The following is a 40,888-nucleotide window of genomic DNA, read 5'->3' as shown; positions in this document are numbered from 1 at the left end:
ACATATCACCAACCAATTCATAACAAGGGCGTTCACTGAAGTTATAAGCCACAATTTCCCGATTGTATAAATCTAATATAGGTGATAAATACAGTTTTTTACTTCCCACTTTAAACTCAGTTGCATCCGTTACCCATTTCTGACCAGGTTTAGTCGCCTTAAAATCACGGTTTAATAGATTGGGCACAGCACTAAGACGACATTTATAAGAACGATATTTCTTTCCTCTTATCAAGGATTTTAAGCTCATTTCTTTCATTAAACGTAGCACCTTTTTATGATTCACAATGACATTCTTATTTTGTAATTCAGCCGTAATTCGTCGATAACCATAGCGACTAAAGTTATCTTCATAAATCTTGATAATAAGCGCTTTTAATTCACTATTTTTATCAATTTTAGATTTAGCCGAATCGTGATAGTAAAAAGTACTTCGCGACAAACCTGATGCGCTAAGCAATTTATTTAAGGGGTATTTTTTCCTTAATTCATCAACTATTTGATACTTTTCTTTTTTTCTAATCTCTTTTGTCGAAGTAAGGCATCCAACTTTTTTAGATAAGCCACCTCCACTTCAAGGTCACTGACCATTTCGAGCAATTCTTCTTTTGTTTTTTCACTATTTTTTTTAACTTTTTGAGCCATTTTTTTATCTGCTTTTCCCTGTGGTGGATTCGGTGTCATTGAAAAACCTGCTTTGCCATATTTTTGGTATATTTTAAACCAGTGGCCTACATATCCAAAGTGTATATCAAACGCCAAAGCAGCTTGATTTTGTGAAAGATGATTGTCTATAAAATACCTGACCACTTTGTATTTAAAATCTGGAGAAAAATACCTTGGTTTTGTGACGGGTTTTAGTCCTTCAATGCCTTTTCTTCTATATAAATTTACCCACCATTCAACTGTATTAGCAGGCATTTGGAAGCGTCGAGCGGTTAAACCATAACCATCATTACTCTTAAAATAATGTTCAATAACTTGTTTTTTAAAATCGAATGTATATTTTTTTGCCATAATTTTGTTCCCAAAAGTAGATTTAAACAATCCAACTTTTGGGGGGCAGTTCAGCGCTATTAGCCCCTATCCCAGTTGAATTTGGGTAGCCATAAGCCGTTGATAAAATACTATGATCACTCTGCATTGTTACACTATAGGGCGCATTACAATCCTGAAAGGTATCATCTAATCCCATTTCGGTACCATTTGCGTCTCGACCAATAATGATTAAATTCCCCGTTGCAGTAATATCACCATCACCATCTTTATCAGCCCCAAAAACATTATTATTCAGTAAATCGGTCATTGAAATAGCATTTTGACCCGATGAAATAAGCGTTTTAATATCGCTAAGTTTTAAGCCTTCACGCGGCAATGGTATCGGATTGGCTTTAGATGAGGAATTGTTTTTTGGGGTTAGCACATTACCATCAGGTAGCTCGATATCTAAAAATCTATCCGTATCCCATGATTGGGTTTGCCCACCATCAAACGTTAAATAAGGAGCCGAACCCTGTATTGCTTTTACGGTTTTTGCAGGTTCAACTTTAGGTAATACCGCAAATAAAGGATGACTAATTCCTATACAACAACACAAAAATAAAATTGATTTTAAAGTAATGAAATTATTTTTTAATATTAACGATAAATCATCACAAAGGCATAATTTACGCACATAAACAAATAAAAAATTACATATGCCTAGCTGTTTAACTGTTCCAATTTCATTCCTTTTTTCCAATCTGTTGCTCCTTTGACTTCATGACAATATTCTTTTACATTGAGATCTACATCAAACAAAACGGCATAGCAACAATATTGGTATAATTTTACCAGTTTGCATATTGTGTGGCGATTGTACAATAATGTTTAATTACTGCAAATACATCTTCAACAAAAAATGATTTTCATAAATCATTAACTAAGTCAATACCATTATAATATAACAATAAGGTTTTTAACACGATATTTTTTAACATGCTGATTACTGGCATAACTAAAAATTAAGCCATTCCACCATCATTCCTATATTAAAAGGGAAAATACGTTTTATGGGAGCTTAATAAAGTGCACAAAAAACAAACTGATTGTTCTAATAGTCAAAGTGATGAAATTAATATTTTTTTTATATATTTTTTATTTCCTTTCGATTGTTTTCGGTGGATTGGGCAGGTAAAATGCGCAGAAATAAGACATCATTAAAGCAAATTTTGGAGTTCACTTAGTGAAAACATTAGTACGCAAGGTTTTGCCATGGCAGTTTATTGAACACTTCACTCGATACCGCCAACGTTTCGCTTTATTATTAGGATTATCTATCTTTTTTATTGCATTAATTATTTGTTGGAATTTATTAAAAGAAATTAATCTTAGGGACTTAAAACAAGCTTTCCGAAATCTTTCAATTAATGCAATTTTATTTTCTTGTTTATCCGCTGTGGGTAGTTATTTTATGTTGATCTGTTATGAATGGTCAGCCGCCCGTTATGCTGGTGTCAAATTAAAACCATCTGTGTTAATTCTTGGCGCAATTTGTGCCTCTGCTATCGGTAATGCAATAGGTTTGTCTGTATTATCTGGGGGAGCCGTACGATGCCGCCTTTATTTTAAACAAGGCTTGACCGCCATAGATGTCGCCAGAATGTCACTTTTTGTAACGTTATCATTGGGTTGTTCATTACCATTATTCGCTACAATTGCCGCATTAATCCACACACAACAAACAATGCTAGCGCTTCATATGTCAAAAAATGGCATATGGTTAACCGCAGCATCAGTATTTTGTTTTTATGCTTTAATTTTTGTTTTTTTGTATCGACATCAATTACCAGAAAAACCCAATAAAGACACAAGACTATTCCAATTATCCCGCTGGACAATTCGCTTACCAAATATGCGATTAGCAAGTTGTCAGCTTATTATCACTTTATTCGATGCTATTTTAGCTGGTGCTATTCTATACTTTTTATTGCCAATACAGCCTAATTTCATCACTTTTATTATGGTTTACATTCTAGCATTAGTCGCTGGTGTGCTAAGCCATGTACCTGGTGGTGTTGGTGTTTTTGAAGCTATTATGTTAGCAACATTATCGTCAGAAATTGATGCGGCATCATTAACCGTTGCACTTGTTATTTATCGAACTATTTATATTTTAATCCCACTCATTCCCGCAGGGATTTTATTATTGGTTAATGAGGGAAAGCACTATTTAACTGCACCAAAAGTAAAAGAGACCGAAACAGGCATTGCCGCTTCAGTCATGGCGTATACCGTATTTTTTGCTGGTGTTGTCATGATGTTTTCAAGTGTATTACCCGGTTTTAACCATGACTTAGTTAACACATTTATTCCCAAAAAAGTGATCAACATTGCCCATTTAATTGCTAGTTTAATCGGTATTTTATGTTTATTACTCGCAATGGGGTTACGCCGTCGACTTTTTTCGGCTTGGTGGGGTGCAGTCATATTATTATTAATAGGAAGTGTGCTTTCTTTATTACGGGGATTACATTGGATCGAAGCTGCTATATTATTAAGCATTGCCATCTTATTAATCAATTTTAGGCACTCTTTTTATAGAAAAAGCCGCTTGATAATCATTCCTTTTTCTTTCAAATTTTTTGCCATCTGTTTTGGTATGATCGCACTATTTGTATGGGTGATTTTATTTATCTATCAAGATGTACCTTATAGTCGCTCTTTATGGTGGCAATTTGAATTAGATAGCAAAGTGCCACGAGCATTACGCGCCGCCTTAGGCAGTTTTATTTTATTAAGTTGTGTTATGCTATTTTGGATTTTTCGCCCTGCATTACCCATTTTAACTAAACCCGACAAAACACAGCTTAGCAAGGCTTACCAAATTATTTTAGCCTCCAAACAACCTGAAGGTGGACTTGCCATGACTGGAGATAAGTCATTACTGTTCAATGAGGCCGAAACATCATTCATTATGTATGCAAGGCGTGGGCGAAGTATGATTGCACTTTATGACCCCATTGGTGATAGTGCTGATCGAGCTGATTTAATTTGGGCTTTTCGTGATCTTTGCGATCAACATAATCTTCGCCCTGTTTTTTATCAAGTGAAAGCAGCAAATTTACCTTTTTATATGGATATTGGTTTACGTACCGTTAAATTAGGTGAAGAAGCATTAGTCAATTTAAAAATATTTGATTTGGCATCAAAAGATTATAAAGATCTCCGCTATACATGGAACCGAGGGCAGCGTGATGGACTGTCACTAAAATTTTATCCACCAGGAACAGCACCGATTGATGAATTAAAAGCTGTATCTGATGCATGGCTTAAAAACAAACATTCAAAGGAAAAAAGGTTTTCGTTAGGATCGTTTTCTAAACAGTATTTGGATAATTTTACTATCGCTGCAATTACCTATGAAGATCGTATTATTGCTTTTGTCAATCTGTTAGAAACCAATCAAGACTATTCAGCTAGCATTGATTTAATGCGAGTAGTGCAAGATATTCCTAAATTAACCATGGAATTTTTCATGGTTGGATTAATTCTGCATTATCAGGAAAAAGGATATAAATATTTCAGCCTAGGTATGGTACCCCTTGCTGGTATGCAAAGACGCCGAGGTGCGCCTATGATTCAAAGGCTCGGTGCATTAGTTTTTCGTCGTGGTGGGCGTTTTTATAATTTTCAAGGATTACGCCGTTTTAAAGAAAAATTTGCAACACATTGGGAACCGCGTTATATGGCCGTTCCTGCGGGGCTTGATCCTTTAGTTGCAATCATTGACACAACCATGCTTATTTCAGGTGGCATAACAGGGCTAAAAAAGAATAAGAACTCATAATATGAAAAAAATAATACGTTATATTTTATTCCTAATCACCATAATACTCATAATATTACTAGGATTTATTGGTTGGTATTTGATAAAAAACCAAAGTCGTGCATCAGTAAAAACGATAACAATCAGCAATGACCTTTCGATCATATCAGCAAACCCTAAACAAAAAGCTGAAGCTGCTGCTATCATTGTTGCCACCAATAAAAATCATTTTACAGAACAACAGCTATTAGACTTATCTGAAAAAATGGGTGCCAAACTAGTGCAGTTTGAATTAAAGCCAAAAGAAAAGAGTTGTAGTGAACAACAAAACCGCTTTAATGAAGCCGTCAAGATATTAAATGAATCACAATTTGTCGTTGCAGGAATGCAAGAAGGTGCGGCTTTTGCTTACCGTTGGTTAACAGAGCAAAAAAGTGATGATGCGAAAGCACTATCAATTGAATTTACATTAAACCATAAAGATTGCGACCTCCCCTTGCCAGCACAAGCAAACCATGGAGCATGGCAAGTGATTTGGAATAACCCACCTGAAGAAGAAGTGGCTATCTTTCCTCGCGAACAAAAAAAAATCGCTGTCACAACGTCAATAGGAGAATATCAAGCCTCGCCAGTTGAACTACTAAGCTTACACCTTGCATCGGTTTTATTTGGGAAATATGAACAACTACCTGTTATTGAATTACCGGCAACTAATAAAGAAGTTCACCCAAATACAGTAACGCTTTATTATTCTGGCGATGGAGGCTGGCGTGATTTAGATAAAATATCGGCAGAATACATGGCTTCGCACGGTTATTCTGTGGTTGGAGTTGATGCATTAAAACTATTTTGGCAACATCGTTCGGTTGAACGTAGTGCTAAAGATCTGAGCTACTTAATGCAACAATACCGAGAAAAATGGGGAACAACCCGTTTTGTGCTGGCAGGGTATTCATTTGGTGGAGACATCTTACCTTCGCTTTATAATCGTTTATCAATTGCAGATCAAAATAGCGTTCAAGCAATTGTTATGATTGCCTTTTCAAAAGATGCCAATTTTGAAATCGAAATCAGTGGCTGGCTTGGCCAATCAGGCAACGAAATGAAAACAGGGCCAGAAGTCAACAAAATTCCAGCAAGCAAACTATTTTGTATTTACGGTGAAGAAGAAAAAGACGAAACAGGATGCTTACAACCAGAAATGAAAGGGGAAGCATTCAAACTACCGGGCGGACACCATTTTGATGAAAATTATGAGCATCTTGGACAAATTATTATGGATGCCATCGACAAAAGAACACAGTAAATTAATTAACAACATCAAAATATAAAAACAGCTATCAGACCCAAGAGACTAATGCGCCTTTTGGGCTTTCGTAGACAAATAAAGAATTAGCTTCTTTTTATACTAACCTTACTTTCTGACAACAGTACACCGCAAAGCGTAAACAATGTACCAATAGCAGCAATCCAAGTAAAAGGTTCATTCAAAATAACAACTGCAGCAATAATGGTAAGAATAGGGACTAAATATAAATAAATACTAATCTTGACTGCCCCTACTAATTTAACAGCATAATTCCAAGATGCAAAACAAATTGCCGAAGCACCAACACCTAAAAATAAAATATTAAGTAGATTAACAGGATCGGTAAAACGAGACAAATGCCATTCAAAATCGAAGAAAGACAATACTGGCAACATCAAAATCAGACCATAAAAAAAGAATCTTCTTGTTAATAAAATTGTATTGTAACCATAATTACTACTCTTTTTTACCAAAATTGAATAACAAGCCCAAAACAAACAAGCTAACATAGTTAGCAGATCACCAAGCGGATTGAGTGAAAGAACAAACTTGCCATTAAAACTAATAAACCCAACACCAACAACGGCAAATAAGCAACCAATATAAAAACGCTTAGGTGGTGTTTCGGCCTTTAAAAAGAATATCGATAATATCGCAGTAAATATTGGCGCTAAAGTAGTAATAACTCCAACGTTAGACGCTGTTGTATAGGTTAATGCAATATTTTCACACAAAAAATAACAAGTGACACCACACAGCCCAGCACACAAAAACATAAACTCTTTTTTAAAACCCTGCCATGCCAAAAAACGCGGTGCTAAGATCCAAAGGACAACATACCCTAAACTAAATCGAAAAAACAGAATTTCAATCGGCTTAAAATCGATTAATAAAACTTTAGTTGCAATAAAAGTTGTTCCCCAAATAAACACTGTCATAAGTGCAACAAGGTGCCCTTGTATTCTTTTTGTAAATAACATGAAAACTCTCTCAGCTCACATAAATAAAACTATTATTAAAGCGCATTTTATTGCTAGATATTTATTTTTAGAATTAGCAACTCAACATAAAGTGAAAAATATTGAAGGAGGAATTGATAAAATTATGCTATTTAATAACCCAAATAGATACTATATTTCTGTTTAACTAAACGCAAATTATTTTTCACCAAAAACAAGGCAAAAAAAATCCACTCGAATATTCGAGTGGAGGGCAAAAAATGAAAAACATAATCTGTTAATATAGACAATCTAAATAGCAAAAAGTTCAATTTAATTTCACCTATTTTTTAATATTTAATGAAAAAATCAATAACACAATGATTTTTAATAAATAATTGTTTTATTTTTTTTAAAATTTAAAATAAAGTTATCAATACAATAAAACCTTATCTATTAATTTTAATCAAAGCACAAAATCAGTACACAACCAACATTACTATCTAAACTATTACAAATTTTATTTTTGACTGATACACATACTTTCTTAAAACTCATTAACAGACATAAAATCGGCTAATTTTGATTGAATTACAATTCTAAAAAATAGCGATATACTGTTACAAAATGATGTAAACAAAATTATGTAGGCGAGTATATGAAAAAGAACGTAGTTTTATTCAGTAAAATTCCTGCTGACCAACAAACTAGACTAGAACAAGCTTTCAATTTAACCGTATTTGATGACAACACAGATTACAATTCAACAAGTTATACTAACGCACTAGCTAATGCCGAAGGTATGATTGGCAACATCTCCACTCGTATTGACGACAACTTTTTAGCCAAAATGCCAAAATTAAAAGCAGCAGCAACCATTTCAGTTGGTTTTGATAACTACGATCTTAATGCCTTAAAAAAACACGGCATCCGATTAATGAATACACCAAAAGTATTAACTGAAAGCACCGCAGATCTAATTTTTACACTAATGATGGCAACCGCACGCCGAACTGTTGAATTATCTAACCTCATTCATAACGGAAAATGGAAAAAAGGGATCACACCGGAATATTATGGAACCGATATTTACGGGAAAACCATCGGTATTTTAGGCATGGGACGAATTGGACAAGCGATTGCCAAACGCGCTCATTGTGGCTTTGATATGAACATTATTTATTACAATCGATCAGCTCGGCATGATATCGAACAAACTTATAATGCTAAACGTCTTGAACTCGACAACGTATTAAGACAAGCCGATTTTATAGTGATCATCCTACCTTTAACCGAAGAAACGACAAAACTAATCACAAAAGAAAAACTCGCCTTAATGAAACCATCAGCCATACTCATTAACGGCGCAAGGGGCAAAATTATTGATCAACAAGCATTATTTGAAGCACTAAAAAATAAAACCATCAAAGCTGCAGGACTAGACGTATTCGAGATAGAACCGCTCCCAACTAACTCACCATTGCTACAGCTTGATAACGTATTATTATCGCCTCATGTAGGATCAGCAACGGTAGAAACTCGTTACGCGATGGCAAAATGTGCTGTTGATAATATCATTGCGGCATTAAAAGACGAAAAACCAACCGAAAACTGGGTCAATCCCGAAGTCGGCTAACTTGTATTCATACTTGAATTCACCTATAATGGCCCGATATTGTACATAGTTACAAATCACAATTGGGGCTGATTCTGGATTCGACGGGATTTGCGAAACCCAAGGTGCATGCCGAGGTGCGGTAGGCCTCGTAAATAAACCGCAAAAAAATAGTCGCAAACGACGAAAACTACGCACTAGCAGCTTAATAACCTGTATAGAGCCTTCTCTCCCTAGCCTCCGCTCGTAGGACGGGGATCAAGAGGAGTCAAACCCAAACGAGATCGTGTGGAAGCCTTGCTTGGGGCGGAAGCATTAAACTTAATCAAGCTAGTTTATCAGTGGCGTGTTTGTTCGCAGCGGGTAGATGAAATCTAAAAACAAACTACGCATGTAGTACCGAGGATGTAGAGATTTCGGACGCGGGTTCAACTCCCGCCAGCTCCACCACTATCACTCTTAAAATAAAAACTATTTACACACGGGATTTTTACCCCTAATACAAAACTCATCCCTTTATAGAACTTGCTTAACCAAACTCATAATATATTCTAAGTTTTTGGTATCAGACACGGTTAACTCATAATCACCAGTCGCCCAATGACCAATATTTGAAACATCTTTGGTTAATTTTTTAGGGTCGTCAAGATTGCCTTTTTTAGCATTAATCCAGATTTTTAATGATTTATTTTTTAAGTGTATAGAAACAATATTATTTTTACCTTGTTTAAAAGCAACATAAAACTTTTTGGGTGATATTTCTAGCTCTGTTGATAAGGCTAAAATCGCATTTTTAAAGCTTTCATAAAGTTCTAGTACATCATCAGATTTATCCTTTAAATGATAATCTTCATCATATACAATTAATTCTTTAGTCACTTTATCTAATACAGAATTTTTTGTATGTTGTACTTGTTTAATACTTGGTGCAGACTTAGAACGTTTGATCGGATTAATCGAAATTAAATCGTTATCAAACCGTTTAATTTCCCACAGTTCTATTGCTAAATCTTTAAAGTTAGTCGACTGTTTTTGGTAGTCAGTAAAAGAAGGGGAAACAAAAATAATTTTGCTTTGCGACCAGTCAATTTGGTTACGTTTTAAATTAGCTTGGCAAGATTCATTATACTCAACAATAAAATCAGCCTGATAATCAAGCATAAGATTTAAATAGGTTACACCCTGATCGATAACACTAAAATTACGTTCACGTTTATATTCAATAATGACAAAGGCATTTGATTCGGTATCATATGCTAAGGTATCGATACGGTAATCTTTAATTTTGAATTCAGATTTTACAAAAGTTAAATTACCAATAATATCTAAATTATTTTCAAATAATATTTGAATTTCTTTTTCTAGCTTAAAAGGTTTTTCTTTCAAAAGCGTTAGCTCTTGATTTTTATTTAAAAAAACTTGCATTGTTCTCCCAGCCTAGTTTGGTAAATATTATTGTTGAATAAAGCACCTTAATTTCTAATGCTAACAACATATATAATAAAATAAATTAATTAAACAAATTAATTTTTATTATATCTCATGATACTGCCCAAACCAATCAGGCTCTAGCGTGGGTATATAAGGAAAATCAGTGGGTTTATCTTTATTTGCTTTTAATTCGTGGCAATATTGTTGATACTGATCTTTTGACATAAATATACCAGATAACTCATTGCCGCTATTAATAGCATAGAATTTATAGTCCGAATCCTTAAGTTGCTGGTTCACGATATCAAACAATGCAAAAGTGGCATATCCCCACGACAAATATTCTGTTTTTTGATCATCGCTGTTGTATATAAAATAAATTTTATTGTTTACTTTGACTCGATACTCAGCATTATCAATAGCTATTAACTCTTCAATTTCAGCTGGCTTTACTACATAATTTTTTAAATGAGGAACCACATATTGGTCATATATCTTTTTAATACCTTGCTCAGCAAGATCCTCTGCATCTAGAGAAATTGTATTATCCCAATTGATTGAATTGTTCAGTACATTATTTTTTCCTATGGTTGGCATAAAATATAATATAAACAAAAATGAGAAAATAATAAAAAAAGTACCTAAAAAAAACCTTTCCATAATCAATTTATACAATAAGCCCGATAACTCATAATAAAACAATATAATAAGTTTTTATACAGATTTTAGCAATTCAGATTAAATAACCTGGCTCAATTAAAAATTTGTTAACCAAGCCAGACAAGAAATATTAATCAACAATCACTCGTCCATTCAAAGGTTGAACTGGACGGTTGTTATCATGATGTATGATTGAATGGAACTTTTCAATTTGTTCAGCAGATGCACTACTTTCTTGCTCTAACACAATCCATCGAACACCTTCAGAGCAAGGTGGCGTTGTCAAAGATCCACTAAAGCGATAAAAATCTAACCTATTCGGTAATAAAGCCTTAATATCGACAGGCTGATTTAATGCTGCTGTATCCCCTTCTTCTTCTGGCATTTGTTGCCAAGCTTTCGCCAATTCAGGGTTAGCTTTTCCTTTATTAAACATCAGGCCGATAACCGCTAAGTCACCATTTTTGTTTTTATAAACAAAATGAGCCTCCATAGGAAATTGTTTGCCTTTAATCTTATTTTCGCTTGGTGTGTGGAAATGGAATTGTTGTAACGTAAACACTTCGTTGTCAATTTCAAGCGTATTGCCATCATTAACATTAACTTGAATTGTATGACCGTTATTGATGATTTCTTGCTTACTTTGTTTAAATGCTAGTTTAAGCTTGTCATGGTGCGTTTTAAAAACATGCTCAATATTGATAGGTGATTGGTTTTTTCCAGTTTCGCAGGTTGAAAATTCTGGCGAAAGACTTCCCCAATTTTCTGGGCTATTTTCACCTTCGTAGCCCCAATGAGGAGCGGGTTCTGTTGCAGCACAAGATAGACTTGTAACCATTAAGGCCGCAATTATTGCATTAAATTTCATCTTGATTTTACGCTAGAAAGTTGATTAGTGGGAACCAAATTATACGCCACAAAAAATCACCTTACTAGAATCGTACATCATCACTTTTTAATATTTTTATAAAAAAATTGTTTGACATTTATACAAAAAAACAGGCTAGAAAATAGCCTGTTTTATTTGGTGCTAATTTTACTCAATTTTTATGATAATAATGTCCAATTATTTATATTAAGAAACTATTTACTCCTTGAGCATCGTCGGTCGGAAGTGGCACGATTATGGGGCTCAGCCGCCACGGCGCACCCCCTAATAAGCACCCCAACTGGGCGCTGTTCTTTGTCAGATTATCTTTAATTAGCACCATAAGCACTCTCACAGCTTAAGGATTAAAGACTAAAAGTCAAGGTGTTACGCAAATGCCACGATGGTAAAAACTGGTGCTAGAGTTTTCTATGTGGCCGTCAAGCGAGTGGACCAATAAATCTACTACGTCACTCGCCCAGTAGGTTTTAGTTGAGATATTATAAAATCCCGAGATGCCCCACTCCGAAAAAAATCCTCCCCCTATTCGACGCTTATAATAATTGCCTGTTGACGACGGCGTGGCGCCAATAACAGGGGTACTACCTGTCTTCACTGCGTTAGTCAAGTCCCTAACCTGTGGCATACGATAACCCAAACTACTACACCAAGATGAATGGTTAACCCTGGCAGCTTCAATAGTTCGGTCCACGAACCACTTCTGCAATACAAAACCATACTTGACCACCACATTACCACTGCTATCCCTACCCTCTAACTCAAAGGTCTGCGGTAAAATTGGCACACTTAGACGACTCGGATTATTTGAACCTATCTGGCTATTATTTGCCTTAGGACCATTTAACGTTACCCGAGTTACATATTGGGATCTATCATGAATCCAAGCATCGTATTCTATGTTGCGTCCCTGTAAGTCAGTGAATGAGCCTGAACGTGGTCTTACCCGACGCACTGTCGCTGTTATTCCCTCATGCGTAACGGGAGACCAAGTCAACTGATTTTCATCTACTCCACCTATATCTAAATCAAAATAAAGACCATTAGCACCTGTTGTCGGAAAATTAAGACCGTAAGAGGATGGGGTTGTAGACTGAATTAAAAAGCCCTTTTCAGGATTCCATATGCTAGATGGGCCTGCATAGCGACTGTCATCAATCCTCGCACTAATAATAAAATAATCAGCGCTACCAAAATACAAACTCGGCCTTGCGTTACAGACTTTAGCCCCTTTTGGACTGATATAATAAACCACGAGCGAACTACGACCAAAAGTACTGCTATTTGGCACGCCATACTGGGTCGTTAAATTTCCACCAGAAGTACGTAATCTGACTTCATAAGGCGCCTTACAGGGATCTAAAATATCACTACGGCTAACTGTAAGATTATTCTTATCAGCAAAATTCACCGATAAATTCCCCGTTGCTGTTAGGCCATTAGTACCCTGTCCATCTCCATCGTCATCCCCCCAATAATGATATGTATTCACTAAATCGTTTAAACTCACTGAATAGAAAACACCCGATTGGTTGACTGATGGTGGCACAAAAGTAACTATATCACCCATAGTATCCCCTGCATTAGATAACCTTATTGGGTTTGTGGCACTTGATGTGTTGGTTGACGGTGTAAAAGTTCTACCATCCGACAACGTAATAGACAATAAACTATCTGTTGAAGTCGCTTTAGTTCGACCTCCATCAAACGTTAAATACGGTGCACTCCCCTCTATTGCCCTTGACGTATATGCCGTCAACGCCTGTGTTCCTTGCGTATATGATAATAAGAGCAGTGGCGCAAAAACCAACGCGGATTTAGATAATAATGAAGATTTAGATAACAATTTGGAAATCGGCGATCGTCTTGCCGATAAAGTTGTCGATTTCGGTAATGAAAATAAGAATGGTGTCTGTTTTTGACTACCGTGAGATTCAATAAGTTTTAGGGCGTAGGTTTGGCAGGCCAGATGCCAGATGCCAGATGCCAAGTATGATAGCGCATTTCGTTCATCCTGTCAAGTAAATTTTTGTTTTATTTAGATTTTTTATAATTAACTGCTCAACTAATGAGCTTTCCCTTGCTTTAAAAGCGGTGAAATTATAATCTGTTGAATAATAATGCGCTAGTTTTTTTGTTAAAAATTTGTAAAGTTTTGTTAAGTTAATGGGATTAAGCTTTTTGTTGCGTGTTTTGGAGAATGGTTTTGGTGTTTTTTTAAACAAAAACACTAAACAAAAAACATTAATAAAATCAATACCTTTCCTGACAACTTTTTGACGGAAAATAAATCCTTTTTTGTTTTGGTGGATGGATTGGGTGCATTGGTTTCTGACGTTTGTAGTTTAATGTCAAAATAGCTATAGCGATCACGTCCGAGTTAGGGAGTTAAAGCGAATTCCCTGAGAATCCACGCTTTGGCTGCAGAATGTGTCCTTCGACAACCAACGCCGTCGCTCGGTCTTAACGCATCGACTATGATTACTCATATCATCGTGATACTCGGCTCTTTGAGGACATCTTCTCGATACTCAAATGTTTAAATTTGTTCCAGACAAAACACAGACTCGTCAAACATCCCTGTTTGGCGTGCTGACCGCCTCTATTATCGGCACATTCTGACGCCGAAATAAGGCACACAACATAACCTTGGGTGTTTTTTGTGAGTTGCTTTTTGTAAAAAAATAACGCAATTAAATCCAAAAAGTGGTCAGGAAAGGTATTGATTTTATTGAAGTTTTTGTTTTGCTATTTTCAAGAAAAATCAATTATTTACCCAACCTAAACAAGGATCCGGCATACAAAAAATTAACAAAACCACGAATAAAGCGCTTTAATAACAGCCATTTAACCATCAAAAAATCGTTCAGGAAAGGTACTGATTTTATTAAAGTTTTTATTTTATGTTTTTAACAAAACATTATGACCTTTCTATTCTTAAAATAAAATAGCCCACTTTCCATAAAAGTGAAAAGTGGGCTATTTATATTGGTTACTTACTTGTTATCTAAAATTCGGCTTACTTTTACTAAATAATTCCGCGACTCTTGCGAAACATGCGAAGTGACTAGCTTTCGATATACTTGTTGCGGTGTCATTGAGTTGATAATGTTGATGGCTTCGTTGCGATCATTTGAAAACGTACGCAACACGCTACCCGCCCCGCCGTTGTAAGAAGTAATCATTGCATATCTTAATGAAATTGGGTTGTTAATGCCTGCTAAGTACTTGGTTTTTAATAATGATAAGTACGCTGTTCCCATATCGACATTATTACGCGGATCTAGTAAGAACTTTCTACTTGGTTCACCGGATTTTCCTCGTAATTTAAAAATATCACGACCTGCAGTATGTTGTTGTACTTGCATTAATCCAAGTGCATCTGTACGGCTAACCGCATAGGGGTTAAATGCGGATTCAACTTCCATAATGGCAAGTATCAAGCGTTCGTCGATAAAATAACGATTTGACGCTTCGGTAACAATTGGTAAGAATTTTTTAGCTCGTTGGTTAATGTGGTTAGGAACAAGTTTGATTTCAACATAGGCGATTTTATGTGGGCCAGAGGTGCGGAATTTTAGGTTGTTGGCAAGAACATAATCAGCAAAGCTGTTGGCCCGACCGCTCCAGCGAATCGGTTGGTGGTCTTGGTCTAATACCTGATTAAATAAAAATGGATCTTTAGATAAGTTTTGGCTGATCTTATCGTGGCGAATAATATCAACCGGCTCTGGCATGAGTAATGTTGAAACGATCGCTTCTTTTAAATTTTCGATCGGCGATTCGGCCATGGTTTCAATGGTTATGACACCAGAAACGAAGTTAATATGGACACGGGTTTTGAGATTATCTTCATATTGAACATAGTCTTTAGGACCCGCTATAAGGACTTCTTTTGGCCCCCAAATTTGTTCGATGTTATTAGCATATTGGCTGATTAAGATATTGAAGGCATTGGTATCTTTGACGTAATAGTCTTCATCATCTTTGTGCGAATTTTGGCTAGGACAGCCTGTTAGTAGGCTGACAGTAATAATTAATGCAATGAGCTTTTTGCTATTTTTCATTTTTTATCTCAATTTTGAGGTTTATACCCATCAATAACAACATCTTCACCTTCGAATAGGAATTTAACCATTTCGGTTTCAATTTTTTTGCGGTGTTCTGGATTCATCATGTTAAATTTATTTTCGTTAATTAGCATGGTTTGCTTTTTGAGCCACTCTTGCCATGCTTGTTTTGATATTTCATTAAAAATTCGCTTGCCTAGCTCTCCCGGATAAAGCTGGAAATCTAAACCATCCGCTTCTTTTTTTAAATAATGGCAATAAATAACACGACTCATTTTTATCTCTTTTTAAGTACAATTAACGAACAGTTGCTGATTATACCTGAAAATAATTAGAGAGCAGAAGAAAATTATTGAATAAGTTTGCAAATTAAAATCGTTTTCCTAATGAATATTAATTTAAAATAACTGAATAATTATTTACTTTACACTGCAATTAATTCGCTTAAAATAATATGAATCATTTAATAAAAATAAATAAGGATGAAACAATGCCTGCAAAAATCACTCGTGAACTTTTTGATCAAGTCATTTTACCTGTTTATGCACCGGCTCAATTTATTCCTGTCAAAGGTCAAGGTAGTCGTGTTTGGGATCAAAATGGTGAAGAATATATTGATTTTGCCGGCGGCATTGCAGTTAATGCACTTGGTCATTGTAACCCTCGGTTAGTAAAAGCCTTACATGAGCAAAGCGAAAAGTTGTGGCATGTTAGTAATGTATTTACTAATGAACCCGCATTAAATCTAGCTCAAAAACTGATTGACAATACTTTTGCTGATCGTGTTTTTTTTGCTAACTCGGGGGCGGAAGCTAATGAGGCCGCATTTAAGCTAGCGCGATATTATGCAGCACAAAGATATAGCCCTTATAAGAGCAAAATCATTGCTTTTTATCAATCTTTTCATGGCCGTACGTTTTTTACTGTTTCGGTAGGCGGACAGGCAAAATATTCTGATGGTTTTGGACCAAAACCAGCTGATATCATTCATGTTCCATTTAATGATCTTGATGCGGTAAAAGCGGTAATCGATGATCATACTTGTGCTATTGTATTAGAGCCTGTTCAGGGCGAAGGTGGATTAACATCAGCAACACCTGAATTTTTGCAAGGTGTTCGCAAACTATGTGATGAATATAAAACATTACTAGTGTTTGATGAGGTGCAGTGCGGCATGGGAAGAACAGGTAGTTTATATACTTATCAGCAATATGGTGTGACGCCTGATATTCTAACCTCGGCTAAGGCATTAGGAGGTGGCTTTCCAATTAGTGCGATGTTAACAACCAATGACATTGCTTCAGTCATGCATCCCGGCGTACATGGTACGACTTATGGTGGCAATCCCCTTGCTTGTGCTGTGGCTTGTGAAGCCTTTGATATCATCAATTCCCCTGAAGTACTTGAAGGCGTAGAAAACCGACGCGCACTGTTCATTGAACAACTTGAAGAAATTAATGATAAATTCAAGCTTTTCCGCCAATATCGAGGAAAAGGATTATTGTTAGGTGCAGAACTACAACCTGAGTACCATAATAAAGCCCGAGATTTTTTAAATGCCGCCACTGAGAGTCAAGTGATGATTTTAAATGCAGGTCCAAATGTACTGCGTTTTACCCCATCTTTGCTAATAACCGAGGAAGAAATTAAAGAAGGTATGAGACGATTGACAAAAGCCGTCGAAAAAGTTGTCAATGCTTGAGTTTTTCTATACAGTAACAGCATTTTAATCAATTAAATGCCATTAGCGCATTTAAAGGATACTTTTTTATGACCGATATTCGACCATTAAACTATGCAAAAACACATTTTATTTTAAGTGCACCTGATATATCTCATTTACCAAGTGATAGCGGGGTTGAAGTAGCATTTGCCGGTAGATCTAATGCAGGCAAATCCAGCGCACTTAACACGTTGACCAATCAAAAAGCATTAGCCAGAACTAGTAAAACGCCAGGAAGAACACAATTAATCAATCTTTTTGAAGTGGAAGAAAATTGCCGACTCGTTGATTTGCCCGGTTATGGCTATGCGCAAGTTCCCGAAGCAATAAAACGTAAATGGCAGAAATCGTTAGGAGAATACCTTCAAAAACGCGAAAGCTTGAAAGGGTTGATTGTATTAATGGATATAAGACATCCTTTAAAAGATTTAGATCAACAAATGATTGAGTGGGCCGTCTCGGTTGATATTCCCGTGATGTTACTATTAACTAAAGCCGATAAATTGGCTTCTGGCGCACAAAAAAAACAGGTCAACATGGTTAAAGAAGCGATTTTACCTTTTCAGGGCGATATTACTGTTGCACCTTTTTCATCACCTAAACGCATGGGTTTAGAGCCTTTAAAACAGAAGTTAGATGAATGGTTTAGCCAACAATGAAACCTGTAATGGATGATGCTGCTTTTTCATTTCATGCTTTATCACCTGAATTAATTTTTGATAGTTTGGCATCAATCGGCATTCGCATTGATTCAGGTCTTACCGCTTTAAATAGTTATGAAAATCGAGTTTATCAATTTCATGATGAGGATCGTACTCGCTATGTCGCGAAATTTTATCGACCTCATCGTTGGAGTAGTGAGCAAATCGTTGAAGAGCATCAGTTTACCAAGCAATTAGCTGACGCTGAAATTCCTGTTGTTGCTCCTTTAATATTCAATAATACCACGCTCCATGAGCATCTAGGTTATCGGTTTGCCCTATTTCCAAGTGTTGGCGGACGGCAATATGAAGTAGATAATCTGGAACAGATGGACTCCGTTGCGATGCTACTTGGTCGTATTCATCAAATTGGCACAAAACAACCTTTTTTACATCGCCCAACCATCGGATTAGAAGAATATCTTTATCATCCCCAAGAGAGGATATTATCTTGCTATTTTATTCCTAGAAAAGTGCAATCTGATCTGAAAACAATTTTGGCACAATTAATAACAACAGTTGAACAATATTGGCATAATGATTGGCAACCTATCCGACTGCACGCCGATTGCCATGCTGGCAATATTTTATGGCGAGATGGTGCAATGTTTGTTGATTTTGATGATGCTCGTAATGGACCTGCTATTCAAGATCTGTGGATGCTACTTTATGGCAACCAACAAGAGCAACGCTTACAGTTAGATATGTTAATTGAAATGTATCAAGAGTTTTGTGACTTTGATAAAGAACAACTTAGATTAATTGAGCCATTAAGAGCGATGAGAATGGTTCACCATTTAGCATGGATTATCGCCCGTTGGCAAGATCCGGCTTTTCCTATCGCTTTTCCATGGATAACTGATGAAGATTTTTGGCGACAACAATTATCAGAATTTAACAAGCAAATTGAAGCAATCAAAGTGCCATCGATAAAACTAATGTCGATAATGTAAATTTTAACATTTTGATTAATTGATTAATTTTAATAATTCATCAAAATTGGGACGGTTTTTGACTAATGCCTCTTTTTTCTGCTTAGAGAGCTGTTTTATTTTATATTCAAGCTTTAGTGCTATTGATTTGTCACCAATAAAAATCTGATACACAACCGTCAAATTCTGATGGCCTTTTAAACATTTAGCACCTTTGCCACTTTGATGTTGCTGTAAACGTCTAGCAACATCAGTGGTGATACCTGTATATAACAATTGATTTGCTGTTCTAATGATATATAAAAACCAGTTAGATACTTTATTAGACATAAATAACCGACAAAAAATATAAAGTGAATAATTTATCCATAATATCATTTTGGTCACCTAACTAATATTTTTGATTTTTAGGAAGCTATTATTTAACAATACCGCATTGTTAACCATTACAGCTCCATTTACTTTAATGCTGATAATGTTTAAGATAAACCAACTTTTTTGATGTACTCTGGGATAATAAAATTTGAATAACTTTGCAAAAATTATTGAAGCCGAACGTGGAGAAATGACGTTTGCTTACATACAAAATGATGAAATAAATTATCTAGACCTTTTTGACCAATTTTTGTCCGAAGAAGGGCATCATGAATTGCTCGATCCAAGCGATAAATTAGAACGATATACTTACTTAATTAATCATAATCAAACAAAATTTATTTTTAAAATCGATGGTGGCGTTGAACACCGTTTAGAACGTAAACTCATTGCCAAAATAACCGGTGATTTTTATTTTAATTTAATTCGTAAGCTGGCAAAAATATCGCTCGATAAATGTGATATTGCTTATGAGCTTTATTTGGTCGCTTTTGACAAAAGAACCAAACGTCACTATATGATATTTAATTTTATTGAAGGTCGCAGCCTAAAATGGGAAGAAATGAGAGAGTATGGTGAGCAAGTCAAAAGCTGCATCGAAAAACTTCACAGCTATAACTTAGTATCTAATGATGTGCACGGTGGTAATTTTATTTTAACGCCAGAAGGAAAAATCAAAGCAATTGATTTAACTAACTCAGGCTTTATATGGTTAACTAAAGCTAATGATGCGATCGAGGCACAAGAGCGTTTTGGAATTGAAATTAAAGTTCCTTTTTTTGCAATGGCAATTAAGAAGTTTACTCATGGGTTTAAACGGTTATCTCGTAAGATCCGTGGTAAAGAAGATTAACAATCTTCTTATCAAGGATGGCTTTAGTGAAATTGGTATTCATCATTTTTAAATATTAACTAATCAGTTAGTAAAAAATAAAATTAATAAGACTTAAAAAGGATGTAGTATGAAAAAGTTAATTGGTTATTTTGCTGTTTTAACTATTCTAACTAGCTGTGCATCTCAAAAAATGGTGTCAATTTACCATACAGAAGGCGCTGAAATCACTAAAGATTCGTCAGGTGTCGATATATTAAATAAATATAGCACATCACGACCGATTACCGCCCTACACTCATCTTTGTCATTATGTATTGCACAAGAACTGGATAACAGTCCCGTTGTGTTAAGTAATGAAAACTATTTGGGTTCACAATGGTGGCCATATTGGAATATGCCTAACCAACAAGCTATTACGGTTAATGGTGGCGATACAATCAAATTAGTTGAAGGTAATCATGTTGTCGCCAATGCTGTCGTGGACTATCAATATCATGCTAAATATTTTGTTAGTTATACTTTAACAGCAACTCGTAACCAACACGATATTCGTTATCTATTCAGCAACATTAAACAAGCTCAACAATATACGGGGTCTGTGATTAATGATGGATTTGAAAATGTAAAAACACTTGAAAGATCTCATCCTAACTTAGTTATTGAAGCACTCAATAATGAAGTTAATAAAATTCAAGAATGTTTATTACGCCAATAACCGATCGTAAGGAAGTTTCAGGCAGCACATACGTTTTAGTCTATGTTCTGATATTATTATTTAATAAGATAAAAAAAATCGTGGATGACTAAAACGTTTTTAGCATTTTAAAACGCCTCAACAAAATTACACTATACTTCAATTTATATCATTCCTCTTGCTTAATAACTTTCTTAATCTTCTGATTTTTGTATCTATAACTATACTGGTGATGGTTTAAAACCAATGAGCAATATAAGAAGTATATTATGAGCATGATTCTTGATTACTTAGAAAAGTTAAGCGAACTTGAAAGCCATCTGACCTATCTATCAATAGGTCAAGCTATTAAACGTTATATTTATCATAAGTAGCAAAGCTATTTATCCATTGTGATTTCATCTAATGATAAACTAAAGCTTGGAAGAAAAACATCCAAAAAGTAGTTCATTTCTGGACTATTACGTTCAGATAAAGTCTTTTTTAAACGTTGTTCGGCCAATTTAAATTCATTATTACCTGCACTCAATTCTTCAATAGTTTTAAGATAAGCACATAATGCGTCAGCCTGTTTTACGATACTTTTTTCTGCTTCAGCATAAAAATCATCATCGATTAATGCTCTAAAGTCATCTTGTAACTCTTTAGGTAGCATATTAATAAGTTTATGTTGTGCTATTTTTTCAATCTTTTTATATTCAACCGTGATTTGCGGATTATAATACTTTGTAGGTGTTGGTAAGTCACCGGTTATGACTTCTGAAACATCATGATACATGGCTAATAATGCGATTCGCTCAGGATTCACATCACCATTAAATTTTTTGTTTTTAATTATGGCTAAAGCATGTGCAACAAAAGCAACTTGTAAGCTATGCTCCGATACATTTTCCGTTCTTACATTACGCATTAAAGGCCAACGGTTAATTAGTTTTAATCGTGATAAATGAGCAAAAAAATGACTATTATTCATATTATTATCTCTTTAAATATAAAATAAAAACGCTCCCATTAAAAATAGGAGCGTTTATAATTATAACAATATTGCTTATGATTTTACGCTAGAATAAGCTGTTGAGTACCCAACGCAAATGGTACAGTTTGCTCTTCTGTAAATGTCACATATTCCCATGCATCTTGTTTAGCAAGCAATGCTTGCAATAATTGATTATTCAATGCATGACCTGATTTATAACAAACTACTTCACCAATCATATTATGACCGCTCATATATAAATCACCAATAGTATCAAGCATTTTGTGACGTACAAACTCATCTTCAAAACGTAGACCGTCTTCATTAAGTACTTTATAATCATCAACAACAATTGCACAATCTAAGCTACCACCTAAACATAAACCTTTAGACTGTAACGCTTCGATATCACGCATAAAACCAAAAGTTCTTGCACGGCTGATCTGGCGAATAAACGATTCAGACGAAAAATCTAATTGATAACGTTGCGAACTGCTATCGATAGCAGGATGATGAAAATCAATAGTGAAATCTAATCTAAAGCCACTATAAGGTCTTACCTCTGCCCATTTATCACCATTTTCAACTCGAACAAGTTCTTTTACGCGCAAAAACTTTTTAAGCGCATTTTGTTCGGCAATACCTGCATCAAGCAACAAATAAACAAAAGGACTTGCACTACCGTCCATAATTGGTATTTCAGGGGCATTAACTTCAATAATAAGATTATCAATACCTAACCCTGCTAAAGCAGAATTGATATGCTCAACAGTTGAAATACGAACATTGTCTTCGTTTACTAAACAAGTACAAAGCATTGTGTCGCGCACTGATTTTGCATCTACAGGAAAATCCACATATGGATTTAAATCAGTACGACGATAAATAATACCTGTGTTTTCAGGCGCAGGACGTAATGTCAAAGTAACTTTCTTGCCAGTATGTAAACCAACACCAGTTGCTTGAATAGTCTTTTTTAATGTTCTTTGTTTCACTTTGCACCTACTTTTTTACTTGTATTTCCTATTGACTTTGACAATAAAAAATCAAATAAGTTCAACTTTAATTCGCTTGCTTACGGATGAAAGCAGGAATATCTAAAATTTTATGATCTTCAATAGAAGAAGCTGTTGGTTCATTAACAACTTTAGCCAATTTTTCCTCTTGTTGTCCCAGCGTATTATTTTGAGCAAATAATTCATTACGTGGTACAGGTTTAGGAATTTTAACTTCTGAACGCTTATCCATACCAATACCAGTTGCAACCACTGTTACTCGAATTTCATCAGACATATCTGGGTCAAAAGTTGTACCAACAACCACTGTCGCATTGTCAGAAGCAAATGCTCTAACTGTGCTACCTACTGTTTCAAATTCTTCTAAGCCAAGATCTAACCCTGCGGTTACATTGACTAATACGCCTCGAGCACCAGATAAATCGATATCTTCAAGTAAAGGGCTAGAAATCGCCATTTCAGCAGCTTCTTCTGCTCGATTATCACCACTAGCTCGACCAGATCCCATCATAGCATATCCCATTTCAGACATCACTGTTCTTACGTCAGCAAAGTCAACATTGATATGACCCGGTTTAGTAATAAGTTCAGCAATACCTTGTACTGCACCTTTTAAAACACCATTAGCAGCTGCAAAAGCGTCAAGTAATTTAACACCTCGACCTAATACTTTTAAAAGCTTGTCATTTGGAATAGTAATCAGAGAATCAACATGCTTTGCTAACTCTGAAATGCCTTGTTCAGCAAAAGCCATACGCTTTTTACCTTCAAAGCCAAAAGGCTTAGTAACAACAGCAACTGTTAGAATACCTAATTCTTTTGCTATTTCCGCAACAACTGGGGCAGCACCTGTTCCTGTTCCCCCGCCCATTCCTGCTGCGATAAAGACCATGTCCGCACCTTCAATAGCACTACGAATAACCTCACGATCTTCTTCAGCAGAATTTCTACCAACTTCTGGATTAGCACCTGCGCCAAGCCCTTTAGTGACATTAGTTCCGATTTGGATAGTTTGACCTACCTTAATTCTTTTTAATGCCTGCGCATCGGTATTTGCCGCAAAAAACTCAACACCTTCAATATGTTCAGCAATCATATGCTCGACAGCATTACCGCCGCCACCACCGACACCAATAACTTTAATGACTGCTGCTGGTTCATCATCTGCAACCATAGGCTCAAACATAACTTATCTCCAAATTTACGATCTTGGAACATTGTACAGATAATCGTCTACAATGTCCACGAAGTTCTTGAAATATACTAGCTAAAACTCTTTTTTAAACCAACCGGTCAATCGTTTAGCTATCCCTTTTAATGATGATTTATTACTGTCTTTTGAATCATCACTTAATAAACTTTGTTTTCCATAATGTAATAGCCCTATAGTTGTTGAACAATAAGGTTTTTGTACATAATCGGTTAAGCCTGATATATTTAGTGGTTGCCCGATACGAACTTGATTTTGAAAAACTTTTTCGGCACACTCTACCATTCCTTTTATTTGAGCTGCACCACCAGTTAAAACAATACCTGCCGCTAATTGATATTTGACATTTTGTTTTTTAAGCTCTTCTTGCAATGCAAGTAACTCTTTTTGTACCAACGAAAGCAGTTCCGAATAGCGAGGTTCAATAACATCGGCAAGTGTTTGTCGTTGTAATGATCTAGACGGCCTTCCACCAACACTTGGTACATCGATGACTTCATCTTTGCCAATTAGTGAACCCACAGCACACCCATAACGAATCTTAATATTTTCTGCATCCATTGGCGGTGCACCAAACGCATAAGCAATATCACTAGTAACAACATTACCTGCATAAGGAATGACAACAGAATGGCGTAAAGCACCACCAGTATAAACCGTTACATCCATTGTACCACCACCTATATCAATTACGCAGACACCGAGTTCTTTTTCATCATCCGTTAAAACTGCATAGCTAGAAGCCAATCCAGAAAAAATCAGTTGATCCACTTTCAATCCGCAACGCTCGACGGCTTTAACAATATTTCTAGCCATATCATTATGACAGGTAACTAAATGCACTTTGGCCTTCATTCTTACCCCAGATAGGCCAATAGGATTTTTAATACCTTCTTGTAAATCGATGGAATATTCTTGCGCAATGACATGTAAAATACGGTGCTCATCTAAAATCCTGACTGATTTTGCGGTATGAACAACATTATCTACATCTTCTGCAGTAACTTCTTCATCCGCTATTGGTACCATACCTATTTCATTTTGACAGCGGATATGTTTACCAGAAAGGCTTAAATATACTGAAGATATTTGACAATCAGCCATAAGTTCAGCTTGATCAACTGCTCGTTGGATTGATTTAACGACGGACTCTAAATCATTCACACCACCTTTATCAACCCCTTTTGATGGACAATGTCCCACACCAATAATATTAACAATACCATCAGGAAGAACTTCACCAACAAGGGCAAGTACTTTGGATGTACCAACTTCTAGCCCAACAACCAATTTTTTTTCTGTTGCTTTCATACTCCAGCCTTAATTTATTCCTTACTGCACCAATTTTTCTCTTTGTACTGAAATACCATTTTCATAACGTAAATCAGCTACCACTATTCTTTCATTTTCTGGGACTCTTGATTGAATTTCTGGAAATAATTTAATAAATTGTTGATATCGCTGTTCAATATTTTCATTACCTAACAACAACTTTATTTCCTGATTTTCAAGACAAAAACCAGATACACACTGTTTTACCATCAATTGCCATGCATTACGCTCATCTGTTATCGCTGCTTTAATATGTAATGCCAACTGATTGTTCGCTAATTTTTTAGAAAGATTCTCTAATTTATAATAAGTTTCTAACGCCGATTTAGCTTTACCTTCAGGACCATATAGTCTTGGCAATTGTAATTCAGTAATACGGTCAAGTGGCACGCTAAAAACATTACCATTCTCATCAAGTAAAAATAGGTCATTCCAATAAAAAACTGGTTTATATTCTTCAACATAAACAATTAACCTATCTGGCCACTGTTTACGTACACTCGTTTGCTTAACCCACGGAAATCGCATTACTTCTTGTTGAATATCATTAACATCTTGTCCAATGTAGGTATTAGGCAATCCTAATCCTAAAATAGCTTCCCTAAGATCGTCCTCAGTTGTATAAGTGTGTTCCCCGCTTAATGTTAATTGCGACAATACCATTTGTTCGGGATCATCCATCCAATTTTTAAAGCTTTTAACAACCCAAATACTAATAAGGATGATCATAATTAAGAACAAAAAGCCTACTAATTGCTCTGTATTACGAAAGATAAGCAGCCGCCTTTTATTTTTATCTTCTCGTCTATGCGCCGCCTGTCTAACTTGTTTCATAACAATAAGGGCCAATTATAACGTTGCCAAATTTAAAATTCTGACAACAAGCTCATTAAACGACCAGCCATGTTGTTTTGCAGCCATTGGAACCAAGCTATGATCCGTCATACCTGGAGCAGTATTGACTTCCAGTAAGAATGGTTTTTGATTAGCATTAAACATAATATCAACTCTTCCCCATCCTCGACACCCTACAGCTTTATAAGCATCCAAGGCTAATTGACGAATTTCTTGTTCTTTATCATCTGATAAACCACTTGGACAAAAATACTGAGTCGTATCAGATAAATATTTAGCATCATAATCATAAAATTTGCTTGTAGGTTTAATATGAATTGATGGTAAAACTTCTTCACCTACAATAGCCACTGTAAATTCAGAGCCTGCTAAAAATGACTCAACCATCACAACACTATCATATTTAAAAGCTGCGTTAATGGCGACTTCTAATTCAGATGCTTCATTAACTCTAGCCATACCTACGCTTGAACCTTCATGACTTGGTTTAACAAACAATGGTAAACCAAGTTGCTTAACAATAGCATTTGTATCAATTGATTGCGATCTTTCTACCATAACATAATCAGCAACAGGTAAATTAAGCGATTTCCAAACTAATTTAGTTTTTAATTTATCCATTGTTAATGCTGATGACAAAACATCACTACCTGTATAAGGGATATTTTGATAGGTCAAAATTGCTTGAACAATACCGTCTTCTCCACCACGTCCGTGCAGAATAACAAAAGCTTTTGTGAATCCTTCTTCCTTTAAATTGGTAATCGGATGATATTTAGTATCAATAAGATGCGCATCAATACCATTTGCCAATAATCCTGCATGTACAGCTTTTCCTGACTTAAGTGATACTTCTCTTTCGGCAGAGGTACCGCCATACAATACAGCCACTTTATCAACCATTTTTATAAAACCTCTTTTGAAGATAATTGAGTTTTGGTTAATTGGCGCGCTATACGACCAACACTACCAGCTCCTTGTGTTAATAATAAATCGCCACCTTGCAATATCTCTTCCATAATCTCAGGTAAGATTTCTAAATCAGAAACATAAATAGGGTCAACTTTACCTCGATTACGAATTGAACGACATAAAGATCGGCTATCAGCCCCAGCAATAGGCTGTTCACCCGCAGAATAGACATCTAACATCACAAGAGCATCGACTTGAGAAAGTACTTGTGCAAAGTCATCAAATAAATCGCGAGTTCGTGTATATCGATGTGGTTGAAATAACATAACTAAGCGACGATCAGGCCAACCATTTCTAGCAGCTTGAATAGTGGCATTGACTTCACTTGGATGATGACCATAATCATCAACCATCATAATATCTCCACCATCAGCATGAGGAAAAACACCTAATAAATCAAAACGTCGACTAGTACCAGCAAATTTAGCTAATGCATTTATAATTGATTCATCATCAATACCCTCTTCGGTTGCAGCAATAATTGCAGCTGCTGAATTTAAAGCGTTATGTTTACCTGGTGCATTTAACTCAATATTTAAATCTTGGCGATCTGGGCGGCACACCGTGTAATAACTAACCCCTCGTTCTTGACGATAATTTTTAATAACTACATCAGCTTCTTCACTAAACCCATAAGTAATGACTTTACGTCCAACAATCGGCAATAATTCACGATTAATGGTATCGTCATAACACATAATAGCTAAACCATAAAATGGAAGGTTACGTAAAAATGAAATAAATGTCTGTTTAAGATTATCAATACTACCTTGATAAGTATCCATATGGTCTGGTTCGATATTTGTTATAATAGAGACCATTGGCTGCAAATGAAGAAACGATGCATCACTTTCATCTGCTTCGGCAATAAAATAACGACTACTACCCAATTGTGCATGAGTTCCAGCTGCTTTAACCAAACCTCCATTGACAAAAGTTGGGTCAAGTTTTGCTTCGGCATAAATAGCTGTAACCATAGCTGTCGTAGTAGTTTTACCATGTGTACCGGCAATAGCGATTCCATAGCGAAAACGCATTAATTCTGCCAACATTTCCGCTCGTTGAATCACTGGTATGCGAGCTTCACGTGCAGCAACTACTTCAATGTTGTCTTGTGAAATAGCAGAAGATATAACGACAACACTTGAATCAATCACATTTTCAGCAGCATGGCCAATAACAATTTTCGCACCTAACATTTCTAAATGTTGAGTCACAGCATTTTCAGCAATATCTGAACCACTAATTTCATAGCCTTCATTGGCTAGAACTTCAGCTATGCCACCCATACCAGCGCCACCAATACCCACAAAGTGAATATGCTTGACTCGTTTCATTTCAGGAATAATGGCTCTTAATTTAGCTAATTCCTTTGTATTCACTATCGAACTCCTAATCATTCTTTGTTGTTTAGTGTACCTTGTCATATCACCGTTGAACATTCGTATCCTAGTTATTTTTTTAGTCCAAACAAGTCATTGACTCAAATATCCACATAAACAGAAGTTTTTTTTACAAAATTATTACATAATCATACCAAAAGCTAATTATTTTATCACTGAGTTAAGGGATTCCGCTACTTTCTCTGTTGAATTTACAATAGATAAACTTTTAGCTTTAATTGCCATTTCTAATAACTTGTCGCGATTTAAATTTAATAGTAACTTTGATAATGATTCAACGTTAAAATTTGGTTGTTCTATTATATCCGCAGCACCTATATCCGCTAATGATTTTGCATTCCAAAATTGCTGACGATCTTTATGCATAAACGGAACAAAAATAGCACCAATACCAACGACTTCGATTTCACTAACAGTTAATGCTCCACTACGACAAATCACAATATCTGCCCAATTGTATGCATCTGTAACATCAGTTATAAACTCAGTCACTTTATTATTAGTCATATCGCAATTTTGATAAGACTGCATTACCGAATTTAACATTCCTTTACCCGTTTGATGCCATACCACATATTCATCTGATAATTTAGATATCACTTGGGGCACAATATCGTTGATAATCTTCGCACCTTGACTTCCTCCCATGACTAACACTCTGATTGGTCCATTACGATCTTTGAACCTTTCTTCGGGTTTTACAACAGTTAAAAGATCACTACGTACAGGATTACCTACGACTTCAGCGTTAGGAAAAGCACTAGGAAATGCTTGCAAAACTTTAGTCGCAATTTTAGCTAGCCACTTGTTAGTTAAACCTGCTATACCATTTTGTTCATGTAATACAACCGGTATGCCGAGTGTTTTTGCTGCAATCCCTCCAGGACCAGAAACATATCCGCCCATACCTAAAACAACGTCTGGACGATAGGCTTTCAAAATTTTTCGTGCTTGTAAAACTGCTTTTAGAATTTTATAAGGTGCTTTTAATAATGCCATCACACCTTTTCCTCGTAACCCTGATATTTCGATAAAATCGATCTCAATACCATTTTCAGGGACGAGATGTGCTTCCATACGATCAGCAGTACCTAACCATCTTACTTGCCAACCTTGCTTCATCAAATAATGCGCAACAGCAATACCGGGAAAGACATGTCCGCCAGTTCCTCCTGCCATAACTAATAATTTTTTCATTATTTAACTAACCTTATTCTTGCTTGCGCTTGTTGTTGCCTAAATTCAAAATCTATTCTGAGTAATATTGCAACCGCAATACTCATCACAATAAGGCTTGAACCGCCATAACTAATAAATGGTAATGTTAATCCTTTAGTTGGTAACATACCAGATGTAACACCAACATTAACAAATGTTTGAAAACCAAACCATATTCCAATTTCACAGGCTAAATAACCCGAAAACAATAACCCCTCATTAAGCGCTCGATAACCAATTGCAAGCGCTTTGAATGTCAAAAAGAAAAGTAATGACAATAAAGCAACTACACCTATATATCCATACTCTTCAGAAATAATTGAAAAAATAAAATCGGTATGACATTCAGGTAAATAACCTAATTTCAGAATAGAATTTCCCATACCTTGTCCCGTAACTCCTCCACTACCAATTGCCATTAATGAGGCAACTAATTGATAACCGGATCCAGTTGCATCTTGCCAAGGGTCAAGAAAGGTTAACAGCCGAGTTAAACGGTAAGCCTCGTATAAAATCAAACAAATCACTGCACCAACACCAGTTAGCAAAATAGCAATAAATTGCCACAATTGGGCACCAGCAATAAATAGAATACCAATAGTTACCATAAATAAAACGATAACAGTACCTAAATCGGGTTGCTTAAGTAACAAAATAGAGAGTACAGCCATAACAACCATTGGTTTAAAAAAACCCCAAAATCCACTTTGTACTTCTTCAGATTTACGCGATAAATAACCAGCTAAAAATAAAAATAACGCTAATTTTGAAAGCTCCGCGGGCTGAAAATTAAATACTCCTAAAGGTATCCAACGCGATGCACCGTTTATTGAAGAGCCTATACCCAATACGACAATTAACATAATAATAGCAATGATCAGTAACACTGAACCAAACTGTTGCCAGCGTTGCATCGGAATATACAACGTAATAGACATAAAAAATAGCGATATTCCTAACTGAATAAGCTCTCGTTGTGTATAAAAGAATGGATTACTGTCATTAAATGACATCGAAGACGATGTTACCATTATTAAGCCAAAGGTCATTAAACTAAGCACTGTCCAGAGTAACTGATTGTCAAATGGGATATGTGGATTAACTTGTTTTTTTAACCAAAATAATGTCATATCCTAGCCCCTTGAGTATATTGGTCAGCAAGTTGTGCAAACTGTTTTCCGCGTTCAACATAATTCTTAAACTGATCTAAACTTGCACAAGCAGGGGAAAGCAGAACCACATCATTTGACACCACTTTTTTAGCAATAATTTGCATTGATTCAGCCATTGTCTCTGTGATTGTTGTTATATTGGGAGCCAATTTACTAAGTAAATAACGATCTCGCCCAAAACAAAAAACCTCAATATTCCTATTTTTTAAGCAAGGGATTAATGGCGAAAAGTCAGCAGATTTTCCGTCTCCACCTAATAATAAATATAATTTCCCTTTGCAAACTACACTATTTAACGCGGCTTCAGTGCTACCAACATTGGTTGCTTTAGAATCATTAATCCACTTTACGCCATTTTTTTCCAACACTAATTCAAACCGATGTGGTAAACCATGAAATGAAGCAATTGTTGCAATGCTTGCTTGTCGTGAAATTTTTAATTTATCTGCTATCGCTAAAGCCGCTAATGCATTAAGATAGTTATGACATCCAGTTAATTTCATCGCTTTTGTTGCTAGCACAGGTTGATCTTGTGCAATCAAATACTCGTAGTGGTTATCTAAATGATAATCACCTTTATCAATACCAAATGAAACTCTATCGCTTTGTTTATCTGTTGGAATGGTTAATTGGTCATCATGGTTAATAACACAGTATTTTGCATTATGATAAATACGATGCTTAGCCTTAACATATTGCATTAAACCAAGAGGATAACGATCCATATGGTCTTCTGAAATATTTAAAATTGTTGCAACTGTCGCTTTTAAACTATAAGTGGTTTCTAGCTGAAAACTCGATAGTTCAAGAACATATATATCGCAATCTTCGGTTAATAAAGATAATGCAGGCTGTCCTATATTACCACCAACACCAACGCTAATACCTGCTGACTTAATGATTTCACCAATTAATGTAGTAACAGTAGTTTTACCATTTGCGCCAGTAATAGCAACAATTTTTTTATTAGATTTGGCATTAACTTCACGACAAAAAAGTTCAATATCACCTATAATTTCAACACCTTTTTCTGCAGCTTTTTGTAATTCAGGAGTTGATAATGGAATGCCTGGGCTAACGATAATTAAATCGGCATTTAGCAACCAATCAATTTTTAAATCTCCCAAGTGATAATTAATTCGATTATCTAATTGTTCTAATCCTTGCGGCTTTAAACGAGTATCGATTACTTTTGGGATAATATTTTGAGCAAGAAAATAATTCACACAAGAAAGACCAGTGATACCTAATCCAACAATAACAATATTTTTACCCTGATAGCTAACCATGATTCAATCCTGAGCTGTTTTTAAATTAACGTAATTTCAAAGTTAATAAACCAATTAATACCAACATTAATGAAATAATCCAAAAACGTACAATAACACGAGGCTCTGGCCAACCTTTTAGTTCATAATGATGATGAATCGGTGCCATTTTAAATATCCGTTTACCTCGTAATTTATATGAACCAACTTGCAAAATTACTGATAATGTTTCTACAACAAATATGCCTCCCATTATCAATAATAGGAATTCTTGTCGTAATAAAACAGCGATAATGCCAAATACCCCTCCCAATGCAAGCGATCCAACATCCCCCATAAAAACCATAGCAGGATAAGTATTAAACCATAGAAAACCTAACCCAGCACCAATAATTGTTGTACAGACAATCATCAATTCACCACCAAATTTAATATAAGGAATATGTAAGTAAGCAGCAAAATTAACATTACCTGTTGCCCAAGATACTAGAGCAAAACCAGCAGCAACAAAGACTGTTGGCATAATGGCTAGTCCATCAAGTCCATCGGTTAGATTAACAGCATTGCCAGCACCGACAATGACAATATAGGTAAAAAGAATAAATAATAATCCTAACTGTGGCATAACATCTTTAAAAAAAGGCACAACTAGTACAGTTACTGAACTATCTTTTCCATAAACATAAAGACCAAAAGCAACAATTAATGCAATGACTGATTGCCAAAAATACTTCCATCTTGCAATAAGACCCGCTGTATTTTTACGAATAACTTTTAAATAATCGTCAGCAAAACCAATAATTCCATAGCCAATTAATACAAATAATGCCAGCCAAACATAAGGATTACGAAGATCTGCCCATAAAAATACCGATATCGAAATTGATGCAAGAATTAATGTACCACCCATTGTTGGTGTACCTTTTTTACTTAAATGAGATTCAGGTCCATCATGGCGAACAACTTGGCCAATTTGTAATTTTTGTAACCAATCAATAACTTTTTGTCCCATTATTAATGAAATTAACAATGAGGTTAACAACGCTAAAATTGCTCTTACTGTTAAATAAGAAATAACATTAAAAAAGCTAAAATGTTTAACTAAATATTCTGATATCCACACCAACATAATTTTAATCCTGACTCATTTTGAGTTGTTCAATTTGAATTTTTTCGATAAGCTCTTCCATTTTCGCACTACGCGAACCTTTAACTAACATTGTTAAAGAGGGATGTTGATTTAAGAGCATTAACAGAAAATTTACTGCATCTTGTTTATTATTAAAATGATAACCTACACCACTATACTGACTAATATATTGACTTAATTTACCGACACTAACGACACAATCTAGCTTTTCTTGATAAGCAAGCTCGCCGATTTGTCGATGATATTTTTCAGCCTCATTACCAAGTTCCCCCATATCACCAACGACTAAAACTCGATACCCTGGTTGTTTTGCTAATACCTTAACTGCCGCTGACATTGACCCAACGTTGGCGTTATAAGAATCATCCCAAATTAATTGAGTTTGGTTTAATCTTATTGGATATAATCGACCTTTTACTGGTTTTAAAGTTGTTAAACCGTTTCTAATTTGATCCAAATTTGCACCAACAGAAATTGCTAAAGCGGATGCAGCGATCGCATTTGACACATTATGCAATCCAACTAGCGGTAAGAGAATTGAGCATTCACCTTTTGGCGTATGCAATGTAAAGGTCGTACTTTCAGTATGTTGAATATTACTAGCATAAAAATCTGCTGATGAATTTGCTAATGAAAAAGTCCAAACTTTTTTGTTTGTTAGCTGAGTAAACCATCTATCAGAGCAACTATCTAAATTAATGATAGCAATGCCATTTTGAGGTAAGCCTGCAAAAATTTCACCTTTAGCCGTTGCCACGCCGTCAAGTGAACCAAAACCTTCAATATGGGCCTCGGCAATATTATTAATTAAAGCGCTTTGCGGTTTAACTATCTTGGTTGTATAAGCAATTTCGCCAATATGATTAGCACCTAACTCTACCACTGCAAATTGGTCTTGCTCGGTTAAGCGAAATAATGTTAATGGTACACCAATATCGTTATTAAAATTACCTTGCGTGTAAAGTGTTTGCCCACAATGTTGTAAAATTGACGCAGTCATTTCTTTAACGGAAGTCTTTCCTGAGGAGCCCGTTAAAGCAACAATTTTAGCTTTGCTTTGTTCTCGAATAAAAGCGGCAATTTGTCCTAGTGATTGCCGAGTATCATTGACGACTATTTGTGGTATTAAAGCATCATCTATTTTATGATTAACAATAGCCACAATAGCACCATCTTTTATCGTCTGTGAAGCAAACTTATGCCCATCAAAATTATCACCAGCTAATGCAATAAACAGTGACTGTGGGGTGATTTTTCTTGAATCGGTACAAATAGAATCAATAATCTTATTTTCATCTTGAATATAATAAGACTTACCATTCACAACTTCTTTTATTTTTTTGATTTTTAAAGGAATCATGATCGATTCTCTACTCCTAAAAGCTGTTTCACTGTTTCTTGATCAGAATAGTGATATTTGGTTTTGCCAATTATTTGATAATCTTCATGACCTTTACCTGCAATTAAAATCACATCATTAATTTCAGCTTTCGATAATGTTTGTGTAATAGCCTGAATTCTATCAGGGATTATTTGTATGTTGTCAGTAGAATGTAAACCTTGTTGAATATCGTGAATAATCTTTATTTCATCTTCGGTTCGGGGGTTATCATTAGTTAGCACAATTTTGTCAGCAAATTGTTCCGCAATTTCTGCCATTAATGGCCTTTTCCCAGTATCTCTATCACCCCCACAACCAAAAATAACCCATAACGTTCCTTGACAGTGGATTCGGCTTGCTTGTAATGCCTTTTGTAATGCATCTGGAGTATGCGCATAATCAACAATGACTGTAGGACTATTTTTTTCATGTAACACTTCCATCCGACCACAAATCGGCTTGAGGAAGCAAGCCATATTTACTACAGCAAAAAACGGGTAATTAAGCGTTAGTAATGTAGCAATAGATAGTAATAAGTTAGAAACATTAAATTCACCTAATAATCGACTATTGATAATGGCATTCCCCCAACTTGATTCCATATGAATTTTAGCGCCTTTATCATAATATTCGATCATAGAAGCACCGACATAAGATCTATTTAAAGCTTTTAACCGACGTAATGATTTCGGTTGGCATGATACAGCTGTCACATGTGAAAGCTTTTCAATCCATCGTTTACCATATTTATCATCATAATTAATAATCGATTTACCTGAAGTTTCAACTAGCCTTTCTTTTTCATCAGGGCTAAATAATGACCATTTTGCTTTTGCATATTTACTCATAGTTTTATGATAATCAAGATGATCACGACTCAAATTGGTAAATACTGTTGCCGCACAATTTAAACCTTTAACTCGATTCATCACAAGTCCATGAGAAGAAATTTCCATCGCTACAACTTTTACCTGTTTTTTTACAAAATCAGCTAACAAAGATTGTATATCTATTGCCGATGCTGTTGTATTTACAGCTGGTTCAAGTTGATTATAAATACCATTACCAATGGTGCCTAAAATTGCCGTTTTATCATTGAGTAATGTTGTGCATTGAGCAATGAGTTGTGTAACAGTTGTTTTTCCATTTGTTCCGGTTACACCAATAACAGATAATTTTTTAGAAGGGAAATGATAAAAATCATTAGCAATCAATGATAAACGCCGTGAAAGTTGAAAAACACTAATTTGTGGGATTACAAATTTATTATCATGCTCAAGATAATCTATTTTTAAATCATTTAATTTGCTATTTGTTTCAACTAGCACCGCGACTGCACCCGCTGAAATAGCTTGAGGGATGAATGAACGGCCATCAACAGAATGTCCCTTTATAGCAACAAAAACATCATTTTTCTTCACGTTACGACTATCAATACGTAAATGACTAAGCGGAAAATCGTCTATTTCTAAATTTCGGTCCCCGCCTAATAATTCAAATAATGTTTTAAACGTGCTTGTAGCTATCATTTTTTACCTATTAATAAATAATCATTTGTCCATCAACTTGGCGGTCAGGCTGAACATTCATCGTTCTTAACACGCCCCCCATAATACGACTAAATACAGGAGCTGAAACTGAGCCACCATAATATTGACCAGCTTTAGGATTATCAATAACAACAACCAATGAATATTTTGGCCCTGTTGCTGGTGCGATACCTGCAGTATAAGCAAGATATTGATTGACATAACGTCCGCCAGATAATTTCTTAGCTGTACCTGTTTTTACACCCACACTATAGCTAGGAACAGATGCCTTGGTCCCACCACCTGTCACTGCAACCGCTTCCATTAATTGAACTACTGTTTTAGCTATTTTTTCTTGTACAACTCGCTCGCCTTTAACAGGTTCAGTCACTTTTAAAATAGAAACAGGACGATAAACCCCATAACTACCAATAGTTGCATAAGCCCTTGCTAATTGTAGAGGAGTCACACTTAATCCATATCCAAAAGCAAAAGTTGCTCTCTCAATATCTGCCCACTTTCGGGTTCTATCAGCTGCAATTGAACCACTAACTTCACCGCCCAAACCCAACCCAGTAGGTTGCCCTAATCCAAAACGACTATAATATTCAACAAGCTCATTAGGCTGCATTTGTAAGGCTAATTTACTTACACCTACATTACTTGATTTTTCTAAAATACCAGCCAAATTCAATGATTTTTGATATGATACATCTTTAATTTCATAACGATTTACTAAAAATGGTCTGGTATCAACAATAGTATTCAAATCTGCAATTTTTTTCTCTAAAGCCGCCATCACAACTAAAGGTTTTACTGTAGAGCCCGGCTCAAATGCATCGGTAACAGCTCTATTTCTCAATAAACTATAATCAATTGATGAACGGTTATTAGGATTATAAGATGGACTGGTTGCCATCGCTAAAATCTCACCGGTATGTACATCAATTAAAACCGCAGTACCACTATCAGCCTTATTAAATTCAACCGCCTGACTTAATTCACTATAAACTAAAGATTGTAACCGTTCATCAATACTTAATGTTAGATCTGATGCTGTTTCACTTTCTGTCCGCTCTAATTCTTCAATAACACGACCTACTCTGTCACGCCTAACTATTCTTTGCCCTGATTCTCCAATTAACCACTTATTAAAACTTTTTTCGATACCCTCAGATCCCTTTTCAGTACCATTTTCATCAATGTCTGTTAAACCAATCAATTGAGCTATATTTTCTGCCGCTGGATAATAACGTTTAGATGTTTTTGCAAATGATATTCCCGGTAATTTCAGTTTTTTTAAATAGTCAGATATTGTTGGTGTTACTTGTTTAGACAAATAAACAAATCGCATTGATGGGTTGCCTAGTTTTTGTTGTAATATTGACATGGGGATATTTAACGTTTTGGCTAACCCTTGCCACCTGATATCATCTGCTTTAACACCACCTTTTTGTACTATGATTTTAGGATCTGCCCAAACATCAAACATTGGCACACTTACTGCTAATGCCCGACCATTACGATCAGTAATCATAGCTCTTGGCGCATCCATTTCTTGGTGACGAATAGAACGCTTATTACCTTCAGCAATAAGTTTATCGGGCTCAATAATTTGCAATAATGCCATTCGAACAATAAGACAAATAATCGCAAAAATAATAAAACCATATACAATGTAAAAACGATTCAGTGTAAAAAACTGTTTTTTACTATTCAGTTTATTGGCTTTATTTACCTTTACAGCCTTTTTAACTTTATCTTTTTGATGTTTAGTGGCAGGTTTCATTATTTACTCTTTATCACAATAACTGTTTCATTTTGTGGTGTCACATAAGACATACCTAATTGATTCTTAGCTTTTTCTTCAACACGTTTTGGATCAGCAAGTACATTTTCCTCAATGACCAAATTCCGCCATTCACTCTCTAAAACATCCTGTTCTAACAAAAGTTGCTCACGTTCAAATAATTGTTTGCGAACCTGTTGAGTTATTATTAGTACAGCGCCAGCAGAAATAATAATCATGGTAAATAATAACAACGAAATTTTTTGGTGGCCAAACAAATCACAAACAATTAAACCAAATAAGCTTTTGCTTGGTCTTTTTTGAATATCTTTATCAATATAGATTTTTTCTCGAAAAGTATCATTGTTTTGGTTACTATCCATTTTTTCTTTCTGCTACCCTTAATATTGCGCTTCTAGAACGTGGGTTATTATTAATTTCAATAGTACTTGGCTTAATTTTGCCAAGAGATTTTAATTTAACACTACCATATTGTTTAATTTGTTGCTCTGTTAATGGTAATCGAGTTGGTAAATTCGGGCCTTTACTTTGCTTGTTAATAAATTGCTTTACAATTCTATCTTCCAAAGAGTGAAAGCTAATAACTGCCAGCCTTCCTTGGTTAGCAAGAAAAGATAAACTACTATTTAATGCTTGCTCAACTTCTTCCAATTCACTATTAATATAAATACGAATAGCTTGAAAACTGCGTGTAGCGGGATGCTTGTTTTTATCTTTTCTTGGTGTTGCTTTTTCAATTAAATTAGCCAACTCCAATGTACGGGTGATTGGTGAAACTTTATTCTGTTCCACGATCGCTCGAGCAATGCGTTTGGCAAATTTCTCTTCACCGAATGTCTTTAATACCCATGTAATATTTTCTTCGTCACTGCTGAGTAACCATTCACTTGCTGTCAAACCTTTATGGTTATTCATCCTCATATCAAGCGGCCCATCACGCATAAAAGAAAATCCTCTTTCGGGATCATCAAGTTGTGGTGATGAAACACCGAGGTCTAACAAAACACCATTAATTTTACCCAATAGCTCTAATTCACTAATATATTGATATATATTTGAAAACTCTCCACGAATAAAAGTAAATCTTGAATCCTCTATCTGCAACGCGGCTTGCTCAGCAAGCTCATCACGATCAATAGCAATCAATCGTCCTTGTGCTCCAAGTTGTTCAAGTATTAAACGAGAATGACCTCCTCGCCCAAAAGTACCATCAACATAAATGCCATCTTTTTTTATATTTAATGCTTCTACAGCTTCGTTTAATAATACTGTTGTATGTTGATAATCCATTAATCTTTTACTCTTATTAAATAGTTAAACTTTTTAAATTATCTGATAAACTTTCAATATCTGTGGGTAACGCAGCAATATCGTCGCTTATTTGTTGATACCAAATTGTCTCATCCCAAATTTCAAATTTATTAGATTGACCAACAAACATTGTATTTTTTTCTAATTTTGCATAAGTACGTAATGTAGGTGGCAATAAAATCCGTCCTGAATTATCCATCAGACACTCGATCGCATATCCCAATAACAATCTCTTAATTCTACGTTCAGCTTCAACAATTGTTGATAATGTTGCAAGTTGTTGTTCTATGCATTTCCACTCAGACATTGAATAAAGTGTCAAGCAAGGATGATATAAACCAATTGTGCAAACCATACCTTCAGATAAAAATTCACGGTAACGAGTAGGAATAGCTAACCGCCCTTTATTATCTAAATTGATTGAAATTGCACCGCTAAACATAAATGCACCATTATTTATTAATTTCTCATTAGTTTTTAATCAATAGAAATCAACGTGTTAATAAACAACCCTATTTTTACCACTTAACCCCACTTTTTACCACAAAATTTTATAAAATAATAGGTACTTGGTTAATTATTTATAAAAGATTGATATTTGTCCTAAAAATGAACAAATATCACAAAAAATCATAGAGGGAAACATATTATAGTTAAAAAATTTAAAGGACAGTTTAAAACAACAATTGGTAAATTGTGCCTTAACCAATGCCTACCTTTTTATTGGCGAGTTAGCTAAACATTTTGGAGTAGGCGAAGCAACATTAGATGAGTGAATTAGCTAGTTTTTACGACACAAAAAATTATCTATATCAAAAAAATATTAGGGGCTGTTGATCTTTACTGTACATAAATTGCTCAACAATACATTGGCAGCCACATTAACATAAATGCCAGTGATACCATACTGGCATAATTCCTTTCTAACTTATCGTATCTAGTTGATATTTGACGATATTGCTTGATTCTAGCAAAGGCATTCTCGACTAAATGACGATAGCGATAAAGGCACCTATCTATACTGCTTTTATCTATATCCTTACCATAATTACGTTTAGCAATCACCGTTCGTCCGCTTTTTTGACGAACAAAGCACCGAAAAGGCTCGCTGTTATAACCTTTATCGGCTATCACTATATTCACTTCATCGAGTTTTTCAACTAGGTTTTCTGCATAAGTGATATCATGTCGTTGTCCTTCAGAAAGCTCAAAACAAATAGGCAAACCACCACTATCAACCGCAAGATGAATTTTAGTTGAATGACCACCACAGCTCTGACCTATTTGCTCGGAATGCTCCGTTGCAGCG

Annotated in this window: 37 protein-coding genes and 1 other RNA gene; 9 read left to right on the top strand and 29 right to left on the bottom strand. The window is 35.4% G+C overall.

What is annotated here, in order from left to right:
* The 3 genes from ACYIAJ_RS10280 to ACYIAJ_RS10270 form a co-directional block, all read right to left on the bottom strand.
* Positions 1-499: IS3 family transposase (locus tag ACYIAJ_RS10280; protein ID WP_483564480.1), on the bottom strand; the 499-nt coding region annotated here is incomplete at its 3' end.
* On the bottom strand, positions 496-1,017 hold the full coding sequence (locus tag ACYIAJ_RS10275; protein WP_483564745.1) for a transposase: 522 nt from the start codon (positions 1,015-1,017) through the stop codon (positions 496-498). The genes ACYIAJ_RS10280 and ACYIAJ_RS10275, both read right to left, overlap by 4 nt.
* 22 nt (positions 1,018-1,039) lie before the next feature.
* A complete protein-coding gene (locus ACYIAJ_RS10270; protein ID WP_483564744.1) occupies positions 1,040-1,741 on the bottom strand; it encodes a hypothetical protein in 702 nt (233 codons plus the stop codon).
* Between the two features lie 483 nt (positions 1,742-2,224).
* Here ACYIAJ_RS10270 and mprF point away from each other — a divergent pair, with 483 nt between their 5' ends.
* Complete coding sequence (gene mprF / locus ACYIAJ_RS10265; protein WP_483560235.1) at positions 2,225-4,828, top strand: bifunctional lysylphosphatidylglycerol flippase/synthetase MprF; 2,604 nt, start codon at positions 2,225-2,227, stop codon at positions 4,826-4,828.
* A 1-nt stretch (position 4,829) separates the two neighbouring features.
* Positions 4,830-6,113: a virulence factor family protein gene (locus tag ACYIAJ_RS10260; RefSeq protein WP_483560236.1), complete on the top strand. Its 1,284-nt coding sequence runs from the start codon at positions 4,830-4,832 to the stop codon at positions 6,111-6,113.
* 86 nt (positions 6,114-6,199) lie between these two features.
* On the opposite strand, the gene ACYIAJ_RS10255 is transcribed toward ACYIAJ_RS10260, so the two are convergent.
* Entirely contained in the window at positions 6,200-7,096 is an 897-nt protein-coding gene (locus ACYIAJ_RS10255) for a DMT family transporter (RefSeq protein ID WP_483560238.1), read from the bottom strand.
* Between the two features lie 616 nt (positions 7,097-7,712).
* On the opposite strand from ACYIAJ_RS10255, the gene ACYIAJ_RS10250 reads away from it, so the two are divergent.
* Positions 7,713-8,690 carry a 2-hydroxyacid dehydrogenase gene (locus ACYIAJ_RS10250; RefSeq protein ID WP_483564743.1) on the top strand — a complete coding sequence of 326 codons (978 nt, stop codon included), beginning with the start codon at positions 7,713-7,715 and terminating at the stop codon, positions 8,688-8,690.
* A 64-nt stretch (positions 8,691-8,754) separates the two neighbouring features.
* Positions 8,755-9,119, top strand: a transfer-messenger RNA (tmRNA) gene (gene ssrA / locus ACYIAJ_RS10245).
* Positions 9,120-9,185: 66 nt separating this feature from the next.
* Here the strand turns inward: ssrA and ACYIAJ_RS10240 are convergent.
* The 6 genes from ACYIAJ_RS10240 to ACYIAJ_RS10215 form a co-directional block, all read right to left on the bottom strand.
* Complete coding sequence (locus ACYIAJ_RS10240; RefSeq protein ID WP_483560242.1) at positions 9,186-10,094, bottom strand: DUF5655 domain-containing protein; 909 nt, start codon at positions 10,092-10,094, stop codon at positions 9,186-9,188.
* A gap of 108 nt (positions 10,095-10,202) precedes the next feature.
* Positions 10,203-10,760 (bottom strand): hypothetical protein, encoded by a 558-nt coding sequence (locus ACYIAJ_RS10235; RefSeq protein WP_483564742.1) that lies wholly within the window; start codon positions 10,758-10,760, stop codon positions 10,203-10,205.
* 130 nt (positions 10,761-10,890) lie between these two features.
* Positions 10,891-11,628, bottom strand: a complete 738-nt coding sequence (locus ACYIAJ_RS10230) for a carbonic anhydrase (RefSeq protein WP_483560246.1) — start codon at positions 11,626-11,628, stop codon at positions 10,891-10,893.
* 379 nt (positions 11,629-12,007) lie between these two features.
* A complete protein-coding gene (locus ACYIAJ_RS10225) occupies positions 12,008-13,636 on the bottom strand; it encodes a hypothetical protein (RefSeq protein WP_483560248.1) in 1,629 nt (542 codons plus the stop codon).
* 1,006 nt (positions 13,637-14,642) lie between these two features.
* Positions 14,643-15,713, bottom strand: coding sequence for a membrane-bound lytic murein transglycosylase MltC (gene mltC / locus ACYIAJ_RS10220; protein WP_483560250.1), 1,071 nt, complete (start codon positions 15,711-15,713; stop codon positions 14,643-14,645).
* An 8-nt stretch (positions 15,714-15,721) separates the two neighbouring features.
* Positions 15,722-15,991, bottom strand: a complete 270-nt coding sequence (locus tag ACYIAJ_RS10215; protein ID WP_160403950.1) for an oxidative damage protection protein — start codon at positions 15,989-15,991, stop codon at positions 15,722-15,724.
* Positions 15,992-16,206: 215 nt separating this feature from the next.
* On the opposite strand from ACYIAJ_RS10215, the gene argD reads away from it, so the two are divergent.
* From argD to ACYIAJ_RS10200, 3 genes are all read left to right on the top strand, one after another.
* Complete coding sequence (gene argD, locus ACYIAJ_RS10210; RefSeq protein WP_483560252.1) at positions 16,207-17,418, top strand: bifunctional acetylornithine/succinyldiaminopimelate transaminase; 1,212 nt, start codon at positions 16,207-16,209, stop codon at positions 17,416-17,418.
* Positions 17,419-17,495: 77 nt separating this feature from the next.
* Entirely contained in the window at positions 17,496-18,098 is a 603-nt protein-coding gene (gene yihA / locus ACYIAJ_RS10205) for a ribosome biogenesis GTP-binding protein YihA/YsxC (protein WP_174787044.1), read from the top strand.
* 8 nt (positions 18,099-18,106) lie between these two features.
* Entirely contained in the window at positions 18,107-19,093 is a 987-nt protein-coding gene (locus ACYIAJ_RS10200; RefSeq protein WP_483560347.1) for a serine/threonine protein kinase, read from the top strand.
* A gap of 15 nt (positions 19,094-19,108) precedes the next feature.
* Here ACYIAJ_RS10200 and ACYIAJ_RS10195 read toward each other — a convergent pair whose 3' ends face one another.
* Positions 19,109-19,402 (bottom strand): GIY-YIG nuclease family protein, encoded by a 294-nt coding sequence (locus tag ACYIAJ_RS10195; RefSeq protein ID WP_483560348.1) that lies wholly within the window; start codon positions 19,400-19,402, stop codon positions 19,109-19,111.
* A gap of 193 nt (positions 19,403-19,595) precedes the next feature.
* Here ACYIAJ_RS10195 and ACYIAJ_RS10190 point away from each other — a divergent pair, with 193 nt between their 5' ends.
* Positions 19,596-20,300 (top strand): lipopolysaccharide core heptose(II) kinase RfaY, encoded by a 705-nt coding sequence (locus ACYIAJ_RS10190; RefSeq protein WP_483560254.1) that lies wholly within the window; start codon positions 19,596-19,598, stop codon positions 20,298-20,300.
* 109 nt (positions 20,301-20,409) lie between these two features.
* Complete coding sequence (locus tag ACYIAJ_RS10185) at positions 20,410-20,997, top strand: hypothetical protein (RefSeq protein ID WP_483560256.1); 588 nt, start codon at positions 20,410-20,412, stop codon at positions 20,995-20,997.
* A gap of 358 nt (positions 20,998-21,355) precedes the next feature.
* Here the strand turns inward: ACYIAJ_RS10185 and yfbR are convergent, their stop codons facing one another.
* The 18 genes from yfbR to ACYIAJ_RS10095 all read right to left on the bottom strand — a co-directional run.
* A complete protein-coding gene (gene yfbR / locus ACYIAJ_RS10180) occupies positions 21,356-21,949 on the bottom strand; it encodes a 5'-deoxynucleotidase (RefSeq protein ID WP_483560257.1) in 594 nt (197 codons plus the stop codon).
* Positions 21,950-22,032: 83 nt separating this feature from the next.
* Positions 22,033-22,947, bottom strand: a complete 915-nt coding sequence (gene lpxC, locus ACYIAJ_RS10175) for a UDP-3-O-acyl-N-acetylglucosamine deacetylase (protein ID WP_483560259.1) — start codon at positions 22,945-22,947, stop codon at positions 22,033-22,035.
* A 67-nt stretch (positions 22,948-23,014) separates the two neighbouring features.
* Positions 23,015-24,154: a cell division protein FtsZ gene (gene ftsZ / locus ACYIAJ_RS10170; protein WP_483560261.1), complete on the bottom strand. Its 1,140-nt coding sequence runs from the start codon at positions 24,152-24,154 to the stop codon at positions 23,015-23,017.
* Positions 24,155-24,235: 81 nt separating this feature from the next.
* Positions 24,236-25,489: a cell division protein FtsA gene (ftsA, locus tag ACYIAJ_RS10165; protein WP_483560262.1), complete on the bottom strand. Its 1,254-nt coding sequence runs from the start codon at positions 25,487-25,489 to the stop codon at positions 24,236-24,238.
* Between the two features lie 21 nt (positions 25,490-25,510).
* Entirely contained in the window at positions 25,511-26,344 is an 834-nt protein-coding gene (locus tag ACYIAJ_RS10160; protein WP_483560264.1) for a cell division protein FtsQ/DivIB, read from the bottom strand.
* A gap of 15 nt (positions 26,345-26,359) precedes the next feature.
* Positions 26,360-27,268, bottom strand: a complete 909-nt coding sequence (locus ACYIAJ_RS10155; protein ID WP_483560266.1) for a D-alanine--D-alanine ligase — start codon at positions 27,266-27,268, stop codon at positions 26,360-26,362.
* 2 nt (positions 27,269-27,270) lie between these two features.
* Entirely contained in the window at positions 27,271-28,719 is a 1,449-nt protein-coding gene (gene murC / locus ACYIAJ_RS10150; RefSeq protein ID WP_483560268.1) for a UDP-N-acetylmuramate--L-alanine ligase, read from the bottom strand.
* Between the two features lie 165 nt (positions 28,720-28,884).
* Positions 28,885-29,937 carry an undecaprenyldiphospho-muramoylpentapeptide beta-N-acetylglucosaminyltransferase gene (murG, locus tag ACYIAJ_RS10145; protein ID WP_483560270.1) on the bottom strand — a complete coding sequence of 351 codons (1,053 nt, stop codon included), beginning with the start codon at positions 29,935-29,937 and terminating at the stop codon, positions 28,885-28,887.
* Positions 29,937-31,088, bottom strand: a complete 1,152-nt coding sequence (gene ftsW, locus ACYIAJ_RS10140) for a cell division protein FtsW (RefSeq protein WP_483560271.1) — start codon at positions 31,086-31,088, stop codon at positions 29,937-29,939. The genes murG and ftsW overlap by 1 nt, the downstream gene beginning before the upstream one ends.
* Positions 31,085-32,419: a UDP-N-acetylmuramoyl-L-alanine--D-glutamate ligase gene (gene murD / locus ACYIAJ_RS10135; protein ID WP_483560273.1), complete on the bottom strand. Its 1,335-nt coding sequence runs from the start codon at positions 32,417-32,419 to the stop codon at positions 31,085-31,087. Before murD ends, ftsW begins: the two co-directional genes overlap by 4 nt.
* A gap of 25 nt (positions 32,420-32,444) precedes the next feature.
* Positions 32,445-33,527 (bottom strand): phospho-N-acetylmuramoyl-pentapeptide-transferase, encoded by a 1,083-nt coding sequence (gene mraY / locus ACYIAJ_RS10130; protein WP_160403937.1) that lies wholly within the window; start codon positions 33,525-33,527, stop codon positions 32,445-32,447.
* A 4-nt stretch (positions 33,528-33,531) separates the two neighbouring features.
* On the bottom strand, positions 33,532-34,908 hold the full coding sequence (gene murF, locus ACYIAJ_RS10125; protein ID WP_483560275.1) for a UDP-N-acetylmuramoyl-tripeptide--D-alanyl-D-alanine ligase: 1,377 nt from the start codon (positions 34,906-34,908) through the stop codon (positions 33,532-33,534).
* On the bottom strand, positions 34,905-36,458 hold the full coding sequence (murE, locus tag ACYIAJ_RS10120; protein WP_483560277.1) for a UDP-N-acetylmuramoyl-L-alanyl-D-glutamate--2,6-diaminopimelate ligase: 1,554 nt from the start codon (positions 36,456-36,458) through the stop codon (positions 34,905-34,907). The genes murF and murE overlap by 4 nt, the downstream gene beginning before the upstream one ends.
* A gap of 10 nt (positions 36,459-36,468) precedes the next feature.
* Complete coding sequence (gene ftsI / locus ACYIAJ_RS10115; protein WP_483564741.1) at positions 36,469-38,247, bottom strand: peptidoglycan glycosyltransferase FtsI; 1,779 nt, start codon at positions 38,245-38,247, stop codon at positions 36,469-36,471.
* Positions 38,247-38,630: a cell division protein FtsL gene (ftsL, locus tag ACYIAJ_RS10110; protein ID WP_483560279.1), complete on the bottom strand. Its 384-nt coding sequence runs from the start codon at positions 38,628-38,630 to the stop codon at positions 38,247-38,249. The genes ftsI and ftsL overlap by 1 nt, the downstream gene beginning before the upstream one ends.
* Positions 38,623-39,558: a 16S rRNA (cytosine(1402)-N(4))-methyltransferase RsmH gene (gene rsmH, locus ACYIAJ_RS10105; RefSeq protein ID WP_483560281.1), complete on the bottom strand. Its 936-nt coding sequence runs from the start codon at positions 39,556-39,558 to the stop codon at positions 38,623-38,625. Before rsmH ends, ftsL begins: the two co-directional genes overlap by 8 nt.
* A gap of 16 nt (positions 39,559-39,574) precedes the next feature.
* Positions 39,575-40,021: a division/cell wall cluster transcriptional repressor MraZ gene (mraZ, locus tag ACYIAJ_RS10100; RefSeq protein WP_483560283.1), complete on the bottom strand. Its 447-nt coding sequence runs from the start codon at positions 40,019-40,021 to the stop codon at positions 39,575-39,577.
* Between the two features lie 416 nt (positions 40,022-40,437).
* Positions 40,438-40,888, bottom strand: a 451-nt coding sequence (locus tag ACYIAJ_RS10095) for an IS5 family transposase (protein WP_483564740.1), incomplete at its 5' end; no start/stop codon positions are given.

Source organism: Gilliamella sp. X-46 (genome assembly GCF_057063525.1).
The sequence above is the reverse complement of the archived record's forward strand: the minus strand, read 5'-3'. Positions and strand labels throughout refer to the sequence as shown.

Bases quoted from the DNA above. Each gene is read 5' to 3' on its own strand.
- ACYIAJ_RS10185 (WP_483560256.1), top strand. From the start codon at position 20,410: ATGAAAAAGTTAATTGGTTATTTTGCTGTTTTAACTATTCTAACTAGC.
- ftsZ (WP_483560261.1), bottom strand. From the start codon at position 24,154: ATGTTTGAGCCTATGGTTGCAGATGATGAACCAGCAGCAGTCATTAAA.
- rsmH (WP_483560281.1), bottom strand. From the start codon at position 39,558: ATGGATTATCAACATACAACAGTATTATTAAACGAAGCTGTAGAAGCA.
- ACYIAJ_RS10260 (WP_483560236.1), top strand. From the start codon at position 4,830: ATGAAAAAAATAATACGTTATATTTTATTCCTAATCACCATAATACTC.
- ftsW (WP_483560271.1), bottom strand. From the start codon at position 31,088: ATGACATTATTTTGGTTAAAAAAACAAGTTAATCCACATATCCCATTT.
- argD (WP_483560252.1), top strand. From the start codon at position 16,207: ATGCCTGCAAAAATCACTCGTGAACTTTTTGATCAAGTCATTTTACCT.
- murG (WP_483560270.1), bottom strand. From the start codon at position 29,937: ATGAAAAAATTATTAGTTATGGCAGGAGGAACTGGCGGACATGTCTTT.
- murD (WP_483560273.1), bottom strand. From the start codon at position 32,419: ATGGTTAGCTATCAGGGTAAAAATATTGTTATTGTTGGATTAGGTATC.
- ACYIAJ_RS10160 (WP_483560264.1), bottom strand. From the start codon at position 26,344: ATGAAACAAGTTAGACAGGCGGCGCATAGACGAGAAGATAAAAATAAA.
- ACYIAJ_RS10215 (WP_160403950.1), bottom strand. From the start codon at position 15,991: ATGAGTCGTGTTATTTATTGCCATTATTTAAAAAAAGAAGCGGATGGT.
- murF (WP_483560275.1), bottom strand. From the start codon at position 34,908: ATGATTCCTTTAAAAATCAAAAAAATAAAAGAAGTTGTGAATGGTAAG.
- ACYIAJ_RS10240 (WP_483560242.1), bottom strand. From the start codon at position 10,094: ATGCAAGTTTTTTTAAATAAAAATCAAGAGCTAACGCTTTTGAAAGAA.
- ACYIAJ_RS10275 (WP_483564745.1), bottom strand. From the start codon at position 1,017: ATGGCAAAAAAATATACATTCGATTTTAAAAAACAAGTTATTGAACAT.
- ACYIAJ_RS10200 (WP_483560347.1), top strand. From the start codon at position 18,107: ATGGATGATGCTGCTTTTTCATTTCATGCTTTATCACCTGAATTAATT.
- ACYIAJ_RS10230 (WP_483560246.1), bottom strand. From the start codon at position 11,628: ATGAAATTTAATGCAATAATTGCGGCCTTAATGGTTACAAGTCTATCT.
- ACYIAJ_RS10250 (WP_483564743.1), top strand. From the start codon at position 7,713: ATGAAAAAGAACGTAGTTTTATTCAGTAAAATTCCTGCTGACCAACAA.
- murE (WP_483560277.1), bottom strand. From the start codon at position 36,458: ATGATAGCTACAAGCACGTTTAAAACATTATTTGAATTATTAGGCGGG.
- ftsI (WP_483564741.1), bottom strand. From the start codon at position 38,247: ATGAAACCTGCCACTAAACATCAAAAAGATAAAGTTAAAAAGGCTGTA.
- ACYIAJ_RS10155 (WP_483560266.1), bottom strand. From the start codon at position 27,268: ATGGTTGATAAAGTGGCTGTATTGTATGGCGGTACCTCTGCCGAAAGA.
- ftsA (WP_483560262.1), bottom strand. From the start codon at position 25,489: ATGAAAGCAACAGAAAAAAAATTGGTTGTTGGGCTAGAAGTTGGTACA.
- ACYIAJ_RS10195 (WP_483560348.1), bottom strand. From the start codon at position 19,402: ATGTCTAATAAAGTATCTAACTGGTTTTTATATATCATTAGAACAGCA.
- ACYIAJ_RS10235 (WP_483564742.1), bottom strand. From the start codon at position 10,760: ATGGAAAGGTTTTTTTTAGGTACTTTTTTTATTATTTTCTCATTTTTG.
- ACYIAJ_RS10255 (WP_483560238.1), bottom strand. From the start codon at position 7,096: ATGTTATTTACAAAAAGAATACAAGGGCACCTTGTTGCACTTATGACA.
- mltC (WP_483560250.1), bottom strand. From the start codon at position 15,713: ATGAAAAATAGCAAAAAGCTCATTGCATTAATTATTACTGTCAGCCTA.
- mraY (WP_160403937.1), bottom strand. From the start codon at position 33,527: ATGTTGGTGTGGATATCAGAATATTTAGTTAAACATTTTAGCTTTTTT.
- yfbR (WP_483560257.1), bottom strand. From the start codon at position 21,949: ATGAATAATAGTCATTTTTTTGCTCATTTATCACGATTAAAACTAATT.
- ftsL (WP_483560279.1), bottom strand. From the start codon at position 38,630: ATGGATAGTAACCAAAACAATGATACTTTTCGAGAAAAAATCTATATT.
- mraZ (WP_483560283.1), bottom strand. From the start codon at position 40,021: ATGTTTAGCGGTGCAATTTCAATCAATTTAGATAATAAAGGGCGGTTA.